At 62.1% G+C, this 57,671-nt stretch carries 47 protein-coding genes, 1 tRNA gene and 4 pseudogenes (1 of these 52 running past the window's edge); 28 read left to right on the top strand and 24 right to left on the bottom strand.

Features of this window, described 5'->3' with window-relative positions; translation table 11 throughout:
* From A9995_RS04075 to A9995_RS04060, 4 genes are all read right to left on the bottom strand, one after another.
* Positions 1 to 911, bottom strand: partial view of a copper resistance system multicopper oxidase gene (locus A9995_RS04075; protein WP_067609630.1) — the 5' portion only. It extends 907 nt beyond the left edge of the window; 911 of the gene's 1,818 nt are visible here — the first part of the coding sequence; it begins with the start codon at positions 909 to 911; the stop codon falls past the left edge of the window.
* A gap of 190 nt (positions 912 to 1,101) precedes the next feature.
* Positions 1,102 to 2,748, bottom strand: coding sequence for a chaperonin GroEL (groL, locus tag A9995_RS04070; protein WP_067609628.1), 1,647 nt, complete (start codon positions 2,746 to 2,748; stop codon positions 1,102 to 1,104).
* Between the two features lie 53 nt (positions 2,749 to 2,801).
* Positions 2,802 to 3,089, bottom strand: coding sequence for a co-chaperone GroES (gene groES / locus A9995_RS04065; RefSeq protein WP_067609626.1), 288 nt, complete (start codon positions 3,087 to 3,089; stop codon positions 2,802 to 2,804).
* 151 nt (positions 3,090 to 3,240) lie between these two features.
* A complete protein-coding gene (locus A9995_RS04060; RefSeq protein ID WP_067609624.1) occupies positions 3,241 to 4,656 on the bottom strand; it encodes an MATE family efflux transporter in 1,416 nt (471 codons plus the stop codon).
* Between the two features lie 147 nt (positions 4,657 to 4,803).
* Between A9995_RS04060 and A9995_RS04055 the strand changes: the two genes are divergently transcribed.
* Positions 4,804 to 5,346 carry an acyloxyacyl hydrolase gene (locus A9995_RS04055; RefSeq protein ID WP_067609622.1) on the top strand — a complete coding sequence of 181 codons (543 nt, stop codon included), beginning with the start codon at positions 4,804 to 4,806 and terminating at the stop codon, positions 5,344 to 5,346.
* Between the two features lie 305 nt (positions 5,347 to 5,651).
* A complete protein-coding gene (locus A9995_RS16510) occupies positions 5,652 to 6,140 on the top strand; it encodes a hypothetical protein (protein ID WP_168157320.1) in 489 nt (162 codons plus the stop codon).
* Between the two features lie 197 nt (positions 6,141 to 6,337).
* Here A9995_RS16510 and rplL read toward each other — a convergent pair whose 3' ends face one another.
* From rplL to A9995_RS16965, 6 genes are all read right to left on the bottom strand, one after another.
* On the bottom strand, positions 6,338 to 6,712 hold the full coding sequence (gene rplL, locus A9995_RS04045; RefSeq protein WP_067609618.1) for a 50S ribosomal protein L7/L12: 375 nt from the start codon (positions 6,710 to 6,712) through the stop codon (positions 6,338 to 6,340).
* An 83-nt stretch (positions 6,713 to 6,795) separates the two neighbouring features.
* Positions 6,796 to 7,311, bottom strand: a complete 516-nt coding sequence (gene rplJ / locus A9995_RS04040) for a 50S ribosomal protein L10 (protein WP_067609616.1) — start codon at positions 7,309 to 7,311, stop codon at positions 6,796 to 6,798.
* Between the two features lie 325 nt (positions 7,312 to 7,636).
* Positions 7,637 to 7,879: a hypothetical protein gene (locus A9995_RS04035; RefSeq protein ID WP_067609614.1), complete on the bottom strand. Its 243-nt coding sequence runs from the start codon at positions 7,877 to 7,879 to the stop codon at positions 7,637 to 7,639.
* A gap of 65 nt (positions 7,880 to 7,944) precedes the next feature.
* On the bottom strand, positions 7,945 to 8,154 hold the full coding sequence (locus A9995_RS04030) for a helix-turn-helix transcriptional regulator (RefSeq protein ID WP_067609612.1): 210 nt from the start codon (positions 8,152 to 8,154) through the stop codon (positions 7,945 to 7,947).
* Positions 8,154 to 8,705, bottom strand: a complete 552-nt coding sequence (locus A9995_RS04025) for a DUF2975 domain-containing protein (RefSeq protein WP_067609610.1) — start codon at positions 8,703 to 8,705, stop codon at positions 8,154 to 8,156. The genes A9995_RS04030 and A9995_RS04025 overlap by 1 nt, the downstream gene beginning before the upstream one ends.
* A 42-nt stretch (positions 8,706 to 8,747) precedes the next feature.
* Entirely contained in the window at positions 8,748 to 8,894 is a 147-nt protein-coding gene (locus A9995_RS16965; RefSeq protein WP_168157325.1) for a hypothetical protein, read from the bottom strand.
* A 436-nt stretch (positions 8,895 to 9,330) separates the two neighbouring features.
* Between A9995_RS16965 and rpoB the strand changes: the two genes are divergently transcribed.
* The 4 genes from rpoB to A9995_RS04005 all read left to right on the top strand — a co-directional run bounded on the left by rpoB (position 9,331) and on the right by A9995_RS04005 (position 21,844).
* Entirely contained in the window at positions 9,331 to 13,524 is a 4,194-nt protein-coding gene (gene rpoB / locus A9995_RS04020; RefSeq protein WP_067610294.1) for a DNA-directed RNA polymerase subunit beta, read from the top strand.
* Between the two features lie 70 nt (positions 13,525 to 13,594).
* Positions 13,595 to 17,920, top strand: coding sequence for a DNA-directed RNA polymerase subunit beta' (rpoC, locus tag A9995_RS04015; RefSeq protein WP_067609608.1), 4,326 nt, complete (start codon positions 13,595 to 13,597; stop codon positions 17,918 to 17,920).
* 285 nt (positions 17,921 to 18,205) lie between these two features.
* Positions 18,206 to 20,398 carry a bifunctional diguanylate cyclase/phosphodiesterase gene (locus A9995_RS04010; RefSeq protein ID WP_067609606.1) on the top strand — a complete coding sequence of 731 codons (2,193 nt, stop codon included), beginning with the start codon at positions 18,206 to 18,208 and terminating at the stop codon, positions 20,396 to 20,398.
* A gap of 78 nt (positions 20,399 to 20,476) precedes the next feature.
* Positions 20,477 to 21,844 carry a glutamate--tRNA ligase gene (locus A9995_RS04005; protein ID WP_067609604.1) on the top strand — a complete coding sequence of 456 codons (1,368 nt, stop codon included), beginning with the start codon at positions 20,477 to 20,479 and terminating at the stop codon, positions 21,842 to 21,844.
* A 22-nt stretch (positions 21,845 to 21,866) separates the two neighbouring features.
* Here A9995_RS04005 and pyk read toward each other — a convergent pair whose 3' ends face one another.
* On the bottom strand, positions 21,867 to 23,321 hold the full coding sequence (pyk, locus tag A9995_RS04000) for a pyruvate kinase (protein ID WP_067609602.1): 1,455 nt from the start codon (positions 23,319 to 23,321) through the stop codon (positions 21,867 to 21,869).
* A 50-nt stretch (positions 23,322 to 23,371) separates the two neighbouring features.
* On the opposite strand from pyk, the gene A9995_RS03995 reads away from it, so the two are divergent.
* The 3 genes from A9995_RS03995 to A9995_RS03985 all read left to right on the top strand — a co-directional run bounded on the left by A9995_RS03995 (position 23,372) and on the right by A9995_RS03985 (position 24,458).
* The gene (locus A9995_RS03995; protein ID WP_067609600.1) at positions 23,372 to 23,683 is read left to right on the top strand and encodes a DUF1244 domain-containing protein; all 312 of its coding nucleotides are present in this window, start codon (positions 23,372 to 23,374) and stop codon (positions 23,681 to 23,683) included.
* An 80-nt stretch (positions 23,684 to 23,763) separates the two neighbouring features.
* Positions 23,764 to 24,000 (top strand): DUF2312 domain-containing protein, encoded by a 237-nt coding sequence (locus tag A9995_RS03990; RefSeq protein ID WP_067609598.1) that lies wholly within the window; start codon positions 23,764 to 23,766, stop codon positions 23,998 to 24,000.
* 140 nt (positions 24,001 to 24,140) lie between these two features.
* The gene (locus A9995_RS03985) at positions 24,141 to 24,458 is read left to right on the top strand and encodes a heavy metal-binding domain-containing protein (protein ID WP_067610292.1); all 318 of its coding nucleotides are present in this window, start codon (positions 24,141 to 24,143) and stop codon (positions 24,456 to 24,458) included.
* On the opposite strand, the gene A9995_RS03980 is transcribed toward A9995_RS03985, so the two are convergent.
* On the bottom strand, positions 24,459 to 25,208 hold the full coding sequence (locus A9995_RS03980) for a type II CAAX prenyl endopeptidase Rce1 family protein (RefSeq protein ID WP_067609596.1): 750 nt from the start codon (positions 25,206 to 25,208) through the stop codon (positions 24,459 to 24,461).
* 49 nt (positions 25,209 to 25,257) lie between these two features.
* Here A9995_RS03980 and A9995_RS03975 point away from each other — a divergent pair, with 49 nt between their 5' ends.
* From A9995_RS03975 to A9995_RS03960, 4 genes are all read left to right on the top strand, one after another.
* Entirely contained in the window at positions 25,258 to 26,004 is a 747-nt protein-coding gene (locus A9995_RS03975; protein WP_067609594.1) for a YebC/PmpR family DNA-binding transcriptional regulator, read from the top strand.
* A gap of 112 nt (positions 26,005 to 26,116) precedes the next feature.
* Entirely contained in the window at positions 26,117 to 26,590 is a 474-nt protein-coding gene (ruvC, locus tag A9995_RS03970; protein ID WP_067610290.1) for a crossover junction endodeoxyribonuclease RuvC, read from the top strand.
* A gap of 10 nt (positions 26,591 to 26,600) precedes the next feature.
* On the top strand, positions 26,601 to 26,945 hold the full coding sequence (locus A9995_RS03965) for an arsenate reductase (protein ID WP_067609592.1): 345 nt from the start codon (positions 26,601 to 26,603) through the stop codon (positions 26,943 to 26,945).
* On the top strand, positions 26,927 to 28,015 hold the full coding sequence (locus tag A9995_RS03960) for a glycerophosphodiester phosphodiesterase family protein (RefSeq protein WP_067609590.1): 1,089 nt from the start codon (positions 26,927 to 26,929) through the stop codon (positions 28,013 to 28,015). The genes A9995_RS03965 and A9995_RS03960 overlap by 19 nt, the downstream gene beginning before the upstream one ends.
* Here the strand turns inward: A9995_RS03960 and ubiG are convergent.
* Positions 27,993 to 28,754: a bifunctional 2-polyprenyl-6-hydroxyphenol methylase/3-demethylubiquinol 3-O-methyltransferase UbiG gene (gene ubiG / locus A9995_RS03955; RefSeq protein WP_067610288.1), complete on the bottom strand. Its 762-nt coding sequence runs from the start codon at positions 28,752 to 28,754 to the stop codon at positions 27,993 to 27,995. The genes A9995_RS03960 and ubiG overlap by 23 nt on opposite strands.
* A gap of 50 nt (positions 28,755 to 28,804) precedes the next feature.
* On the opposite strand from ubiG, the gene A9995_RS03950 reads away from it, so the two are divergent.
* The 4 genes from A9995_RS03950 (at position 28,805) to A9995_RS03935 (ending at position 33,493) form a co-directional block, all read left to right on the top strand.
* Positions 28,805 to 30,085, top strand: a complete 1,281-nt coding sequence (locus tag A9995_RS03950; protein ID WP_067609589.1) for an aspartate kinase — start codon at positions 28,805 to 28,807, stop codon at positions 30,083 to 30,085.
* Between the two features lie 10 nt (positions 30,086 to 30,095).
* Complete coding sequence (gene purT / locus A9995_RS03945) at positions 30,096 to 31,253, top strand: formate-dependent phosphoribosylglycinamide formyltransferase (protein ID WP_067610286.1); 1,158 nt, start codon at positions 30,096 to 30,098, stop codon at positions 31,251 to 31,253.
* 300 nt (positions 31,254 to 31,553) lie between these two features.
* Positions 31,554 to 32,570, top strand: a complete 1,017-nt coding sequence (locus tag A9995_RS03940; protein ID WP_082992469.1) for a nitronate monooxygenase family protein — start codon at positions 31,554 to 31,556, stop codon at positions 32,568 to 32,570.
* A gap of 35 nt (positions 32,571 to 32,605) precedes the next feature.
* Complete coding sequence (locus A9995_RS03935) at positions 32,606 to 33,493, top strand: dienelactone hydrolase family protein (RefSeq protein WP_067609585.1); 888 nt, start codon at positions 32,606 to 32,608, stop codon at positions 33,491 to 33,493.
* Between the two features lie 31 nt (positions 33,494 to 33,524).
* Here A9995_RS03935 and A9995_RS03930 read toward each other — a convergent pair whose 3' ends face one another.
* Positions 33,525 to 35,696, bottom strand: a complete 2,172-nt coding sequence (locus A9995_RS03930) for a PQQ-dependent dehydrogenase, methanol/ethanol family (RefSeq protein WP_067609583.1) — start codon at positions 35,694 to 35,696, stop codon at positions 33,525 to 33,527.
* 152 nt (positions 35,697 to 35,848) lie between these two features.
* Here A9995_RS03930 and A9995_RS03925 point away from each other — a divergent pair, with 152 nt between their 5' ends.
* Positions 35,849 to 36,868, top strand: coding sequence for an SPFH domain-containing protein (locus A9995_RS03925; protein ID WP_067609581.1), 1,020 nt, complete (start codon positions 35,849 to 35,851; stop codon positions 36,866 to 36,868).
* A 7-nt stretch (positions 36,869 to 36,875) separates the two neighbouring features.
* Complete coding sequence (locus A9995_RS03920; RefSeq protein WP_067609579.1) at positions 36,876 to 37,346, top strand: NfeD family protein; 471 nt, start codon at positions 36,876 to 36,878, stop codon at positions 37,344 to 37,346.
* A gap of 28 nt (positions 37,347 to 37,374) precedes the next feature.
* Here the strand turns inward: A9995_RS03920 and A9995_RS03915 are convergent, their stop codons facing one another.
* A complete protein-coding gene (locus A9995_RS03915) occupies positions 37,375 to 38,307 on the bottom strand; it encodes a complex I NDUFA9 subunit family protein (protein ID WP_369815804.1) in 933 nt (310 codons plus the stop codon).
* 258 nt (positions 38,308 to 38,565) lie between these two features.
* Here A9995_RS03915 and A9995_RS03910 point away from each other — a divergent pair.
* The 4 genes and pseudogenes from A9995_RS03910 to A9995_RS16955 all read left to right on the top strand — a co-directional run bounded on the left by A9995_RS03910 (position 38,566) and on the right by A9995_RS16955 (position 42,447).
* A tRNA-Leu gene (locus tag A9995_RS03910) sits at positions 38,566 to 38,652 on the top strand.
* 218 nt (positions 38,653 to 38,870) lie between these two features.
* Positions 38,871 to 38,945: pseudogene (locus tag A9995_RS17605) on the top strand (hypothetical protein); the annotation flags it as partial.
* An 87-nt stretch (positions 38,946 to 39,032) separates the two neighbouring features.
* The gene (locus tag A9995_RS03905; protein ID WP_168157323.1) at positions 39,033 to 40,025 is read left to right on the top strand and encodes a hypothetical protein; all 993 of its coding nucleotides are present in this window, start codon (positions 39,033 to 39,035) and stop codon (positions 40,023 to 40,025) included.
* A gap of 1,183 nt (positions 40,026 to 41,208) precedes the next feature.
* A complete protein-coding gene (locus A9995_RS16955; RefSeq protein ID WP_168157322.1) occupies positions 41,209 to 42,447 on the top strand; it encodes a PEPxxWA-CTERM sorting domain-containing protein in 1,239 nt (412 codons plus the stop codon).
* A gap of 643 nt (positions 42,448 to 43,090) precedes the next feature.
* Here A9995_RS16955 and A9995_RS17195 read toward each other — a convergent pair.
* The 4 genes and pseudogenes from A9995_RS17195 to A9995_RS03880 form a co-directional block, all read right to left on the bottom strand.
* On the bottom strand, positions 43,091 to 43,738 hold the full coding sequence (locus tag A9995_RS17195) for a PEPxxWA-CTERM sorting domain-containing protein (protein ID WP_233998076.1): 648 nt from the start codon (positions 43,736 to 43,738) through the stop codon (positions 43,091 to 43,093).
* 666 nt (positions 43,739 to 44,404) lie between these two features.
* Positions 44,405 to 45,450, bottom strand: a pseudogene (locus A9995_RS03890) (IS110 family transposase).
* A gap of 287 nt (positions 45,451 to 45,737) precedes the next feature.
* Positions 45,738 to 46,373, bottom strand: coding sequence for a PEPxxWA-CTERM sorting domain-containing protein (locus tag A9995_RS03885; protein ID WP_067609568.1), 636 nt, complete (start codon positions 46,371 to 46,373; stop codon positions 45,738 to 45,740).
* Positions 46,374 to 46,782: 409 nt separating this feature from the next.
* A pseudogene (locus tag A9995_RS03880) lies at positions 46,783 to 47,106 on the bottom strand (tyrosine-type recombinase/integrase); the annotation flags it as partial.
* A 433-nt stretch (positions 47,107 to 47,539) separates the two neighbouring features.
* On the opposite strand from A9995_RS03880, the gene A9995_RS16500 reads away from it, so the two are divergent.
* Both A9995_RS16500 and A9995_RS15895 read left to right on the top strand, forming a co-directional pair.
* Positions 47,540 to 47,728, top strand: coding sequence for a hypothetical protein (locus A9995_RS16500; protein WP_145916794.1), 189 nt, complete (start codon positions 47,540 to 47,542; stop codon positions 47,726 to 47,728).
* A 438-nt stretch (positions 47,729 to 48,166) separates the two neighbouring features.
* Positions 48,167 to 49,112 (top strand): annotated as a pseudogene (locus A9995_RS15895) (IS630 family transposase).
* A 592-nt stretch (positions 49,113 to 49,704) separates the two neighbouring features.
* Here the strand turns inward: A9995_RS15895 and A9995_RS16950 are convergent.
* The 4 genes from A9995_RS16950 to A9995_RS03850 all read right to left on the bottom strand — a co-directional run bounded on the left by A9995_RS16950 (position 49,705) and on the right by A9995_RS03850 (position 53,637).
* The gene (locus A9995_RS16950) at positions 49,705 to 49,947 is read right to left on the bottom strand and encodes a hypothetical protein (RefSeq protein ID WP_168157321.1); all 243 of its coding nucleotides are present in this window, start codon (positions 49,945 to 49,947) and stop codon (positions 49,705 to 49,707) included.
* 125 nt (positions 49,948 to 50,072) lie between these two features.
* Positions 50,073 to 51,149 carry a PEP-CTERM sorting domain-containing protein gene (locus tag A9995_RS03860; RefSeq protein ID WP_145916793.1) on the bottom strand — a complete coding sequence of 359 codons (1,077 nt, stop codon included), beginning with the start codon at positions 51,147 to 51,149 and terminating at the stop codon, positions 50,073 to 50,075.
* Positions 51,150 to 51,205: 56 nt separating this feature from the next.
* Positions 51,206 to 53,092 (bottom strand): toll/interleukin-1 receptor domain-containing protein, encoded by a 1,887-nt coding sequence (locus A9995_RS03855; protein WP_067609560.1) that lies wholly within the window; start codon positions 53,090 to 53,092, stop codon positions 51,206 to 51,208.
* Positions 53,093 to 53,115: 23 nt separating this feature from the next.
* Positions 53,116 to 53,637 carry a hypothetical protein gene (locus tag A9995_RS03850; RefSeq protein ID WP_145916792.1) on the bottom strand — a complete coding sequence of 174 codons (522 nt, stop codon included), beginning with the start codon at positions 53,635 to 53,637 and terminating at the stop codon, positions 53,116 to 53,118.
* Between the two features lie 453 nt (positions 53,638 to 54,090).
* Here A9995_RS03850 and A9995_RS15890 point away from each other — a divergent pair, with 453 nt between their 5' ends.
* On the top strand, positions 54,091 to 54,243 hold the full coding sequence (locus tag A9995_RS15890; protein WP_082992466.1) for a transposase: 153 nt from the start codon (positions 54,091 to 54,093) through the stop codon (positions 54,241 to 54,243).
* A 325-nt stretch (positions 54,244 to 54,568) separates the two neighbouring features.
* Here A9995_RS15890 and A9995_RS03845 read toward each other — a convergent pair whose 3' ends face one another.
* A complete protein-coding gene (locus A9995_RS03845; protein ID WP_067609556.1) occupies positions 54,569 to 56,350 on the bottom strand; it encodes a hypothetical protein in 1,782 nt (593 codons plus the stop codon).
* 671 nt (positions 56,351 to 57,021) lie between these two features.
* Here A9995_RS03845 and A9995_RS03840 point away from each other — a divergent pair.
* Together A9995_RS03840 and A9995_RS17300 are read left to right on the top strand one after the other, a co-directional pair.
* Entirely contained in the window at positions 57,022 to 57,462 is a 441-nt protein-coding gene (locus A9995_RS03840) for a potassium channel family protein (protein WP_067609554.1), read from the top strand.
* The coding region (locus tag A9995_RS17300) for a hypothetical protein (RefSeq protein WP_233998075.1) at positions 57,459 to 57,671 on the top strand (213 nt) is incomplete at its 3' end. The genes A9995_RS03840 and A9995_RS17300, both read left to right, overlap by 4 nt.

Raw genomic sequence — 57,671 nt, 5'->3', positions numbered from 1 at the left:
ACCTCGACCTCGGTGACCTCCTGCCCGTCGGCCGCGATCACGGTCATCGGCACGCCGGGGATACGGACGTTGAAGAATGACATCGCCGAACCATTGATGATCCGCAGCCGGATCCGCTCGCCCGGGGTGAACAGATATTCCAGAGCGTCCGCCGGGCCGTGGCCGTTGATCAGATAGGTGTAGGTCGCGCCGGTCACATCGGCGATATCGCGCGGGTTCATCCGCATCTCGGCCCACATCCGCCGTTCTTCGCCCGACATCTCGCCTTCGGTGGCGGTCAGCATCTGGCGGTTGAAATAATGCTCGCCCACCTTGAGCTTGCGCGCGATTTCATGCGGATGCAGCGGCGAGAATTCGCTCAGCAACACCACATAGTCGCGGTCGTAGCGCGGATCGGGCTCGGCGCTCTCGATCACGATCGGGCCGTAGTGACCGGCCTGTTCCTGCAGTCCCGAATGGCTGTGCCACCAATAGGTGCCATTCTGGCGGATCGGGAATTCATAGGTGAAGGTCTCGCCCGGCTTGATGCCGGGAAAGCTCACGCCGGGTACGCCGTCGAACTGGAACGGCAGCAGCAATCCGTGCCAGTGGATCGAACTGTCTTCCGCAAGCGTGTTGGTGACGTTGAGCCGGACGTTCTGGCCCTCGCGCAACCGGATCAGCGGGCCGGGGACGGTGCCGTTGACCGCGATCGCGTGGCCGCTGCGACCGCCGGTGATGAAGTGATGTTCGGCGATCGACAGGTCGATGACCTCGCCCGACAATTCCCCGAAGCCGTTGCGCGCATGGGTGAGCGAGGAGCCGCGCGCCCAGGCGGGCATCATCAGTCCCGCGCCTGCCAGCAGGCCGGCGGATCCGAGCAGCGAGCGGCGGGTGAACTGCGGCGATATCAGTGAGGTGGAAAGGTCCATGGCTGTGCGATCTAGATACCCATAAGGGGTATTGCAAGGAGCCAGCAACACGGCGTGGTTTCGACCGCGCCGGACCAGCCGGGCGCCGACGCAAGGACAAGCGCAAGAAAAAGGCCCGGCAGGATCGCTCCCGCCGGGCCTCTTTTTGACTTTGCATTCCCGCCGGGGCGGGAGCGCAGGCGGGGCTGGCCTAGAAGCCCATGCCGCCGCCCATGCCGCCCATGTCGGGCATGCCGCCGCCGCCGGAAGACTTGTCTTCGGGCTTTTCGGCGATGGCCGCTTCGGTGGTGATCAGCAGGCCGGCCACCGAGGCGGCGTCCTGCAGCGCGATGCGAACGACCTTGGTCGGGTCGATCACGCCGGCCTTGACCAGGTTCTCGTAGGTGTCGGTCTGTGCGTTGAAGCCCATCGACTGGTCGTTGCCGTCGTTGAGCTTGCCCGCGACCACCGCACCGTCGTGACCGGCGTTCTCGGCGATCTGACGGATCGGCGCCTGCAGCGCACGGCGGACGATGTCGATACCGCGGGTCTGGTCTTCGTTCTCGCCTTCGAGACCGTCGAGCGACTTGGCGGCATAGAGCAACGCGGTACCGCCGCCCGGGACGATGCCTTCCTCGACCGCGGCGCGGGTCGCGTGGAGCGCGTCGTCGACACGGTCCTTGCGTTCCTTGACCTCGACCTCGGTGGCACCGCCGACCTTGATCACGGCAACACCGCCAGCAAGCTTGGCAAGACGCTCCTGGAGCTTCTCCTTGTCGTAATCGCTCGAGGTGTTGTCGATCTGGGTGCGGATCTCGTTGACGCGGGCCTTGATGTCGGCCTCGTCACCGGCGCCGTCGACGATGGTGGTGTTGTCCTTGTCGATGGTGACGCGCTTGGCTTCGCCGAGCATGCCCAGCGTGACGTTCTCGAGCTTGATGCCGAGGTCCTCGGAGATCATCTCGCCCTTGGTCAGGATCGCGATGTCCTGCAGCATCGCCTTGCGACGATCGCCGAACCCGGGAGCCTTGACCGCAGCGACCTTGAGACCGCCGCGCAGCTTGTTGACCACCAGCGTGGCCAGAGCCTCGCCTTCGATGTCTTCCGCGATGATCAGCAGCGGACGACCCGACTGGACCGCCGCTTCGAGGATCGGCAGCATCGCCTGGAGATTGGCGAGCTTCTTCTCGAAGATCAGGATGTAGGGGTTGTCGAGCTCGACCGACATCTTCTCGGGGTTGGTGATGAAGTAGGGGCTGAGATAGCCGCGGTCGAACTGCATGCCTTCGACGGTCTCGAGCTCGAATTCGAGGCCCTTGCTCTCGTCGACGGTGATCACGCCTTCCTTGCCGACCTTCTCCATCGCCTCGGCGATCTTCTCGCCGACTTCGCGGTCGCCATTGGCCGAGATGATCCCGACCTGGGCGATTTCGGCGGAACCCGAGACGTCCTTGGAACGGCTCTTGAGATCCGCGACGACCTTGGTCACGGCGAGATCGATGCCGCGCTTGAGATCCATCGGGTTCATGCCGGCCGAAACCGACTTCATGCCCTCGGTCACGATCGACTGCGCGAGCACGGTGGCGGTGGTGGTGCCGTCACCGGCGGCGTCATTCGCCTTCGATGCGACTTCCTTGATCATCTGCGCGCCCATGTTCTCGAACCGGTCGGACAGTTCGATTTCCTTGGCGACGGTGACGCCGTCCTTGGTGATGCGCGGCGAGCCGAAGCTCTTCTCGATCACGACGTTGCGGCCCTTGGGGCCCAGCGTGACCTTGACGGCGTTGGCGAGGATATCGACACCCCGGAGGATGCCTTCGCGTGCGTCACGCGAGAATTTCACGTCCTTGGCAGCCATTGTGTTTTCTCCTGGAATTCTGGTTTGTCTTGGGAAGCGGTGCGATCAGAGGATCAGGAAATGATCCCCATGATGTCGCTTTCCTTCATGATCAGCAGGTCTTCGCCATCGAGCTTGACCTCGGTGCCGGACCATTTGCCGAACAGGATGCGGTCGCCGGTCTTGACGTCGGGCTTGATGCGATCGCCGTCCTCGTTGTAGGCGCCTTCACCGACGGCGATGATCTCGCCTTCGCTGGGCTTTTCCTTGGCGCTGTCGGGGATGATGATACCGCCTGCGGTCTTCTCATCGGCTTCGATGCGACGGACCAGTACGCGGTCGTGCAGCGGACGAAATGCCATATTTGTGACCTTCCTTTAAGAGGGTTGAATTGCAAGTTGGCACTCACGGTGTCGGAGTGCCAGCGAGCCGCATATGTGTATGCGCCCGTGCTTAGTCAACGGGGGTTCAGGTAAAAATCTTCGGCCCGAACGGACTTTTTCCGGGGGCCGTTCAGGCCTCGCGCAAGGGTCGATCCGTCAGCCCCAGAGCATCGCGGCGGTGCCAGCGCCAGGTCAGCAGCAGCGCGGCGCAGGTCAGCCCGATCGCGAGCCCGATCCACACCCCGACACCCTCTAGGGGGGTGGCGAAGCCGAGCACCATCGCGGTCCCGAAACCGGGCACCCAATAAGAGAAGGCGGCAATCCACATCGGCATCCGCGTGTCCTGCAAGCCGCGCAGCGCGCCCGCCGCCACCGCCTGCATCCCGTCGAACAGCTGGAAACCCGCGGCGATGACGATGTATTGCAGGGCCAGCCCGACCAGCGCCGCATTGGCCGGGTCCCAGGGGTCGAGATAGATCGCGATCAGCGGCTTGGGCGCCAGCACCATCGCCAGCGCGGTCAGCGCCATGAAGCCGGTGCCGATCACGATCGCGCACCAGCCCGCGCGCTGCATCCCCACCGTGTCCCGCGCGCCGTAGAAATAGCCCACGCGGATGGTCGCCGCCTGACCGATCCCGAAGGGCACCTGGAAGGCGAGCGCGGCGATCTGGAGCGCTATCGTGTGCGCGGCGAGCTGGCTGGCGCCGATATTGCCCATCAGGAACGCCGCCGCGCCAAAAATTCCGGCCTCGGCGGTGATGGTCAGCGCGATCGGGGTGCCGATCTTGGTGATGGTCCAGGCGCGCGCCCAGTCGGGCGCCCACCAGCGCCCGAAGACGTGATAACGGTGCAAGCGCCGGTCCATCCGGATCGCCAGCGCATAGGCGCCGAAGGTGAACAACGAGGTGAGGATGGTGGCGATCGCCGCGCCGCGCAGGCCCAGCTCGGGCGCGCCCAGATTGCCGAAGATGAAGGCGTAATTGGCCAGCGCGTTGATCCCGATCCCCAGCGCGGTGATTGCGGTGGCGAACACCGGCCGCCCCAGCGCCGAGACGAAATTGCGCAGCACATTGTTGAACAGCATCGGGATCATCGAGAAGATGATCACGACGTTGTACTGGTTCGCGAGGCCGATGATGTTCTCGTCCTGCCCGGTGACGCGCATCAGCGGGCCGAGTAGCAGGCAGATCCCCATCCCCAGCAGCCCGCTGATGACCGAGATCCACAGCCCCATCCGGGTGGCGCGGCGCACCGTGCGCAGCGCGGGCGCGCGTTCGCCCAGCTCGGCGGCGATCACCGGGGCGACCGCGCCGGTCAGCCCCGAGAGCGCCCACAGCACCATGCCGAACAGCGCCACCGCCAGCGCTGAGGCGGCGAGCTGCGCCTCGCCCAGCCGCGCGATGAAGATCACGTCGACCGCATAGGTCAGCATCTGCAACAGGTTCGCCGCCGCCAGCGGCCAGCTCAGCCGCAGCGTGGCGCGAATTTCGCCGTGCCAGCCTTCGCGTGCCGTGGGCAGGGGCGTGGAGTTTGAAGTGTTCTGCATGGTTAGCCGTGTGCTGCCCGGTCAGAACAGCCGCACCGGTTAAGCGCGGCGGCGCAGCGGCGCAATCCGCAGGGCGGGCTCGCTTCAGCTTCGGGCAAGATGCGATGCAGCAGGGGCACACATCAACAGTCCGGAGATACCCTACCGATGCGCCTTTCGCTTGCCGCCATCGCCCTGCTTTGCGGCGCCGGTCTCGCCGCCCCCGCCCAGGCGGGCGAGCTGTTCGGCGGGGTCTATGCTCATGCCGTCGACACACCCTTCACCTTCGACACCGGAGAGGGAGGGGTGGACGTTCAGATCGGTGTGCGGAGCGAGCCGATCGAGGCGCTGCGGGCGATCGGCCGACCCGCCGCGCATCTGTTCGGCTCGCTCAACAGCGAGCAGGGCGGGACCGATTTCGTCGCCGCTGGCCTGTCGTGGAAGGTGGCTGTCGGCCCGCTATATATCCGTCCCGGGGTGGGTCTGGCGCTGCACAACGCCCCCGAGCTACGCGTCGATCCGGCAACGCGCATCCGCACCGACCTCGGCAGCCGGGTGCTGTTCGAACCCGAGATCGCGGTGGGGGTGCAAGTGTCCGAGCGCATCTCGCTCGAGGCAAGCTGGGTCCACATCAGCAACGCCCGCCTGTTCAACCGCGAGCAGAACCCGGGGATCGACATGTTCGGTGTGCGGGCTGGCGTGAAGTTCTGAGAAGTGTTCGCGATCGAGTGGCGGCTGCCTTTCACGCGCATTGATCGCCCCCAAGTCCGAACGAGAGACTGGCATTCCAACACTGGCATTCCAACAGTGTGAGCTGACGCGCGGTTGCAATAGTCGGTTGGTCGCCGCGCTCTTTTGCGGCCGCCTGGAAGATTAACCTTTCGATCCTGAATATGAACCTGAGACTACACGCCCGTTGTAGTGGTGTCTTTATTGGATGACCGGGTTTTCCATAGGAAACCGAACTGCCTTTGATCGGTTGAATGACCAGCGCCACATGGCGTAGGAGAGCAACGATGAAGATTTTTATTCTAGCAGCGAGCGCGGCGACTTTGGCGGTCAGTATGCCTGTCGCAGCGGAGAGCCAAGGAAAGGGTTCTTCGGCCAATGCCCAGCAGTCACAGAGGGCCAACGCTCAAGGCAACTCCCAACGCGACACGAGACCCCCCACTCGAGTGCGCACAGATGTTCGCACGGACCGGCGCGATGGCGTGAGGACAGACCGCCGGGTTCAAAGCGGCCCGAGCGCACGCAATTGTCCCCCGGGCCTGGCCAAGAAATCTCCGGCCTGCATTCCGCCGGGACAGGCCAAGCTCTTGTTCAACCAAGGTCAGCGGCTGCCCGTCGGTTATAACGACTTTAGTCGGTATAATCAGATTCCGGAACGCTATCGCTCGCGGGTGCCGTATACTCAGGATGCCCGCTACATCTATCGCGACGACCGCGTCTATATGGTCGATCCAACTACGCGACTGGTGACACGGATCATCGATTTAATCCGCTAGTCTCACCGTCCAAATAGGCGCTCCTCGGTTCGAACCGGGGGGCGTTTTTTTGGGAATGGCGCAGTTTTATCGTGCCTGCTGATGTCGGTAAATGGGTCGATTGCGGCCATGCGCAGCACACAAGGAAAGGGCGGCACCTTGCGGCACCGCCCTCCCGATCACGGATGCTTCAAGACATCCGCAAAAGCTTGAAAAGCTTACTTGAGCTCGACGGTACCGCCGGCAGCTTCGATCTTGCCCTTGATCTCGTCGGCTTCCGCCTTGTTGACGCCTTCCTTGACCGGCTTGGGAGCGCCTTCGACGAGCGCCTTGGCTTCGCCCAGGCCCAGACCGGTGATGGCGCGGACTTCCTTGATGACCTGGATCTTCTTGCCACCGTCGCCGGTGAGGATCACGTCGAATTCGGTCTGCTCTTCGGCAGCGGCGGCTTCGCCACCGGCGGCGGGACCGGCCACAGCAACGGCTGCGGCAGCGGAAACGCCCCACTCTTCTTCAAGTGCCTTGGCAAGCTCGGCGGCTTCCATGACGGTCAGTTTGCTCAGTTCTTCAACCAGCTTGGCGATATCGGCCATGATGTTTCACTCCAATTATATGGCGGGGCCGCGGACTATTCCGGATCGGCCCCATTTGAATTCGTGCAATCGCGTCGAACCGCTTATGCCGCTTCTTTGGCGCCGTAGACGCCGAAGACGCGGGCAAGCTTGGATGCGGGTTCGTTGACGACCCGGGCGATTTTGGTCGCCGGGGCATTGACGAGACCCACGATCGTGCCACGCAGCTGATCGAGGCTCGGCATCGAGGCGAGTGCCTTGATCCCGGCTTCGTCCAGCACAGTCGCGCCCATGGAACCACCGACGATTTCCAGCCTGTCGTTGGTCTTGGCGAAATCCACCGCAACCTTGGCAGCCGTCACCGGGTCGGTCGAATAGGCGAGGGCGGTTGGGCCCACGAGATATTCGTCGATACCGGTGTAATCGGTGTCTTTCAGGGCGAGCCTGGCGAGGCGGTTCTTCGCAACCTTGTAGGACGCACCGGCTTCACGCATCTTCGTCCGCAATGCGGTGGATTGCTCCACCGAAAGCCCGAGGTTGCGGGTGACTACCACCACGCCCGCCTCGTTGAAGACCTCGTTGAGCTGGGCGACCGAATCGGCTTTCTGCGAACGATCCATGCCTTACTCCTTCACTATGGCCGCGCGCCGCACAGGCGACACCGCGACCGGCTCACGTTTCCCCATGCCGAACATCGACACGGGGGCAGTCCGTTGATGGGGAAGGAGGGCATGTGAAACATACCGGAACGCCGCCGATGGCGGCGCGAAAATCTCGTTTCCCCGCCTAGGCTGGAAATTAAGAAGGCCGAACTGCCTTCACCAACTGTCTCGGACGGACGATCGACGCGCAAAAAGGCCCGCCGATCAGTGGCGGGCCTCTAGGGGATCGCGGGGGTTTGTCAACCGGGATCGCGGTCGACGCGCCCGGCCTCACGCCCTTCGATCACTGCGTTTCGACGGGTTCCATGGTCATGGGATCGATTTCGACGTCATCGGCCATCGGTTCTTCGGCCATCATGGTGTCATCGGTTTCGAGAGTCGGATCGCTGGTTCCGACATCCATCGGCTCGACCACTTCGGCTTCCATCGAAGTGGTGTCGGTCCCGTCGATTTCCTCGCTGCTGTCGCAGGCAGCGAGCGTCAGGGCGAAGGGCAGGGTGGCGGCGGCTAAAATGGTCTTTTTCATGGTGAAACCTCCTTAAGGTCTGACCACAGAATGGCCACAATTTGCGATGGTTCCTGAAAGCGGACCTATAGCTGCTCCTCGTAGCCCAGCAGGTCGCCCGGCTGGCATTGCAGCTCGCGGCAGATCGCCTCGAGCGTGGAGAAGCGGATCGCGCGCGCCTTGCCGGTCTTGAGGATCGACAGATTGGCAAGCGTGAGCCCGACCCGCTCGGCCAGCTCGGTCAGCGTCATCCGGCGCTCGTGAAGCAGGTCGTCGAGTTTCACCCGGATCGCCATCAGACTGTCCCCTCGAGATCGTCGCGCATCGCTGCGCCCTGGCGGAACACCCGCGCGAGAATGAACAGGGTGAGGATCAGGAACAGGCTTTCGACGCCGAAGTCGCCCTGGATGACCACATCCTCGCCCGCAGCGACTGCATAGGGCGTCAGCCAGGCCCCGATCAGGCTCACGGGAATGCCTGCCAGCCAGATCGCCAGCGCGAGCCAGCCCATCCGCGCCAGCCGCTCGGCATTGGCCGGGCGGAAGGGGTCGCCCTCCTCCACCGAGACCACGATGCGCCGCAACTCCATCAGGAAGCGCAACCCGAGGAACAGCATGCCCTCGACCAGCAGCAGCAGCGCGATGACCACCCAATAGGCGTATTGCGGCGCTCCGGCGGCGGCGATCTCGGCAAGCAGGGTCGGGCGGCCCACGCTGAGCACCGCGCCGATCCCGATGCCGACCATCGCCATCGCGAAGATCAAAATACCGATTAGGAGGGCGAGAAGCACCTTGGCGGCAGCGAGCAACAGGTCGCGTTTGAAGGGTGGGGGCGTGGCGGTGGACATGGTGTGGCTCCTAGGGTGACGCCTGCAAGACGAGGCGTTGGTTCAGGCGAGTGCGGGTATGGCAAGCGCCGACTCATCGGTCTGCACAGGCGAGTGGGCGGGCGGGATCACGACCGCTGCGGTCATCATGGTGCCGACCATCAGCAGCGCGGCGAGCCCGGCCAGGGCGTTTTCGAATTGGTGTTGCATTCTCGAAGTCCTTGGGTTGCTGTTATCGCTATTCGATAAGCGCCAGATATGGCGGCGGTGGTTTATTGTCAATCAATAATATCGTAAAACAATATGCGCGGTATCGAAAAGCGGCGAAGGTGCGTGTCAGATGCGTCAGCCGACCCGTGAGGCCGCCACTCAATCCCGCGGTTGACCCCGTCACTCTCCGGTCCTATATCACCCCCCGACCGCCCGCTTCGAGCAGGGCCGATTCATGCGCGGGGATCGGCCACGGGATTGGAAGCGGCGTTTCCATATCGCGACGTTCAGTCATGAGCTGCAGCAGCACCGCAACCGGTGCGCCTTCGCTGCGGCCTTTCGGCGTCGCTATGGTGCTCAACGCCCACGAGACATGAAATCAGTCGGCGCGCATCCTGCGCAGGTCCGGCATCCAGGCAAAGGCGATACCCTCCTTATGGCTACCCAGGCGAAGGCGCCCCAGAAGCGCGCCGGCAAGACCACGACCCGTTCCGCAACCGAGGGCACGGCCAAGCGCCGCATCCGCAAGATCTTCGGCGATGCGCACGAAGTCGTCGAGATGCCGAACCTGATCGAGGTCCAGCGCGAAAGCTACGAGCAGTTCCTGCGCTCCGACAAGGAGACAGATTACGTCTCCGGTCTGGAAAAGACGCTGCGCTCGGTCTTCCCGATTCGCGACTTCGCCGGCACCGCCGAACTCGATTTCGTCCATTACGAACTCGAGCCGCCGAAATACGACACCACCGAATGCCGCCAGCGCGGGATCACATACGCTGCGCCGATGAAGGTGACGCTGCGCCTGATCGTGTTCGAAGTGGATCAGGAAACCGAGACCCGCTCCGTGCTCGATATCAAGGAGCAGGACGTCTACATGGGCGACATGCCGCTCATGACCGGCAATGGCACATTCATCGTCAACGGCACCGAGCGCGTCATCGTCAGCCAGATGCACCGTTCGCCCGGTGTGCTGTTCGACCACGACCGCGGCAAGACCCATTCCTCGGGCAAGCTGCTGTTTGCGGCGCGGATCATCCCCTATCGCGGCAGCTGGCTCGATTTCGAATTCGACGCCAAGGATGTCGTCAACGTCCGCATCGACCGCAAGCGCAAGCTGCCCGTCACCTCGCTGTTGTTCGGGCTCGGTCTCGACAGCGAGGAAATCCTTGATATCTTTTACGATACCGTTGCCTGGAAGCGCGCCAAGGACGGCTGGGAAATGCCCTTCCAGCCCGACCAGTGGCGCGGCCAGAAGCCTGCCTTTGCGCTGATCGATGCCAAGACCGGCGAGGAAGTTTTTGCCGCCGGCCACAAGATCAGCCCGCGTGCTGCCACCAAGGCCGCCAAGGACGGTCTCGAGACGCTGCTGCTGCCGACCGAGGAAATCTTCGCGCGCTATTCCGCGCATGATCTGATCGACGAAAAGACCGGCCGCATCTACATCGAAGCGGGCGAGGAAGTCTCCGCCGAGAACCTCGAGGCGATCGACAAGGCCGGGATCGACAGCATCGAACTGCTCGATATCGACCACGTCAATGTCGGACCGTGGATGCGCAACACGCTCCAAGTCGACAAGGCCGAGAACCGCGAAGAGGGCCTTGAGGCGATCTACAAGGTCATGCGTCCGGGCGAGCCGCCGACGAAGGAAACCGCCGAAGCGCTGTTCGAAGGCCTGTTCTTCGATGCCGACCGCTACGACCTTTCTGCGGTCGGTCGCGTCAAGCTCAACATGCGTCTCGAGCTCGATGCCGAGGACACCGTCACGACATTGCGCAAGGAAGACATCCTCGCGGTGGTCAAGGAGCTGGTGAACCTCAAGGACGGCAAGGGCGATGTCGACGACATCGACAATCTCGGCAACCGCCGCGTGCGTTCGGTCGGCGAACTGCTCGAGAACCAGTACCGCGTCGGCCTGCTCCGCATGGAGCGCGCCGTGAAGGAGCGGATGAGCTCGGTCGACGTCTCGACCGTGATGCCCAACGATCTGATCAACGCCAAGCCCGCCGTGGCTGCGGTGCGCGAGTTCTTCGGCTCGTCGCAGCTCTCGCAGTTCATGGATCAGACCAACCCGCTGTCGGAAGTCACCCACAAGCGCCGCGTTTCGGCCTTGGGCCCGGGCGGTCTCACCCGCGAGCGCGCAGGCTTCGAAGTCCGCGACGTTCACCCGACCCACTACGGCCGGATCTGCCCGATCGAGACGCCGGAAGGCCCGAACATCGGCCTGATCAACTCGCTCTCGACCTTTGCCCGCGTCAACAAATACGGCTTCATCGAGACGCCCTATCGCGTCGTGAAGGACGGCAAGGTCTCCAGTGAGGTGATCTACCTCTCCGCGATGGAGGAGCAGAAGCACACCGTCGCGCAGGCTTCGGCCGACCTCAACGACGACGGCAGCTTTGCCGAAGAGTTGATCTCCGCCCGCCAGAACAGCGACAACCTCATGGCGCCGCGTGAGACCATCACGCTGATGGACGTCAGCCCCAAGCAGCTCGTCTCGGTCGCCGCATCGCTCATTCCGTTCCTGGAAAACGATGACGCCAACCGCGCGCTGATGGGCTCGAACATGCAGCGTCAGGCTGTGCCGCTGGTCAAGGCCGAGGCGCCCTTCGTGGGCACCGGCATGGAAGAGACCGTGGCGCGCGATTCGGGTGCCGCCATTGCCGCCACCCGCGGCGGTGTGGTCGACCAGGTCGATGCCACGCGCATCGTCATCCGGGCGATCGGCGATGTCGAACCCGGCCAGTCGGGTGTCGATATCTACACGCTGCAGAAGTTCCAGCGTTCGAACCAGAACACCTGCATCAACCAGCGTCCGCTGGTGAAGGTGGGCGAGACGGTCGAGCCGGGCGATGTCATCGCCGACGGTCCCTCGACCGATCTGGGCGAGCTGGCGCTGGGCAAGAACAGCCTCGTCGCCTTCATGCCCTGGAACGGCTACAACTACGAGGATTCCATCCTCATCTCCGAGCGCATCGTGAAGGACGACGTCTTCACCTCGATCCACATCGAGGAATTCGAAGTCATGGCGCGCGACACCAAGCTGGGCCCGGAAGACATCACCCGCGACATTCCCAATGTCGGCGAGGAAGCGCTCCGCAACCTCGACGAAGCGGGCATCGTCTACATCGGCGCCGAAGTGCACCCGGGCGACATTCTGGCGGGCAAGATCACCCCCAAGGGCGAAAGCCCGATGACGCCCGAGGAAAAGCTCCTTCGCGCGATCTTCGGCGAAAAGGCCTCCGACGTTCGCGACACCTCGCTGCGTCTGCCGCCCGGCGTTGCCGGTACGGTGGTTGAGGTGCGGGTCTTCAACCGTCACGGTATCGAGATCGACGATCGTACCCGCGCGATCCAGAATGAGGAAATCGAGCATCTGCGCAAGGATGCCGCGGACGAACGCGCCATCCTCAACCGGGCGACCTACAACCGCCTGCGCGACATGCTGATAGGCCAGACCGCTTCCGCCGCGCCCAAGGGCGTCAAGAAGGGTGTCGAGATCGACGAGGAACTGCTCGAAGGCATCGAGCAGCACGAGTGGTTCAAGTTCGCGGTCGCCGACGATCAGCGCCAGACGCAGATCGAAGCGGTCAAGTCGCAGTACGACGAGGCGGTCAAGATCATCGATGCCAAGTTCGAGGACCGCAAGGAGAAGCTCGAACGCGGCGACGAACTCGCCCCGGGCGTGCTCAAGATGGTCAAGGTCTTCGTCGCGGTGAAGCGCAAGCTGCAGCCGGGCGACAAGATGGCCGGCCGCCACGGCAACAAGGGCGTCATCAGCCGCATCCTGCCGCAGGAGGACATGCCGTTCCTCGAGGACGGGACCCCGGTCGATGTCGTGCTCAACCCGCTCGGCGTGCCCTCGCGCATGAATGTCGGTCAGATCTTCGAGACGCACCTCGGCATGGCGGCGCGCGCATTCGGCCAGCAGGTCACCGCGTCGCTGGCGGAATGGCGCGCAGCCAATCCGGATCCGGAGGCGGCGCAGCCGCCCGAGGCCGTCCGCGACAAGCTGAAAGAGGTCTACGGCGAAAACTACCACGAGACGATCGACACGCGGTCGGACGAGGAAGTGGTCGAACTCGCCAGCAATCTCTATCTCGGCGTCCCAATGGGCACCCCGGTGTTCGATGGTGCGCGCGAAGGCGATGTGACCAGCCAGCTGCTGCAGGCCGGGCTCGACAGTTCGGGGCAGTCGGTCCTTTACGACGGCCGCACCGGCGAGGCCTTCGACCGCAAGGTGACCGTGGGCATCATCTATATGCTCAAGCTGCACCATCTCGTGGACGACAAGATCCACGCGCGTTCGATCGGCCCCTACAGCCTCGTCACCCAGCAGCCGCTGGGCGGTAAGGCGCAGTTCGGTGGCCAGCGCTTCGGCGAGATGGAGGTCTGGGCGCTCCAGGCCTACGGCGCCGCCTACACGCTGCAGGAAATCCTCACCGTGAAGTCGGATGACGTGATCGGCCGGACCAAGGTCTACGAGGCGATCGTCAAGGGTGACGACACCTTCGAGGCCGGCATTCCGGAGAGCTTCAACGTGCTCGTCAAGGAAATGCGCAGCCTCGGCCTCAATGTCGAACTCTCCTCGATCAACGAGGACGACGACGACGGCCTGCAGATCGCGGCGCAATAGGAACGGGGCCGGCCTTCGGGTCGGCCCCGCCCTTTCCGTCCGTACGAAATTCACCCGCTAGGGAATTGTCATGAACGAACTGACCAAATTCACCAACCAGCTCGCCAAGCCGGAAACCTTCGACCAGATCCAGATCGGGATCGCTTCCCCCGAGCGGATCCGCTCGTGGAGCTTTGGCGAGATCAAGAAGCCCGAGACCATCAACTACCGCACGTTCAAGCCCGAACGCGACGGGTTGTTCTGCGCGCGCATCTTCGGCCCGGTGAAGGATTACGAGTGCCTGTGCGGCAAGTACAAGCGCATGAAATACAAGGGCGTCGTCTGCGAGAAGTGCGGCGTCGAAGTGACCGTGACCAAGGTCCGCCGCGAGCGCATGGGCCATATCGAACTGGCTGCGCCGGTCGCGCATATCTGGTTCCTGAAGTCGCTGCCCTCGCGCATCGGCCTGCTGCTCGACATGCAGTTGAAGCAGCTCGAGCGGGTGCTCTATTTCGAGAGCTACATCGTCACCGAGCCGGGCCTGACCCCGCTGGAGAAGTTCCAGCTGATGACCGAGGATGAACTCCTCGACGCGCAGGACGAATATGGCGAGGACGCCTTCACCGCCGATATCGGCGCTGCCGCGGTCAAGACCATGCTCATGGATCTCGATCTCGAGCAGGAGCGCGCCGATCTGCTGCAGGAGCTTGAGACCACCAAGTCCACGCTCAAGCCCAAGAAGATCATCAAGCGCTTGAAGGTCGTCGAGAGCTTCATCGATTCGGGCAACCGTCCCGAGTGGATGATCCTCGAAGTGATCCCCGTGATCCCGCCCGAGCTGCGCCCGCTGGTGCCGCTCGACGGCGGTCGCTTCGCGACCTCGGATCTCAACGATCTGTATCGCCGCGTCATCAACCGCAACAACCGCCTGAAGCGGCTGATCGAGCTGCGCGCGCCGGACATCATCGTCCGCAACGAGAAGCGCATGCTGCAGGAAGCCGTCGATGCGCTGTTCGACAACGGCCGCCGTGGCCGCGTCATCACCGGCGCCAACAAGCGCCCGCTCAAGTCGCTGTCCGACATGCTCAAGGGCAAGCAGGGTCGTTTCCGCCAGAACCTGCTCGGCAAGCGCGTCGACTATTCGGGCCGTTCGGTCATCGTCACCGGTCCGGAACTCAAGCTGCATCAATGTGGCTTGCCCAAGAAGATGGCGCTCGAGCTGTTCAAGCCGTTCATCTACGCCCGCCTCGATGCCAAGGGTCTGTCGATGACCTTGAAGCAGGCGAAGAAGTGGGTCGAGAAGGAGCGCAAGGAAGTCTGGGACATCCTCGACGAAGTCATCCGCGAACACCCGGTTCTCCTGAACCGTGCGCCCACGCTTCACCGTCTCGGCATCCAGGCGTTCGAGCCCGTGCTGATCGAGGGCAAGGCGATCCAGCTTCACCCGCTGGTCTGCTCGGCCTTCAACGCCGATTTCGATGGCGATCAGATGGCCGTCCACGTTCCGCTGAGCCTCGAGGCCCAGCTGGAAGCGCGCGTGCTAATGATGTCGACCAACAACATCCTCTCGCCCGCCAACGGCAAGCCGATCATCGTTCCTTCGCAGGACATGGTGCTGGGTCTCTACTACCTCTCGATGGAGCGGCAGGAGAAGACCCCCGAATTCATCGAAAACGCCGACGGCACCAAGGTCGAGAAGCTGCAGATGTTCTCGGACATGGCCGAAGTGCATCACGCGCTCGAGACGAAAACGGTCACGCTACACACCAAGATCATCGCCCGCGTTCCGCAGGCCGATGAAAAGGGCAATGTGTCGATGACCCGGTTCGAGACCACGCCGGGCCGGATGCTGATCGGCGAATGCCTGCCCAAGAACCACAAGGTTCCCTACGACATCGTCAATCGCCTTCTGACCAAGAAGGAAATCGGCGACGTTATCGATCAGGTCTATCGTCACACCGGTCAGAAGGACACGGTGCTGTTCGCCGACGCCATCATGGTGCTGGGCTTCCGCCACGCGTTCAAGGCCGGCATCTCGTTCGGCAAGGACGACATGATCATCCCCGATTCCAAGATCAAGACGGTCGAGGATACCAAGGATCTGGTTGCCGATTACGAGCAGCAGTATCAGGACGGCCTGATCACCCAGCAAGAGAAGTACAACAAGGTGATCGACGCCTGGAGCCGTTGCGGCGACGTGGTGGCCGAAGCCATGATGGAGGAAATCCGCTCGCAGCCGATCGGCGACGATGGCAAGCAGGCGCAGATCAACTCGATCTACATGATGAGCCACTCCGGTGCGCGTGGTTCGCCAGCGCAGATGAAGCAGCTCGCCGGTATGCGCGGGCTGATGGCCAAGCCTTCGGGCGAGATCATCGAGAACCCGATCATCTCGAACTTCAAGGAAGGCCTGAACGTCCTCGAGTACTTCAACTCCACCCACGGCGCCCGCAAGGGTCTCGCGGATACGGCGTTGAAGACGGCGAACTCGGGCTATCTCACCCGCCGCCTCGTCGACGTGTCGCAGGATTGCGTCATCGTCGAAGAGGATTGCAAGACGCAGAACGCGTTGGATATGCGCGCCATCGTCCAGGGCGGTTCGGTCATCGCCTCGCTCGGCGAACGTATTCTGGGCCGGACCATCGCCGAGGACATCGTCAACGCCGCCACCGGTGAAGTGATCGTCAAGGCCGGCACGCTGCTCGACGAGCCGATGGTGAAGGAAATCGAGGCCGCCGAAACGCAGGTCGCCAAGATCCGTTCGCCGCTGGTCTGCGAAGCCGATCAGGGCGTCTGCGGCAAGTGCTACGGGCGCGATCTCGCCCGCGGTACGCCGGTCAACATCGGCGAGGCCGTCGGCGTCATCGCGGCGCAGTCGATCGGCGAGCCGGGCACCCAGCTGACGATGCGGACGTTCCACATCGGCGGTGCCGCCCAGCTTAACGAGACCAGCCATCTGGAATCGATTTCTTCGGGCAACATCGTCTATCGCGACATGCCGACCATCGTCGACAAGAAGGGTCGCATCCTCAGCCTTGCACGCAATGGCGAGCTGGCGGTGATCGATGCCGAAGGTCGCGAGCGCGAAATCCACAAGGTGCCCTATGGTACCGTGCTGATGCACAAGGATGGCGACAAGGTGACCGAAGGCGATCGTCTGGCAGAATGGGATCCGTTCTCGCTGCCGATCATCACCGAGCAGAGCGGCGTGGTCCGCTTCCAGGATCTGGTCGAAGGCACGACCCTGGAAGAGCGCGTCGACGATGCCACTGGCATCGCCCAGCGCGTGGTCACCGAGAACCGCGCCACCGGTCGCAAGCGCAACGAGGACCTTCGTCCGCGGCTGACGCTGCTCAACGAAGCGGGCGACGAAACCGAGGCGGCGCGCTACATGCTCGCCCCGGGCACCACGATGTCGGTCGAGGATGGCCAGCGGGTCGATGCGGGTGACATTCTCGCTCGTGCCAGCCGCGAAGCTGCCAAGACCCGCGACATCACCGGCGGTCTGCCGCGGGTCGCGGAACTGTTCGAGGCGCGTCTGCCCAAGGACATTTCGGTCATCGCCAAGATTTCGGGCAGGATTGAATTCGTTCGCGAGTACAAGGCCAAGCGCAAGATCGCGATCGTCCCGGAAGAGGGCGCACCGGTGGAATATCTGGTCCCCAAGACCAAGGTGATCGACGTCCAGGAAGGCGATTTCGTCAAGAAGGGCGACACGCTCATCTCTGGCTCGCCCAATCCGCACGACATTCTCGAGGTCATGGGCGTCGAGGCGTTGTCCGAATACATGGTCAACGAAATCCAGGAAGTCTACCGATTGCAGGGCGTTAAGATCAACGACAAGCACATCGAGGTGATCGTTCGCCAGATGCTGCAGAAGGTCGAGATCACCGATGGCGGCGACACCACGCTGCTGCCGGGCGAGCAGGTCGATCTGGAGGAAATGAACGAGGCCAATGCGAAGCTGACGCGGAGTAAGAAGAAGGCCGCCGGCGTTCCGATCCTGCTGGGCATCACCAAGGCGTCGCTGCAGACCCGCAGCTTCATCTCGGCGGCGTCCTTCCAGGAAACGACCCGCGTCCTTACCCAGGCTTCGGTCGAGGGCAAGAAGGACACGCTGATCGGTCTCAAGGAGAACGTGATCGTGGGTCGTCTCATTCCCGCGGGTACCGGTGCGGGCATGAACCGCATGCGGGTCACCGCCTCGGGGCGCGATGTCGCGCTGCGGGCGCAGTGGAAGAAGGCGCAGGATGCGATCATCGCTGCCCAGACCGCCGAGGAAGAGCGCAAGGCCGAACTGGCGCAAGGGGCGGAGGCCGCAACCGGCGATTCTCCTCTCGCCGCGATGGAAGGCGAGGCGCATGGTACCGATGCCGATGCCGGCGACTATCTGAAGGACGGTGAAACCGAGAGCTGATAGCTTTCGGCCCAACCGCAAGGATCGACCCCGCCGGAGCCTGGCTCCGGCGGGGTTTTTCTTTGGGCTTGGACCGGCCATGCGGCCGGCAGTCCGGCAGTCTGCCGAACGGGTCCGCACTGGCAGCGGGATATTCGTGTGCCCGATAAGGGGTTGCAGGGCAGGGGTCCCGCCCGTTAACAAAAGGCAGGGCGCCGCATCGACGCTCTGGCCTCCGCTTCACCCTTCGTTCTGGTTGCGGCGATCTTCTCGATCGGTTTCCTCTTCGCGACCTTCAGTGACGATATGCCCCCGACGCTGCTCACCCTCTGGGCGCTCGGCGCGCTGTTGATCCTCGGTATGCGCGTTGCTGTCCTGCGGCGAATAGCCGAGAACGAGACCGATCCGCTGCGCTCCCGTCGCGGCTTCAGGTTGGTCCAGGTGCTCATCTCAGGCAGCAGCCTGACTTGGGCATTCGGTATTCCGATGTTCGCCTATTACGGTTCGGGCCTCGAACTGACCGTCCTGGCATTGGTGGGAACCTCGATGTTCGTCGGGGTCTTGCTGATGAACCGCGCCATCCCGGTCGCGGCGCTGTTCCACACGACAATGCTGGCGGCGGGGCTGCTCGTCGCAGCCTGGCTGATAGCGCGGTGGGACGCCTGGCCAGTGCTACTTCTGATCCTGGTATATGCCGCCGTGCTGATGCGCTCGGTGCTGGCTCACGACCGGGCCTTCGTTCGAACCGCCATTGCCGAACTCGAACGTACCGAGAGCGAGGCGACCGTGCGGATGCTGCTCAGCGAATACGAGGTTCAGGCGAGCGACTGGCTGTGGACCGTCGGACCGAAGGGCAATCTGCGCGAAGTATCCGATCGGCTCGCACAGGCCTTCGGCAGGCCTGCAGCAGAGCTCGAAGGACAGCCGTTCATCGATCAAATCGGCAACGGGGAAAGGCGTGACCTGCTCGCCGATGCGCTCGCGCAGCGGCAGGCGTTTCGCGACAAGCTGGTTAGAATCGAACTCGACGGGGAAATCCGTTTCTGGCGCCTGTCCGCCCGGCCACGGATCGATGGCAGGATGACGGGAGTGGCGCGCGACGTCACCGACACACAGATCATCGAGGAACGCGTCAGCTACATGGCGCATTTCGACAGCCTGACCGGGCTTGCGAACCGCTACATGTTCAACGAGCGGCTGCGCGATGCTCTGGCGCAGCATGGCAGCAATTCGACGCGGGTCGCGCTTTTCTATCTCGATCTCGACGACTTCAAAGGCATCAACGACACCCAGGGCCACATGTTCGGCGACCGGCTTTTACGCGAGGTCGGTGCGCGGCTGGAGCAGGATGTGCGCTGCGAAGACCTAGTCGCCCGGCTGGGCGGGGATGAGTTCGCCGTGATCGTCGTGACCAATTCTGGCGACGGCATGTTGATCGAGCGCGCGCACCGCTTCCTGGCGATCCTGCGCGAGCCGTTCGAGATCGACGGCCAGACGGTGATCTCGACCGCCAGCGTGGGCGTGGCGCGATGCAGCAAAAAGCCATGCGAAGCCGATGAACTCATGCGCCGTGCCGACCTGGCCCTGCATGCCGCCAAGGCCAAGGGGCGCGATCAGGTCGCGCTTTTCGACAGAGGGCTCGACCGCGAAATGCAGGAGCGCCGACGGATCGAGCATGAGCTGCGCGAAGCGATCAAGAACGACGAATTGCGGGTGCACTACCAGCCGGTCATCGATCTCGATAATGGCGCCACGGTTGCTTACGAAGCGCTGGTGCGCTGGGAACATCCGCAACGCGGCATGCTCGCGCCGCTGCAGTTCCTGACGGTCGCCGAGAACACCGGGCTGATCATTCCGCTGGGCGATTGGGTCATCCGACGCGCGCTCAACGAGATGGCGAAATGGGACGGCGATTTCCGGGTCGCAATCAATCTTTCGCCCAGCCAGATACGCTCGGCCCATCTCCTGAACTCGGTCACCGATGCACTGGCGGAATCGGGGATGGACCCCTGCCGGGTCGAGTTCGAGATCACCGAGCATGTGATCCTCGAGCACAATGACGTGGCACTGGCGACGCTGATGAAGCTGCGCGAAATGGGGATGAGCATCGCGCTCGACGATTTCGGCACCGGCTATTCCTCGCTCAGCTATTTGCGCCGTTTCCCGCTCGACCGGATCAAGATCGATCGCGAATTCGTCAAGGGTCTGGGCGACAGCGTGTCTGCGCGGGCGATCGTCTCCGCGATCACAAGGCTCGCCGATGCGATGGGGATCCCGACGACCGCGGAGGGCGTCGAACTGCCCGATCAGCTCGATCTGCTGCGCAAACTGGGCTGCAACGAGGCGCAGGGCTACCTTATTCAGGAACCGGTGGCGGCTATCCGGCTCGGAGACCCGCTTGACGAGGCGAACCGCATGCCCGAGCTATACGGGAGCGTGCTCGATTACCGCAAGGCGCGGCAGACCGCATTGGCACGGCGCCGAAAGCGCTCGGCCTAGCGAACCTCGCGCCAGCTTCCCGATCAGGCATGGAAGCCCTCTCGCTATCGGCTCGCCTGCGCGCTATCCGCGCTAGCCATGACAACCGTAACCCGCTTTGCCCCCTCGCCGACCGGCCGCCTCCATGTCGGCAATATCCGCACCGCGCTGCACAATTGGATGCTGGCGCGAAAGGCCGGGGGGCGCTTCCTGCTGCGGATCGACGACACCGATCCCGAGCGCAGCCGCGAAGAGTATGTCGAGGCGATCCGCGAGGACCTTGCATGGCTCGGCCTGCAACCCGATGGCGAAGAGCGCCAGTCCGCGCGGCTGTCGATCTACGAAGCCGCTTTCGAACGGCTGCGGCAGGCGGGCCGGGTCTACCACGCCTATGAAACCGCGCAGGAACTCGATCTCAAGCGCAAGATCCAGCTCGGGCGCGGGTTGCCGCCGGTCTACGACCGCGCGGCGCTCGAATTGAGCGACCAGCAGCGGGCCGAGAACGAGGCCAAGGGCATCGCGCCGCACTGGCGCTTCCGCCTCGATCATTCCGCCCCCATCGAATGGGACGACGGGGTCCGGGGGAAGCAGAAATTCGATCCCGCACAGCTTTCCGATCCGGTCATCCGGCGCGCCGACGGCTCGTGGCTGTACATGCTGCCGAGCGCGGTGGACGATATCGAGATGGGCGTCACCCAGGTGCTAAGGGGCGAGGATCACGTCTCCAACACGGCGGTGCAGATCCAGATGTTCACCGCACTGCATGCCGCAGGAATGGCGTCCGCCGGCTCAGCCGCAAGCCTTCCGCATCCGGCCTTCGCGCATGAGGCGCTGCTGGTCGGCAAGGAGGGTAAGCTGTCCAAGCGGCTGGGATCGCTCGGCTGCGATGCGTTTAGCGAGCGAGGCGTCGAACCCCACGCGCTCATTGCATTGCTGGCACGGTTGGGCACTTCGCTCCCGGTCGAACCGATCGCCGACCGGGGGGCGCTGCTCGAGAGCTTCGATCTGAGCACATTCGGCCGCGCTCCTGCCCGTTTCGACGATGCCGATCTCGATCGGGTCAACACCGCGATCATCCACCAGATGCCTTATGCCCAGATCGCCGATCGTCTCCCGGAAGGGATCGACGAGGCGGGTTGGCACGCGATTCGTCCAAACCTGGAAACCGTGGCTCAAGCGGGGGATTGGTGGCAGCTGGTCACCGGGCCCATCGAGCCATGCGACTTCTCGAAGGAGGACCAGGCGTTTCTCGCTCAGGCGGCCTCGGCGCTCGAATGGAACGACGATCCCTGGCTCGCGCTGACTGCGCAGCTCAAGGAGAGCACCGGACGCAAGGGCAAGCAGCTGTTCCTGCCGCTGCGGCTGGCGCTCACCGGCAAGAGCCACGGCCCCGACATGGGCGAATTGCTGCCGCTGATCGGCGAGGCCGAAGCGAGAGCGAGACTGGAGCGCGCTGCGCGAGGATAGGCCTGCCGTTCAGGCGTGACCGTCAGCCCTGGTACTTTTGCAGCTCGTTACCGGTGAGCGTGACGACGTGGAGCAGATTGGTCGAGCCGGGGGTGCCGAAGGGAACCCCCGCGAGCACGATCAGCTTGTCCCCGCCGCTGGCGAAACCGTGGCGCAGCGCCATGCGCTTGCCCTTGGCGATCATCTCCTCGAAGCTGCCGATATCGCGGGTGACGACCGCATGGGCGCCCCACAACAGGCCGACCCGCCGCGCGGTTTCGTACGACGGCGTGAGCACCATCATCGGTACCGAGGGCCGTTCGCGGGCGACGCGGCGTGCGGTCGAACCCGAGCCGGTGAAAACAGTGATCGCCTTGATCGCGACCGTATCGGCCACCGTCATGCAGGAATGCGCCAGCGCATCGGCGGTGGTCCGGTCGGGTGGCGTATCGAGGAAGCGCACCCGCTCGATATAGCCTTCGTCGCGTTCGACCTGGACTGCGATGCGGTGCATGATCGTCACGGCTTCCTCGGGCCAATCGCCCGCTGCGGTTTCCGCCGAGAGCATTACCGCATCGGCGCCGTCATAGACCGCATTGGCCACGTCGGAGACCTCGGCGCGGGTCGGGGCGGGGCTTTCGATCATCGATTCGAGCATCTGCGTCGCTACGATCACCGGCTTGCCCACCAGCCGCGCGGTGTTGACGATCCGCTTCTGCAGCGGCGGCACTTCCTGCGGTTCGAGTTCAACCCCGAGATCGCCGCGCGCCACCATGATCCCGTCGGAGAGTTCGACGATCTCGTCGAGCCGCCGGATCGCCATCGGCTTCTCGATCTTGGCGCAGAGGGCCGCTTTGCCGCCGATCAGCTTGCGTGCCTCGGCAATGTCCTCGGGCCGCTGGACGAAGCTCAGCCCGATCCAGTCGACCCCTTGCGCCAGCGCGAAGGCGAGGTCCCGGCGATCCTTTTCGGTCAGCGCGGGGATGGGGATCTCGGCATCGGGGACGTTGACGCCCTTGCGATCCGAGATAACCCCGCCGACCTCGGCCGAACAGAGGATTTCGTCCTCGCCGGCGCGGATCACCCTGAGGCGGATCTTGCCGTCGTTGATCAGCAATCGCTGGCCTTTTTCCAGCAGGCCGAACAATTCGGGATGGGGCAGTTCGACCCGCGTCTCGTCACCCGGTGTCGGATCGCGATCGAGCGTGAAGTGCCCCGAATGGCGGATGACCGCCTTGCCGTCCTTGAATTTGCCGACCCGCAATTTGGGCCCCTGCAAATCCGCGAAGATCGGGATCGGGCGACCGAACTGCTTTTCCAGCGCGCGGATGTTGCGGATGGCTTCGGCGTGGGTCTCGTGCTCGCCATGGCTCATGTTGACGCGGAAGGCGTCGGCACCGGCCTCGAACAGCCGACGCATCACATCGGGGTCGCAGCAGGCGGGGCCGAGAGTGGCGAGGATCTTGACCTTGCGGCCGCGGGGATCGAATTTTTTCATGGCTGCCGCTATGACAGGCCTCTGTTGCAACTCAAGGATGAAGCCGCGCCATGACCACGAATGCCGATCCGCTCGATGAATTGCCCGACGATGTCGCTGCTGCCGCGTTCCGGCGACTGGTGCGGCATCTGCAGCATCGCCACGATGCCCAGAACATCGATCTGATGGGGCTCTCGGGGTTCTGCCGCAACTGTCTGGCCGACTGGATCCGCGATGCGGGCTACGCTGGCGACAAGGCTGATGCGCGCGCGCTCATCCACGGCATGCCGATGGAAGAGAGGAAAGCCACCCGCCAGACTCCTGCGACCGAAGAGCAATTGCAGCGGATGAAAGACAGCGTGGCGAAGAATCGCGTGGAATAGCGCGCCACCACCTTCACCGGCGCGACGCGGTCGGCTAGCAGGCCCGCAACCGATTCTCATTTCCATTGGAGCATTCACACATGGCCGAAGCCACCGACGACCGCCTGCGCCTGCTGATCGAGCGGGTCGAACGCCTCGAGGAAGAAAAGAAGGGCATCGCCGACGACATCCGCGATGTTTATGCCGAATCCAAGGCGGTCGGCTACGACCCCAAGATCATGCGCCAGGTCGTCCGGCTGCGGAAGATGAAGCCCGACGACCGCTCCGAGCAGGAAACCATTCTCGAGACCTACAAGGCCGCTCTCGGCATGGGCTGATGGTGGCGGGTACCGCTTGATCGCGGCCTTTTTCCACCTTAGCAACTGGGCGTAAGCCACAGCGATCGCGATCGTTCGATGGCGCGCGGTGAGGCAAGAGGAGACAAGTCATGGCAGGCCCCTGGAAAGATGCGCGCGGGATTATCGTGACGACCACGCACACGATCGAAGGCCGTCCGATCCGGGAATATCTCGGGATCGTGACCGGCGAGGTGATCGTGGGCGCAAACCTGTTTCGCGACCTGTTCGCCAATATCCGCGACATCGTCGGCGGGCGTTCGGGCAGTTACGAGCGCATCCTGGGCGAGGCGCGCGAGAAGGCGATTCAGGAATTGCAGGCCGAATGCGGCAGCCGCGGCGGCAATGCGGTGGTCGGGATCGATCTCGATTACGAGGTGATCGGGCAAAAGGGATCCATGCTGATGGTCAGCGCCAGCGGCACCGCCGTGCGGATCTGATCAGCGCGTCAGGCCCATTCCGACCAGAACCAGAGCCATGATCGCGCCATTATGGAGCGCATGCAACAGGATGGCTGCCCACAGGCCGTAATGCACGCGCAGATAGCCCAGGATCGACCCCGTCACGAATTGCGGGAACACCATTGGCAGCAGTATATAAAGACTGCCCTGATCGTAGTTGAACAGGTGGATGCAGGCGAAAGCCGCGGTGCTGACCCAGAACAACAGCGGGAAGACCCGGGCGAACCAGCCCATTGCGTCGTGTCTCCACCAGCGCCACAGGATCAGCAGCACAAGGACCGGGATCACCACCGCGCCAGCCAGAGCGAACATTGCCCGTGAAGGAGCGGCCAGCGATACCAGCGCGGCCAAGCCAAAAATTCCCGCTGCCAGGACCAACAGTGCGAACACGTGACCCGGTCGGCCCGAGAGCCAGCTTCGGAAGGCGATCTCTTCGAGCAGCGGCGCACCGATCACGACCAGCGCCACGATAGCGAGCGAAATATCGATGTTCTCTAGCGCGGTCGCCGGCAGGTCGATCCCGGCAGCGACCACGATCGCGGCCACCGCCATCAGGACCGCCATCATCGCCAAATCGAGCCCCAGCATCCGCATCACGGCGCGCAGGCCCACGCGGCTCGGCGGCCGAGCGCGCGCCGGCAACCGGGGGTGCTTGAGGAAGGCGGCAAAGCGCCGCCATTCCTCGCGGGCGGAATTCGCCTCGCCAAGGCTTGTCGTCTCGCTGGTCATGAGGCTATTGCGACCTTCTGATCCCTCCCACAATTATCAAGCGATACCCATGGCAGGCCATTCCAAATTCAAGAACATCATGCACCGCAAGGGTGCGCAGGACAAGAAACGGTCCAACCTCTTTTCCAAGCTCAGCCGCGAAATCACCGTGGCGGCCAAGATGGGGACGCCCGATCCGGATATGAACCCGCGGCTGCGGCTGGCGGTGAACGCCGCCAAGTCGCAGTCCATGCCCAAGGACAATATCCAGCGGGCGATCGACAAGGCCAGCGGCAGCGACGAAGCCAATTACGAGGAAGTGCGCTACGAAGGCTACGGCCCGGGTGGTAGCGCGATCATCGTCGAGGCGCTTACCGACAATCGCAACCGCACCGCGACCTCGGTCCGCACCGCCTTCAGCAAGCATGGTGGCAATCTGGGTACCGAAGGCAGCGTCCAGCACGGGTTCGAACGGCTCGGCTACATCTTTTATCCTGCCGATGCCGGGGGCGAAGAGAAGGTCCTCGAGGCGGCGATGGAAGCGGGAGCCGAAGACATCGCCTCGAACGAGGACGGCCACGAGATCTGGACCGCGGCGGAGGATCTCCACCAGGTCGCCACCGATCTCGAGCAGGCGCTGGGCGAGGCCGAGACGGTCAAGCTCGCCTGGAAACCCAGCCTCACCGTCGACATGGACGAGAAGAGCGCAGGCACGCTGCTCAAGCTGATCGACGCGCTCGACGACGACGACGATGTCCAGACGGTGTGGGGCAATTACGACATTTCCGACGAGGTGATGGAAAAGCTCGAGGGCTAATCCGGGCGCCTTTCGGACCTGCCGGACCTGGCTTCGACCTGCAGGGGTCGTGGCCTTCGATGACAACGATGCTGCAATCGGGCCGGCATCCCCGCGCAAGCAGAGAGGCACCATGATCATACTCGGTCTCGACCCCTCTTTGTCCTGCACTGGCTGGGGGCTGATCCGGACCGAGGGTTCGCAGCTGGTCCATCTCGCCAACGGGCAGGTAAAGACCGATTCCAAAGCGCCCATGGCTGACCGACTGGCGCAGCTTTATCGCGAGATCGAAGTGGTGATCGCCGCGCATCGCCCCGACCGCGCCGCGGCGGAGGAGGTTTTCGTCAACAAGAACCCGCAATCCACCCTCAAGCTGGCGCAGGCGCGCGGCTGTGTGCTGGCGGCATGCGGGGCTGCGGGGCTTTCGGTCGGCGAACATGCCGCGCGGGCGGTGAAGAAATCAGTGGTCGGCACCGGCGCGGCGGAAAAAACGCAGGTTCAGGCGATGCTCAAGATCCTGCTGCCAGGCGCAGCGATCGCGGGCGCCGATGCCGCCGATGCGCTGGCGGTGGCGATCGCCGATGCACATTTGACCAGACCCAGCTGACGGAGTTTCGATGACCATCCACCTCTACGGCATTCCCAATTGCGACACGGTGAAAAAGGCGCGCAGATATCTCGAGGCGCGCGGGCTCGACCATGTCTTCCACGATTTCAAGAAGGAGGGCGCCGACCCCGAACAGCTCGCCCGCTGGATCGAGGCCGAGGGTGTCGATACGGTGCTCAACCGTCGCGGGACCACCTTTCGCAAGCTCGACGATGCCGACAAGGCCGATATCGATGCGGCCAGGGCCGTCACACTGCTGCAATCCCAGCCGAGCATGATCAAGCGCCCGGTGGTGGAGCATGCAGCTGGCCTGCTGGTCGGGTTCAAGGAGGATGAATGGGACGCCGCTTTCTGATCGCCGCTGCCGCGGCGCTCGCCGCGCTGGCAGCGCCGCCGCTGGTTGCGCAACCGGCGGGCGAGGGCATGCTCGTCATCGCCCATCGCGGCGCGAGCGGGGAGCGTCCCGAACATACGCTCGCCGCCTATGAACGCGCCATCGATGCGGGCGCGGATTACATCGAACCCGATCTGGTCGCGACCAGCGATCTGGTGCTGGTCGCGCGGCACGAGAACGAGCTTTCCGACACCACCGATGTCGCCTCGCGCGAGGAATTCGAGGATCGCCGCCGCAGCAAGGAGATCGACGGCCAGCTGGTTTCGGGCTGGTTCGCGGAGGATTTCACGCTGGCCGAGCTGCGCACGCTGCGGGTGGTCGAGCGGCTGCCATCGGTGCGCCCCGGCAATGTCGGTTATGACACGCTCTACCAGATCCCGACCTTCGCCGAGATCGTGCGGCTGGTGCGCGCCAAGGAGGCCGAGACGGGTCGGACCATCGGGATTTATCCCGAGCTCAAGCACCCCAATTTCCTGCTCCAGTACGAAGGTATCGACACCGTCGACCTGCTGGTGCTCGCGCTGCGCGAAGCGGGTTACGCAGGTGCCGATGCGCCGGTGTTCCTGCAGAGCTTCGAGATCGCCCCGCTCAAGCGGCTGGCACAGCGCACCGATTTCCGGCTGATCCAGCTGGTGGCGCCCGAAGGCGGACCGGCGGACGAGCCCGCGATGCGCTATTCCGAGATGCTCACGCCCACGGGCCTCGCCGAGATCGCGACCTATGCCGACGGGATCGGCGCGGCGATCCCGCTGCTGCTGGCGCCCGATGGCAGCGCGACTCCGGTGGTGGCGGATGCCAAGGCGGCAGGGCTGGCGGTCCATGCCTGGACGCTGCGCAAGGAGAACGTATTCCTCCCCGCTCCCCTGCGCCTCGGCACGAACGAAGGCACCATCGGCTGCGATGCGACGCTCTACGCGATGCTCGCGGCGGCTGGGATCGACGGGGTCTTCGCCGACGATCCCGCGCGCGCGCTCGACTGGCGCGGCGGGGCTGCGCAGCCGGGCTGCGCTATGCCGGGCGGCGCGCGGTGAGGATGTAGTTGAGCGCCATGTCCTCGGACAGGTGCAGCCCTTTGTCGGGGCGGAAGCCGATCCCGCTGGTCGTGACCACCTCCAGCCCGGCGGCGCGCAGCAGCGGCTCCAGCTCGTCGGGGGTGATGAAATCGTCCCAGTGATGCGTCCCGCGCGGGACCATTCCCAGCCGCTCCGCCCCCTCGACCAGCAGCACGCGCGACTGCGCGGTGCGGTTCGGGGTGGACAGGACCAGCAGCCCGCCGGGTGCCAGCCTTGCCACCAGATCGGCAATGAAACCGGGTTTGTCGGCGACATGTTCGAGCACTTCGAGACAGGTCACCAGATCGAACTGCCCCAGATCGAGCTGCGCGAGCTCCCCCGCCAGATAGCGGATATCGAGCCCCGAGCCATCGGCGTGGAGCGCCGCCGCCTGCACGTTCTCGGGCGCGGCATCAACGCCCGTCACCGTGGCGCCAAGCCGGGCCAGCGGTTCGCACAGCAGGCCCGCGCCGCAGCCGACATCGAGCGCGCTTTTGCCCGCCAGCGGTTGTCGGCCGCGGACATCGCCGCCCCAGTGCAGGTCGATCCCGTCGCGGATGAAGCGCAACCGCACCGGATTGAGCCGGTGGAGCATCGCCGAACTGCCCTTGGGATTCCACCAGTCGGCGGCTAGCCGACCGAAATGCGCCGCCTCTTCGGGGCGGATGGTTGCCGCGCCGATAGGATTGCTTCGCGTCCGCGCTGTTGCATCGCTCATGCGCGATCCGTAACAGCGCGCATCGAAGCTTACCAGCAAGAGGTGCGCGCTTGGCACGGATCGTGATGAAATTCGGCGGCACATCGATGGCGGGGACCGAGCGGATCCGCCGGGTCGCCAATATCGTGCGCAAGCAGGCCGCGGGCGGCAATCAGGTCGCGGTGGTCGTCTCCGCCATGGCGGGCGAGACCGACCGGCTGATCAATTTCTGCCGCGAGGCCAACGCGCTCTACGACGCAGCGGAATACGATGTCGTGGTCGCCAGCGGCGAACAGGTCACCGCCGGGCTGCTGGCGCTGACGCTGCAGTCGATCGGCTGCCCGGCGCGCAGCTGGCTGGGCTGGCAATTGCCGCTCAAGACGATCGAGAGCCATGCCAGCGCGCGGGTCGAGAGCATCGACGGCGAGGGGCTGATCGCGGCGATGGAGCGCGGCGAGATCGCGGTCATTCCCGGTTTTCAGGGGGTTTCCGACCTCAACCGCATCACCACCATGGGACGCGGCGGGTCGGACACTTCGGCGGTGGCGGTGGCCGCGGCGGTCCATGCCGATCGCTGCGACATCTATACCGATGTCGACGGCGTCTACACCACCGACCCGCGGATCGTCGCCAAGGCGCGCAAGCTGCGCGCGGTGACCTATGAGGAAATGCTCGAGCTGGCGAGCGTCGGGGCCAAGGTGCTCCAGACCCGTTCGGTCGGGCTGGCGATGAAGGAGAATGTCCGCGTCCAGGTGCTCTCCAGCTTCGTCGACGACGATGCTGCCTCGGCCGACGATTACCCCGGGACGATGATCGTCTCCGAGGAGGAAATGAACGCATTGGTGGAGAAGGGCGAAATGGAACGCCAGCACGTGACCGGGATCGCGCACGACAAGAACGAAGCCAAGATCATCCTGACCCGCGTCCCCGACCGGCCCGGCTCGGTGGCGCATATCTTCGACCCGCTGGCCAAGGCGAGCATCAATGTCGACATGATCATCCAGAACGTCGGCCGCGACAAGGGCGAGACCGATGTCACCTTCACCGTGCCGCAGTCCGATCTGGCGCGCGCGCAGGCGCTGCTCGAGGACCGCCGCGAGGAGATCGGCTTCAACCGCATCATCACCGATAGCAAGATCGCCAAGATCTCGGTCGTCGGGGTGGGCATGAAGAGCCACGCGGGCGTTGCCGCGACGATGTTCCGCTCGCTTGCCGACCGCGGGATCAACATCCAGGCGATCACCACCAGCGAGATCAAGGTCAGCGTGATGATCGACGAGGACGAGACCGAACTCGCGGTGCGCGTCCTGCACACCGCCTACGGGCTGGATGCGCCGGACGAGGCGGCTTGAGGGCGACACGGTGAGCTTTACCGCGAAAATCCTCCTGCTGGGCTCGGGCGAGCTGGGGCGTGAATTCGTAATCTCGGCCAAGCGGCTGGGCGCTTATGTGATCGCCTGCGACGCCTACGACCACGCGCCCGCGATGCAGATGGCCGATGCGCGCGAGGTGTTCTCGATGCTCGACGGCGTGAAGCTGCGCGAGGCGGTCGAGCGCCACCGGCCCGACTATATCGTCCCCGAATTGGAGGCGATCCGCACCGAGGTGCTCGCCGAGCTCGAGGCCGAGGGCTTCACCGTGGTGCCATCGGCGCGCGCCGCGCAGCTGACGATGAACCGCGATGCGATCCGCGATCTCGCTGCGCAGGAGCTGGGGCTGGAAACCTCGCGCTATCGCTACGCCGTGAACCTCGACGAAGTCCGCGCGGCGGCGGAGCATGCGGGCTTTCCGTGCGTGATCAAGCCGGTGATGTCCTCCTCGGGCAAGGGCCAGACCACGGTGCAGGACGCGGCCGGGCTCGAAGCGGCGTGGGAGTATGCGGTCGCAAACATGCGCGGCGATCGGGCGCGGGTGATCGTCGAGCAATTCGTCGATCTCGATTACGAGATCACGCTGCTGACGGTCCGTCACAAGGACGGCACGACCTTCTGCCCGCCGATCGGCCACCGCCAGGAACGCGGCGATTATCGCGAGAGCTGGCAGCCCGCGCCGATGGCGGATGCGGCGATCGGCCGCGCGCAGGAGATGGCGCGCACGGTGGTCGAGGATCTGGGCGGCTACGGGCTCTACGGGGTCGAATTCTTCGTCAAGGGCGAGGAGGTGATCTTCTCCGAGCTCTCGCCGCGCCCGCACGACACCGGCATGGTCACGCTGCTCAGCCAGAACCTCTCAGAATTCGATCTCCACGCGCGCGCGGTGATGGGGCTGCCGATCCCCGAACCGATCCGCGCGCGGCCCGCCGCCTCGGCGGTCATCCTCGCCGATCGCGACAGCGCGATGCTGCGCTACAGCGGGCTGGCCGAGGCGATGGCCGAGGGCGCCGATATCCGCATCTTCGGCAAGCCCGAGGCGCGGCCCTATCGCCGGATGGGGGTGGCGCTGGCGACCGGCGCGGACACCGATGCGGCACGTGCGGCTGCGCGCAAGGCGGCGGAGATGGTGCAGATTCACTACGATTGAGGGATTGGGGTTGGGATGTGGGGCCGGCTCCCTATCCGTTCGCCTCGAGCGCAGTCGAGAGGTGGGTGCGGGTGTCTCGACTTCGCTCGACACGAACGGGGTGGGCGGGGCGCTCCCCTGTTCGTCATTGCGAGGAGCCGCAGTCTCCGCGGCAATCCACGGCGCCGTTCCGTGGATTGGTTGGCCTCCGGCCGCCTACGGCACCGCTTCGCTTGCAATGTCGAGATTTGGGGAATGCGTGTTCGCACTCCCGCGCCCCGGCGCTTGCGAGCACAGGCGTGCCGCACTAGGGCCGTGGCCATGAACGATTATCCCAGAACCGCCCGCTTGATGCAGCGCGGCGCAGAATTTCTCGGCACCAAATACGCGATCATGTGCGGCGCGATGAGCTGGGTGTCCGAGCGCAATCTCGTGGCTGCCATCTCGAACGCCGGCGGCTTCGGCGTGATCGCCTGCGGTGCGATGACCCCCGAGCTGCTCGACACCGAGATCGCCGAAACCAAAAAGCGTACCGACAAGCCCTTCGGCGTCAACCTCATCACCATGCACCCCGGGCTGCTCGACCTGATCGAGGTCTGCGAGCGCCACGGGGTGGGCCATATCGTGCTGGCGGGCGGGATCCCGCCCAAGGGCAGCGTCGAGGCGATCAAGGGGGGCAAGAACCCCGCCAAGGTCATCGTCTTCGCGCCGACGCTGGCGCTGGCGAAGAAGCTGCTGCGCTCGGGCGGCGATGCGCTGGTGATCGAGGGGATGGAGGCGGGCGGCCATATCGGCCCGGTCTCGACCAGCGTGCTGGCGCAGGAAATGCTCCCCGAGCTTGCGGAGGACCATGTCGTCTTCGTCGCCGGTGGGATCGGACGCGGGCAGGCGATCGCGGGCTATCTCGAGATGGGCGCCGCCGGGGTCCAGCTCGGCACGCGGTTTTCCTGCGCCACCGAGAGCATTGCGCACCCCGATTTCAAGAAGGCCTACTTTCGCGCCAATGCGCGCGATGCGGTCGCCAGCGTCCAGCTCGATCCGCGGCTGCCGGTGATCCCGGTGCGCGCGCTCAAGAACAAGGGCGGCGAGGCCTTCACCGAGAAGCAGCGCGAGGTCGCCGCCACGCTCGACCGCGAGGAAATCGCAATGGGCGAGGCGCAATTGCAGATCGAGCATTACTGGGCGGGCGCCTTGCGCCGCGCGGTCATCGATGGCGATATCGAGAACGGCAGCCTGATGGCGGGCCAGTCGGTCGGGATGCTCAAGGAAGAGGAACCGGTGGCCGAGATCATGGCCAAGCTGATGGCGCAGAGCGAAAGTGCCCTGAGCCGGAGATAGTCGCCGACGCCGAGAACGGAACGAGGAGAGAGACGATGTGCAAGGACGGTGAATTCGACGGGCACAGGTTGCCGCGCTTCAACCGGCGGCAGTTCGCCGTGTTGAGCGGTTCCGCGGCGCTGGCCGCCTGCACCGGGGTCAATGGCGCGGTCGGCGATGCGGCACTGGGCGGCAGCGGGCTGACCGAGAGTTCGGTGGTTATCCAGACCCCCGATGGCCAGGCCGACGCTTTCTTCGTCCACCCCGCGAGCGGTCGCCATCCGGCGGTGGTGGTCTGGCCGGATATCGCTGGACTGCGCGACGCCTTCCGGATGATGGCGCGGCGGCTGGCCGAGCGCGGCTATGCGGTGCTGGTGATCAACCCCTATTACCGCGATGTCGCGGGCGAACAGTTCGAGGATTTCGCCGCTTTCCGCGCCGGCGGCGGGTTCGGCAAGGTCGGCCCGTGGCGCGGCAAGCTCACCGCCGAGCCGATTATGCGCGATGCCCGCGCGCTCGTTGGCTGGCTCGACCAGCAACCGAGCGTCGATACCGCGCGCGGTATCGGCACGCAGGGCTATTGCATGGGCGGGCCCTTCACCGTCTGGACCGCAGCCGCAGTGCCCTCGCGGGTCGCGGCGGCCGCGAGCTTCCATGGTGGCGGTCTGGTCGTCGAGGACAATCCGATGAGCCCGCACGCGCTGCTCGAGGGCACGCCCGAAACCGGCTATATCTTCGCCATCTCGCAGGATGACGATGCCGAGGGCCCTGAGGTCAAGACCGTGCTGCGCCAGGCCGCGCAGGCGGCGAACGTCAGCGCCGAGGTCGAGGTCTATCCCGCCGACCATGGCTGGACCGTGCCCGACTCCCCTGCCTACGACCGGACGCAGGCCGAGCGCGCCTGGGCCAATTTGCTGGCCTTGTACACCGCCCAGCTCGGCTGACGCTGGCCGTGAGCGGCGCGCGGCCTTTCAGCTAGCGCGCCGCCACCCGGTTGCTTTGGGCCGCTTCCGCCTCCATCTGCTTGTCCTGATTGGCGCGGAAGACGATGTAGGCGCGCACCGCGTCGATCTGTTCCTTGCTCAGCGATTGCGCAAAGCTCGCCATGCCGTTCTGCGAGAGCACGCCATCGTGGACCACCGCCTGGAAAGCGTCGCGGTTCGACAGCGTGCCGCTGCGCCTGAGGTCGGGCAGCACGGTAGAACCCACCGCGGCAGGCGCATGACACACCGCGCAATAGCGCGCGTAGTGCTTGCCACCCTCGGCGATCATAGCGGCGCTGGCGCGGCTGGGGGGCGGATCGAGCGGCAATTGCGCGAGCTCGGGCATATCGGGGAGCGCGCCGGTGCCGCCCAGCTTGAACACCAGCAGCCGGCTGATGTTGCGCACCGGCCCCTGATCATTCACCAGCCCGCCATCGGCGGAGATGGCATAGGCTCCGCCCCAGCCGGCCAGCACCGCGACATATTGCTCGCCTGCGACCGTATAGGTGATCGGTGGAGCGACGATCCCGGTCTGCGCGGCGAAGCTCCATAATTTGCTGCCGTTCGCGGCGTCATAGGCGCTGAATTCGCTCGAGGAATTGCCCTGGAACACGAGACCCCCGCCGGTGGCGAGCAATCCACCGTTCCACGGACCGGGGAATTCGACCTCCCAGCGCGCTTCCTGTTTGACCGGGTCCCACGCGAGCAGCTTGCCCTTGACCGTGCCATAAACCTCGCGGCGGATGCCGAGATCGGGCGGCAGATCGCCCGCGCCCAGATCGAAACCGACATTGAAGCCGCGCGCGCGATCGGGTTTCCAATTCGCTTCGGGGGCATAGATCGAGGCTGCCTCGAAGGCCGGGATATAGACCAGCCCCTCGCCGGGATGCCAGGCCATCGGGTGCCAGTTGTGACCGCCAAGCGGGCCGGGCATCACCATCGCCGGTTTGCCGGTCACATCGATCCGCGCTTCTTCGTTCTGGATCGGGCGACCCTCGGCGTCGATCCCCGACGCCCAGTTCTGCGGGATATACGCCTCGCCGGAGATGAACTCGCCGGTCGCGCGGTCGATGACGTAGAAGAAGCCGTTCTTGGGCGCTTGCATCAGCACCTGCCGCTGTGCGCCATCGATTTCGATATCGGCGAGAATGATGTGCTGGGTGGCGGTATAGTCCCAGGTCTCGCCCGGAGTGGTCTGGTAGTGCCAGACGTATTCGCCGGTATCGGGGCGGATCGCGACGATGCTCGAGAGATAGAGATTGTCGCCTTCGCCGCGGCCATCGGCTCCGGGGCTGCGATAGGCGCGGTTCCACGGGCTGCCGTTGCCGACGCCGATATAGAGCAGGTCGAGTTCGGGATCGTAGGCCATCGAATCCCAGACCGTGCCCCCGCCACCGATGCCGCTCTCCCCGCCGAGGACATCGCCGCTCCAGGTGGCGGCGGCGGCTTTGAGGTACTCGGGCGCCTCGGCATCCTCGTCCTCGTCGCCTTCGGGAACGGTGTAGAAGCGCCACAGCTCCGCGCCATCGGCTGCGTCATAGGCGGCGATATAGCCGCGCACGCCGAATTCGGCGCCGCCATTGCCGATCAGCACCTTGCCGTCGATCACGCGCGGCGAGCCGGTAATGGTGTAGGACTGGTCCTGATCGACCGTGACCTTTTCCCATTCGACCGCCCCGGTGTCGCGGTCGAGCGCCACCAGCCGCCCGTCGAGCGTACCCAGGAACAGGCGATCGCCCCAGGCGGCCAGCCCGCGATTGACCACGTCGCAACAGGCCTTGACCGCAGTCTCGCCGGGAACTTCGGGGTCATACTCCCACAGCGGCTCACCCGTGGCTGCATCGTAGGCCTTCACCTTGCTCCAGGCGGTGGTGACATAGAGCTTGCCGTCCATCACCAGCGGGGTCGCCTCCTGTCCGCGGCCGGTGTCCATATCGGCGAACCAGGCGAGCCCCAGGCCGTCGACAGTGTCGCGGTTTACCTGATCGAGCGGCGAGAAGCGCTGTTCGGAATAGGTGCGCCCGTGGGTGATCCAGTTGGCCCAGTCGTCGCCCGCATTGACCAGCTTGATGGCATCGATCCCGCCGGTGTTTTCCTGCGCGACCATGTCGCCGCAACCGGCCAGCGCGAGCATCGCCAGCGCGGCGTATCCCAGATTTCGCATCACACCCTCTCCCCGGGCGCCGGTATCCGGTCGCCATGCGGCGTATCCTGCAGCGATGCGGGCGCCTTGTCCATTCACCCCGGCCTGCTTTTCAATTTTGCGAGTGGCGACGCATGGGGTAGGCTGATGCCCAGCAAGGGAGAGTGAACGCGATGGGTGGTCTGATTTTCATGGCACTGGCGGTGCTGGTGCTGTTCATCTTCCTGGTGATGGCGGTCACGGTCGTCAAACAGGGGTTCGTCTACACCATCGAACGGCTGGGCAAATACACCATGGCGGCCGAGCCGGGCCTCCATCTCATCATCCCGCTGATCGATCGCGTCGGGCGCAAGGTCAATGTGATGGAGCAGGTGCTCGACATTCCCGGGCAGGAAATCATCACCGCCGACAACGCGATGGTCGGGGTCGATGCGGTGGTCTTCTTCCAGGTGCTCGATGCGGGCAAGGCGGCCTATGAGGTCTCCAATCTCTATCAGGCGATCATGGCGCTCACCACGACCAACCTGCGCACGGTGATGGGCAGCATGGATCTCGACGAGACTCTGTCCAAGCGCGACGAAATCAACGCGCGGCTGCTCTCGGTGGTCGATCACGCGACCTCGCCCTGGGGGGTCAAGATCACCCGCGTCGAGATCAAGGACATCCGTCCGCCGCTCGACATCTCCGAGGCGATGGCGCGGCAGATGAAGGCCGAACGGCTCAAGCGCGCCGAAATCCTCGAGGCCGAGGGCGACCGCGCGTCGAGCATCCTGCGCGCCGAGGGCGACAAGCAGTCCGCCATCCTCAAGGCCGAGGGCAAGCGCGAAGCCGCCTTCCGCGATGCCGAGGCGCGCGAGCGCGCGGCGCAGGCCGAAGCCAAGGCGACCGAGCTGGTCTCCGACGCCATCGCCCAGTCGGGCAACCAGGCGATCAACTATTTCGTCGCGCAGGAATACACCAAGGCGATCGGCAAATTCGCCGACAGCCCCAACGCCAAGACCATCCTGTTCCCGGTCGAGGCGACCCAGCTGATCGGCTCGCTGGGCGGAATCGGCGAGCTGGTGCGCGGCACCTTCGGCGACAATCAGGGCACGGCCGACACCGGTACGCCGATCCCCCCGTCGCGCCCGCAGCGACCGCAGCCGGTGCGCCGCGCCAGCGTGCCTTCCTCCAACGACCCCTCGCAGGGCTGAGGGCTAAGTGGACGGGATCGAGGCCCATTGGATCTGGTTCGCTGCGGGCCTGATCCTGGGCGGGCTCGAGATGGTCGTCCCCGGCGTCTATCTGATGTGGCTCGCGATGGCCGCGCTGGCCACCGGGGTGATCACGCTGGTCGCGGTCCCTTCGCTTGCGATCCAGGTCACCAGCTTCATCTTCCTGACGCTGATCTTCGCCTTCTCCGCGCGGCGGATGCTGCGCGACCGCCCGATCGTCAGCTCGGATCCGCTGCTCAACAATCGCGGTGGGCGGCTGATCGGCCAGACCGCGCTGGTCACGCAGGAGCTGGTCTCGGGCAGCGGGCGGATAAAGGTCGGCGATAGCGAATGGATTGCGCGCGGCCCGGACATGGCGGTGGGCGAGCGGGTGCGGATCACCGGCAGCGACGGGTCGGAGCTTCTGGTCGAGCCTGTCGGGCTGATTATCGACCAAGGCCCCGCCGACAAGGCGTGACGCCGAAGTCCGACGCCAGCCGAAATCCTCAGGATGCGGCCCGGTCGGAAAAGCGCCCCTGGCGGCGGTAGCGAACCATCCACTTATCGAGAAACAGCCCCAGCGGTTTGGGCTCGATCCCCAGCTCCGCAAATCCGGGCTGATCATCCGAGACCACGCTGTTCTGCTTGAGGAGGGCCCACTGGTCCTTGCCCATCGGCGTGCCGGGGAGCGCGGCGAAGGTGCTCGAGACCGCATCGGGCATCGGCAGGAAGGTCCGCTTGCGCCGTTGCGCGGCGGCGATCCGGCGATTGATTTCCATCATGGTCAGCCGCTCCGGGCCGCCCAGCTCGAAGATTTTACCGCCGTGCTGGCCGGGATCCTCCAGCGCCACCGCGACCGCTTCCGCGACATCGTCGACATAGACCAACTGGAGCTCGGCCTCGGGCCCGAACACGGGCAGTACGGGGACGAAGCGGATCATCTGTGCGAACATCGAAAGAAACGCGTCGTCCTTGCCGAACAGGATCGACGGGCGCAGCACCGTCGCCTGCGGGAAGGCCTCGCGGACGAGCTCCTCGCCCAGTTTCTTGGCCGCGGCATATTCGATTTCGGTCTCGTCTTCAGGCTGAGCTGCGATCGCGCTGACATGGACGAAGCTAGTGGCTCCGGCCTTGGCAGCCGCCTCGGCCATCCAGCCCGCGCTTTTGCCCATGATCTGGCGCAGATCGCCCTCGAAGGCGCCGACCAGATTGACCACCGCATCGGCGCCCGCGACGACATTGTCGACGCTGTTCCGGTCGGTTACGTCGCAACGCGCGAACTGGATCTGGCCCAGATTGGCGAGCGGCTTGAGATTGAAGGCGCGCTCCGGATGGCGGCTGGCGATCCGCAGCCGCGCGCCGCGCGCGAGCAGCGCCTGCGCGACGTAATTGCCGATGAAGCCGCTCCCGCCCATCAGCACCACGAGTTTACCGTTCAACGCGCTTTTGCTCGCCATGCTCGTCCTTCGTTCGTTTGTCCGGTCGGCCCTAGCCCCAAGCACGCCGCGCTCGCAAGCGTTCCGCGCGCTCGGGGCAGGGGCGGGGCGGCGGCAGGGCTGCGGCAGGGCGGCCAGGGCAGGCAGGGCACCCAGTGGTTCGGCGGGACGCGAAGTCGATTGACAAGGCCCACCCCCCTTCGCTAGTGGCCCGCGCCTACCGACGGCACCGGACCAAGACGACCGGATTGCCGCAAACGTGCCCAGATGGCGGAATTGGTAGACGCACCAGCTTCAGGTGCTGGCGATCGCAAGGTCGTGGAGGTTCGAGTCCTCTTCTGGGCACCAACACTTTTCAAAGCGCTGAAACCCTTGGGAAATCGTCGCACAGACGGTCTCCTAAGCGTGTTTGCTACGGTTCTCTGCTACGGGAAGATGCCCCATCGTCTCCCGCAATGTCGCAGAAGACTGACGATGATCGACCGCGTGGCTGCTACGGGAACCTGCTACGGGATTTGCCCAAAGGAGTGTTTCGAAGAAGGCAGAAGCTCTAATACCGTCACACCATTCCAGTTGATGTTCAGCCACACCTGAAGCGGCTCGAAGTCTGGCGGTCTCTGCGAACCGATAGCGTCGCGATTGCCATTCGGCGTTTGCCCAGCATTGTCGCGCGGATCGAAATGGAGATTGAGCACGCTCGTGGGATGGCGGGACTGCCAGTAGACTCCATGCTTTTTCGACCGTCTGGCGACGATCCCACTGAGGGTGTCCTTCCGCTCGCGCAGTCTTCTGCTGTGATCGCGACAGAGGACGTGTCGCTGACGCTTGGGGAAGCGTATCGGAGCTACATCGACGATCCCACGCGTGCGTGGTCCGCCAATACGCGCGAGGCGTATGAGACGAGCCGACGGCTTGCCATAGCGGTGCTGGGTGAGGCGGTTCCTATCGCCTCAATCTCACGGGCACACTGCCGTGACGTGCTGAATGTGCTCCGTTTTCTTCCTGCCAACGCAAGGAAGATTTCCCCGAGGCTCTCGCCGCGCGAGGCGGCAGATCGCGCTCGACTTCGAGGGGACATTCGGATCATCAGCGCAGCAAACGCCAACTCGCTGATTTCGAACATGAGCAACTTCCTCAACTGGGCGGTCAATGAGGAATTGCTCGCCCGCAACCCGGCGCGCGGGCTGCGCCTGCCCGATCCGGTCAACAAGCGCGACAAGCGGCTCCCGTTCGAGCGCGAGCAGCTTCATGCGATTTTCAACGCGCCTCTCTATCGCAGGTGCATCGATGGGGGGCGGGGCTACAATAAGGTCGGCAACCAACGTCCGCGCAACGCGCGCTTTTGGGTTCCGCTCATCGCGTTGTTCACTGGGGCGCGTCTCGGTGAAATCTGCCAGCTTGATGTTACGGACATCCGAACCGTCGATGGCATCAGTTGCATCGTTGTGACCCAAAAATCTTTAGTCGGCAGCACAGATAAGCGCTTGAAGACGGGCGCGAGCGACAGACTGATTCCAGTTCATCCGAAGCTGGCAGAATGCGGACTACTGGAGTTCGTCGAGGCGAAGCGGAAGAACGCAGAGACCAAGCTCTTCGACGAGATAGAGACCGGCTCGACCGGCTCGCGCCCAGTCGCGTTTAGCAAGTGGTTCACGCAATTCCTGCGTGCGTGCGTGCGGTGCGAAGAAGCGCCGCACCTCCTTTCACTCATTCCGCCATAACTTCAGAGATGAGCTTCCAGCAGCGCGCGTTGATCACGACATGGCGATGCTACTCGGCGGGTGGACAACAGGCTCCTCGCGGACTGCCGTTTCCGAGAACTATGGGAGCGGTTACCGCGTCGAGGCGCTGAACGATGCGATGCTCAATCTCTCGTACGATCAAATAGATGTTCGCCATCTGGCGGCGATCGCCAGATGGCAGCCACGCGGTCGATCATCGTCAGTCTTCTGCGACATTGCGGGAGACGATGGGGCATCTTCCCGTAGCAGAGAACCGTAGCAAACACGCTTAGGAGACCGTCTGAGCGACGATTTCCCAAGGGTTTCAGCGCTTTGAAAAGTGTTGGTGCCCAGAAGAGGAGCGAACGGGTCGTTATGGTTCGAGTCCTTGGTCGGGACTGGGATTTGTTGTGATTTTTCAATGGAGGCGGGTCCTCTTCTGGCACCAGGTACCCCTCCGTGGGTGTACGTACAGGTCAGATAAGCAGCGGGAAATAAACAAAATTCCCGCCTGGGGTGTCCCGCGGCGTTCGGTGCCGTTCAGCCACGTTTAGGCCTCTAGTGGGGCCTTTTGGGGGCCTCGCTGGGCATTCCCAAAGTGAGCTATGGCACAGATGTGAGGCTGTCGAGATAGTCGCTCCACCACTGCATCATTTCGACCCGATCGCTCCAATAGGCTGAGCGATTGTAGACTGCACACACGTATATATACCCCATAATCATAATATGCCGTAACTTTTGATTACTAAGAAATGCTCTAATACTTTTCTGCAATGTGGCTTTCTTAATTAGATCCATATTGGGTAAATTGACATTTAATGACGGCGTATACAGCTGGTGCGGAAATAACAAATTGTATGGAGGTGAGGGTCTTTACAAACTGCGGCTTCATACTTCGTCTGTGCGATCAATCGTCATTGCTGCGGGATAAGGCTGGCAGAGCAGCTTCGCTACTTCGGGCGACCCCTTCACCCACTGTCCCAGTCGTCGCGCTGCAGCACCCCAGGCATGCGGTCGTGAACGCAACAACCTGCACACATGCTGGAAACCTGCGGCGGCGCTCGTATTAAGGGCGCGCCCGAGCTCGAATATTACACTTGCGCCGCTACAGAGAATAGTAAATACTTTGTAAGGGAAAGAAGGTTGGCCTGAACCTTTTTGAATGGCTCACAGGGGGGCTGCAATGCGCAAGTTTTTTTATGTGTTACTCGCTACTGGAGCGTTTATCCCAAGCTCAACGATGGCCGCGACGGTGCTGAATTTTACATCTGGCAACGGTACCAATGTAGCCTCCGGTTCCGGTCAGGGCATGAGCTGGCAGGCCCGCTCGCTTATCGTTGGCCAGACCTCGACGTCGATGATCCCCAGCGGTGGAGATCCGCGTTACCTCGCCTTCAACAAGGCGGGTTACAGCGGCGTCGTCGGCTTGCTCATGCGTTACGATTCCGGCGCCGGGTTCGTCTGCTCGGGATCGCTGCTGAGTTCGGGCCGTATTGTCACCGCCGCGCATTGCGTAAGCGGCGGCATCGCCAATGACATTGATGGGCGCGCGGCCGGCCTAGTCAACACCACGGCCTTCTTCTACGATGCTGAGGACGCGTTGCAGGGTGACGACCCGTTTGTCTATCCGACCGGCGGGGCAACCCTGTCCGGCATCACGGCGATCGACATCTCTAACTACTCCGTCAATCCCGGGTATACGGGCGAGGTAATCGACCAGAACGACATCGCCGTCCTTTCGCTGTCGGAGGCCGCGCCGAGCTGGGCGCAGCGATACGATCTCTACACCCCCGGTGCAGGTGGCCTTACGGGTGAACAGTTCAACGTCACTGGGTACGGCACGCGGTCGGTGATCGGCGGTGCCGAGGGCACTACCGGCCCCGGCGCCGGGGCTGGCGTGGGTCGCCTGCGCCAGGGCGAGAACGTTTACGACTATCGTTTCGGCGACCAGGTGTTCGGCGGGGTGTGGAACGCCGTGCTAGGCGGAACCGCCAAATACGACTATTCCTACATTTCCGACTTCGACAACGGCCTTGCCGCACAGAGCATGTCCTGCCGGGTGTCGCAGGCCGTTATTGGCGCTGCCACACCGGGCGATTTCTGCACCAACGGCGTGGGTGACCTCGAGGTCAGCATAGCGGGCGGCGACTCGGGCAGCCCGGCGTTCATCGATGGGAAGATCGCCTCGGTCAGTTCTTATGGACTCTCCTTCGGTTCAAACTTCGGCGACTTTAAGCCCGGCCTCCAGTCGAGCTGGGGTGAGCTAAACGGGTTCGTTCCGACCTACATCCATGCCAGCTTCATCGCCGGGGTGCCCGAACCGTCGACTTGGGCGATGATGCTGCTTGGCTTCGGCTTTATCGGCGGATCGATGCGCCGCCGCACAGGAACCGCTTCGCGGGTGCGTCTGACTTACGCCTGAGAAACCCACACCTCTAATCCAAGGGAAGGGCGTCGCGTTTGCGGCGCCCTCTTTATTAATTCTCAGGTGCTAGAAAGTCTGCAGCCTGCGAAGCGTCTGCAATTGACGATGTGGACGGCTCTCCACCTCTGTAGGATATTGTTCTGCGGACGAGTCGGAAAGAGGAGCGAGTATGGAAACGATTGGAGTTGTCGGAGTAGATTTGGCTAAATCGGTCTTGCAGGTTCATGGCGTTGATATTGATGGAGCGGCAGTATTGCGCCGTCGTGTTCGGCGGTCGCAATTCCTGAAATGGGTCGATAGCCTGAATTCTTCTCTTGTCGGCATGGAGGTATGTTCCTCATCGCACCATCGGGCCAAGCAGCTGGAAGTGCTCGGTTGCAGGGACCACGGATCCATCCGGCGAGGGCCGCGCCGGGATTGATTAGCGGATGTGCTTGATGGTGCGTTCCGCTGCAGCATTGCTACGTGCAGCGATGCGTCTTTCGGGCGAATTTGGATGAAGCTGGATGACCTATCTGGGGGCCGTTGATGAGCACTGGAAACGGGCTGAGCTGGGATGTCAAGCTGCCACTCCTCGGACACAAGCAAAAACACCGCCAGTCTTACAACCAGCGGCGCTCTAGCTACTTCCGAATGCCAGTCAGGCGTAAGAAACGCCGAGCTTCTGTTGGCGCTTGGCGGAACGCATGGCGCCGCCAACAAAACCAAAACCGAGCAGCATCATTGCCCAAGTTGATGGCTCTGGCACGGCAGCTGTGGTCACGGCGCCTGTGCCCAGTTTGGCGTAAGTCGTCAGGGAATTGCTGCCCGACGTGAGATTCACGCTATAGGTGTTATTGACGTCAGGATCGTATCCGATGCCGGCCCAATTCAGACGAAAGCTGTTCTGTGCCGCCCCGCTGCCATTCGTTGCGTTATCGTTGCCGAAAAAGAACGGGTCATAGCTTGTCGATGTGCCGGTAAGCAGATTCGTCATACTGATCAAAGCACTGCTGGTATCTCCGAGGATACTCCAGTCGAAGCTAAGCGGATCTGTGCCAAGTGCAAAGCTATAGACACCACTGGAATCGCTTGCTGGGGCAGCCGTGAAGGTTTGGTGGAAGCGAAGCGCCAACTCAACATTGTCCGATGTCAGCACGGCTGCGTTCGCCGGACTATAGTCGTTCCCACTCCCATACGTGAACTCGCTGGTCGGAGCCGAATTGTATTCTAGCGTCGTTGCAGCCGTCGCGGGGTTCGCGACAGCAAATCCAAATAACGCAAATGCCATTGTAAATTTCTTCGTCATCCTGTGCCCCACCTTTTTTTGATTAACGTACGAACAGCGTGCGGCACCCCGCATCGAGGTGCTATTAGTGCTGAGTAAGCTGAATCGTTGTTTCAGTGGGAGTCAATCATGCAACGTGTCCTATTTCGATACACATGCCAAGTGCATGGGTGAGTTGAACCAGCGGCAAGTGCCAGTGAGCTGGAAATTTCTCGCTTTGACCGACACCCGGGTCGCGACCCGGGTGTCGGGTTTTTGCTTATAGCCTTCGGAAACCAAACGCGGTCGCACACCGTGGGAGTTGCCGGTTGAACCATCAACATCGCCGGAAGCCACATTCCTGGCGTCTGTGCCGTTGCGTGTAATTGGGCACAGTTCATCGGACCTCGAAAGCTGATTGGCGGCTAGCGCCGGGTGTCGCGCCAAGAGCTGCCTGTCGTCATACGACCCATGTGTGGACGGCCCTCCGTTGGCAAGGGATAGTTCGAACTGCGCTTTGGCTGGTTGAGGCGCCCATGTGTCCGGCCTTTGAGCGCGGTCCGCATGACCGCTGGCCTTGATGCCATTCGCGCGGCTCAGATCCCTACCAATTGCACGCACTCGAAGTGCTTGGGTCGGTCGGGTTTTCCTGATCCGGCGGTTTCAACCGGCTTTGTGCATCAGTTCAATTTGCCCTTTCCAACTTCTTCAGCACCACACGGGCGCAATTACCCAGGCTGTAAGCTTGTGTTTGTAAGCTTCGTCCGTCGACATCATGGCCCAGACGATCCGGGCGTTCTTGTTCGCAAGAGGCACAGCAGCAACCTTTGGCTTCTTTCGCGATAGCAGCTGCGCAAGTCAGGGATACTTCGCAGCGCTGTGCTGCGCACAGCGCACAACTGCCATGGCCCCCACGACAAGCAACTCGCGAAGATAGCTGTTCCCCGCCTTGGTTATACTCCCGATCCGCTCCTTGCCGCCGCTCGAGTTCTGCTTTGGTGTCAGTCCGATCCAGGCAGACAGACTTCGCCCGCTGCCAAAGATGACCGGGTCAGGAACACAGGCCACGATTGCACTGGCAAGCAGCGGGCCCACTCCCGGTATCGCCATCAATTTGCGACCTGCCTCGGTCTTTCGAGCGTCCGCCAAAATGCGCCGGTCGTTATCGAGGATCTGTCCCTTCACCAGGTCCAGTTGGGTTGCGAGCACCCAAGGCTTATACGCGCAGTCTCGGGCAGCCGATTGTCGCTTCTATCGGCAATGATCGCAAGCAGGCGATCCAGCCCCGTTCTGCTGATGGGCGCAATTATCCCGAACTCCGCCAGATGAGCGCGCAAGGCGTTCGTCAACTGGGTGCGCTGCCGCGTCAGTATCGTCCTGACGCGGTGAAGCATCATTGTTGCCTGCTGTTCGGGCGACTTCACGCCAACAAAACGCATGGTTGGGCGTGTCACCGCTTCGCAGATGGCTTCGGCATCGGCTGCGTCATTCATGCCCCGCTTGAGACAGGGCTTCACATATTGTGCCGGCATGAGCTTCACCTCATGCCCGAGCTTCTCCAGCTGCCTCGCCCAGTAATGCGACGACGAACACGCCTCCATACCGACGAGGCAAGGCTGCACTCGTTCGAACAGTTTCAAGAATTGCGAACGCCGGACCCGGCGGCGCAGTACAACGGTGCCATCACTATCAACGCCATGAATCTGAAAGACCGATTTTGCCAAATCCACTCCGACAACTGTAATCGATTCCATACTCGCTCTCCTTTCCGACTCGTCCGCAGAACAATATCCTGCAGAGGCGGAAAGTCGTCCACATCATCAATGGCGGACGTTCGGCGAACGCGAGGTTTTCGCCTAATTCGCGCATAGTTCGATATCAATCGGGAAATTCTTGGAACGCTGCTGAGTGAGCTTGCCGCTAAAAGAGGCGCTCGCTCCCGCCAACGCCTGATCCTAAATGGTCAGCCTAAATGGTCGCTGGGCAGCAAAACGCCGCCAGTGTTTCCACCGGCGGCGCTCAATTCTAAGATTGAACAGAGCTAAGCGTAGGAGACGGTCATTCTCTGCCGACGTTTAGCAGAGCGCATAGTCCCCCCAACAAAGCCGAAGCCGAGCAACATCATTGCCCACGTGCCGGGCTCTGGCACGGCCGATTGGGTTGGCGTGAACGCATTGATAACGAATTGCGATCCTTGCGCGCCGAAAGCAACGAAGTTGCCGTTGCCGCGCAGGCCGTTGCTGAAATCGGCATAGCCGGTGGAGCCGATCAGATCGCTGCCGAACACCGTGACTTGGTTCGGCCCGTCGACGTCGATATCCCAAATAAAGCTCTCGCCGAAATCGAAGTCGGAGAAAGTGAAATCAATCGAAGTCGAGCCATCGGCAAACGCCCCAGGGCCGGTGTAACCGGTCGTCAATGCAGCGGCGGCATTTGGGGTAAAGGGTAGCGAGTTATCGATCCCGAAGCCGCCATTGACCGTATCGAAGCCAAACGGCGGGATAAGGCTGATGCCGAAGCCAAGAACCGTCTCACCGGCAGTGGATGTGTTCGTTATCACGAACGGGCTGCTAAATGTGTCCCCATCGATGACAAAAGTCAGGCCGCCGTCGGCATGGGCCGGCACGGCGGCGAGCAAGAACCCGGCTGTGATGGCTGCTTGTGCAAAATGACGCATTGTTCGCGTTCCTCAAATAAAAATAATGGAGTTGTGGAACGACCCTGTTAACCACACTAACCAATATAATTCTGAATCGCAAATCAAACAGTTGAATTCACCTGTGCCAAAATGGCACGGCAGCTTGCAGGGCTACTCCACGGCCCGCTGTTCCGCAAGGAAAGCTCTTGGAACAGGCGGTTCCACCCCAGCTACTGGGTGACCGATATCCCGTAGGACGTGTGGCTGAAGATCGTGGATTAAGTCGCAGTGAAGGCCTTAAGCGTAATGCGAGCGCCGTTGGCCGCGACTGGCGGCGTTTTGCTATCTAGCGGGAATGGCACCTAGCCACCCCAGTTGCCGCCGATTATCGGAGGTTTTTTGCCCCCAATAGCGGCGATCGGGCAATGCCCGATAGCCGCGTTGATAATCAAATTTCGGTGCGCTCAGCAAGGACGAGCGCGTCCTCCACATCTATGCCCAGATAGCGGACGGTGTTCTCGATTTTCGTATGGCCGAGCAGAAACTGAACCGCGCGCATGTTGCCCGTCGCCCGATAGATCATCGCAGCCTTCGTCCGCCGTATCGAATGCGTGCCATAGTCCTCACGACGCAGTCCGATGGCTATGACCCATTCGTCCACGAGCCGGACATACTGCCGCGTGCTCATGGGGCGGCTGTGATCTAAGCGATTGGCAAAGACACAATGATCGGCTGTCCCGCCAAGGCGCTGAAGCCATGCGGCAAGGTTACTGGCCGGGGAAAACGAAGGGGCACGTGCAGAAGCGCGTCGACAAAAACCGATACGGCTTCGGTGCTGCCTCAATGACCGCTTTCAGGTGATACAGCTCCAGCCTCGAATGGCCGATGTTACGGCGCATAGCTGACGACCCCGGCATTTTTAAGGTGGTAGTTCTTAGCTGTCCTATATGAGGGTGCTGTCAGTTGACGGTTCCGCCAATCCTAAAGAGTGGTGCCCCAAAGGCGACAAAGATGGGCACTTGTTCGCGATCACTCGGCAATCGACGCCTATGTTAGCGATACCCCAACGAGGCCATCTTGCGCCCAATCGAACTTCGGTTGCCGGGTGCCCGACACTATCGCAATCGCGTGGTCTTCGCTGGGCTGCGCAAGGCAACTCCTCGACATGGCGGAACACACCGACGAGATGGTCTTCTGAGGCGAGTATGAAGAAAGCAATGAACCAAACACTAGCCCATATGACGATAATCTGGCAAGATATTGCTTCTCAGCAGGATCTGCTGACCGTCTCTTCGGTAGCCAATCGCACCCATGCTAAATCGTTCCAAATTCGCCCCGCAACTTACAAAATGGATGGGAGTTTGGCGCAAGCGCTACTAAAAGCCTCAATCTGAGGGGCAATGTTCCCTCAATGGGAACCCGAGGAGGCTTCAAGACTTTAGGTTTCCGCATGGTTGATTTTCAAGATCCAAGAGCGGCTGCGAGACGCCTTCGAGCCGCGACAGACTCGCTTAATAATGCACGCGATCAAGCCATCATTGATCAATACATCCGCGAACTTGAACATTTTGCGCGCGAGCGAGAACATAAGCTTGCGCGTGTCGGAGGTTCTGCTTCTTCATTTCCGGAAATTCGACAACTGAGCCGTAGGGGGTAAAGCAGCTATTGGCTTGGATGTCTGCTGGGGTCAATGCGCACCGCAGCCCGGTGACATCTATGTGTGAGGTTTGTTCGGAATTAGAGCGGTTTCCACACGATCTGACTCGTCGGGGTTTCCCTTTGCCGCGCTGATGTGATTCACGCTGCCTGCTGGTGGCAGGAGGCCAGCATGGATGGCACGAACACTTTCACAGGACCTTCGGGACAGGGTAATTTCGGCGATTGACGGTGGCATGAGTTGTCGCGCGGCTGCGGTGCATTTCGGGGTCAGTGCTTCGAGCGCGATCCGCTGGCGGCAACGTGCGCTTGAGCATGGTCAGGCCGTTGCCAAGGCGCGTGGCGGTGACCGGCATTCGGGCAAGATCGAGGCTCATGACGGCTTCATCCGGGAGTTGATCGCTGAGCAGGGTGACATGACCTTAGTCGAGGTCCAGGCGCGGCTGATGGAGCGCGGCACCTCGGTCGGGATCGGCACGGTGCATCGCTTCTTCAAACGTCACGGGATCACGCGTAAAAAAAGACCGGGCACGCGATCGAGCAGGACCGCCCCGACGTCCTGAAGCAGCCTCGTCAGTGGTTCAACGGCCAGCTCGATCTGGAACCGGAGCGCCTCGTCTTCATCGACGAGACGCGGACGGCCACCAACATGACCTGCAGCCACGGCCGCTGCGCCAAGGGCGAGCGCCTGCGGATGGGCTTCCCGCATGGTCACCGCAAGACGACCACGCTGGTTGCCGGTTTGCGCATGAGCGGCATGGTCGCGCCGATGGTACTCGATGGTCCGATCAACGGCGACTGGTTCGAGGCCTATGTGGCCCAGGTGCTGGTACCCGAACTGCAGCCGGGCGACGTCGTCATTTTGGACAACCTCTCGAGCCACAAGCGCGCCGCAGCCCGAGAACGCATCGAAGCCGCGGGCGCCACCTTGCGCTTCCTTCCGCCCTATAGCCCCGACTTCAACCAATCGAGAAGGCCTTCTCCCGGCTCAAAGCCATGCTGCGCAAGGCGGGTGAGCGCACGGTCAGCGGCCTGTGGAACCTGATCGGCAAGCTCATGGACATCTTCCAGCCAGACGAATGCGCCAACTACTTCAGCTCGTGCGGATATGAACCGGAATGAGCGGAAACCGCTCTAGACAATCGCGCGTTTCCGATCTGGACCCAACTCAGTTCAAGAGAGGCAAGCGAGGACACGGTGGTTCCTACCGAGATTTCCGAGGCAAACGGTACTCTGCTGGTAAAATCGGCGTGAAAGCGAGGAACTGGATCGACGCGGCGATCTGGCGCGTCGTGCAGTCAGTCTCACACCCGGTCGCAAGAGCTGCGAAGGCTATGAGGTCAAGCGCAGGACGTTGCCTTGTGCCGCAGCGCCTCGCTGCGTGAACGAAGTAGCCACGCTGGCCCCCCCATCCTCGCTTCCAGTCGGGGACATCACCCTGACGGAATATTGAGTGAACCGTTGAGACGGCTCTTCAGTAGCCGCCAGCGACTGATCCTGGCGATGCGCAGCAGCGGCCTGTGCACCAAGTGCCGCGATTCCCTTGAGCCCGACGTTCAGTCGGGGAGGCAAGACCATCCTTATCAACGGCCAGGCGCTCTGCCTTGGCTGTAATCTTTCCAAAAGCAATACCATGACGTCTCCCAAGCTCCGCGAATGGCAATAGTCTGCACGCGCCAAAGCGCACAAACGTTACGAGACAAACGCGGATCGGCTATTCGTGATCAACGCAGCGCCCGGGGCTGGCAAGAGGAAGGTCTCCTGCGTGATTGCCGGCGATCTGCTTCGGGCAGATCAGATTCACGCGTTCGCTGGAAAGCAAGCGTATCAACTTCGGAGTATAGCTATGCTTGGCCTCGGATAAGACCCCAGGTACGCCGCACTGCAGACTGTCTTTTGCGTCTCTTAGCAGCATGGCGACCTTGGCATCGTGGATATTGCCGGGTGTCAGGAGCAAAACGTGCAGATGGCCATTTCATCGGAGGTTCGAATATTCTCCGGCAGTCAAGCGATGGACTGGCATTGACCGCTGCAAACCCCGCCAGCCCATTTAGCAAGAGAGCGAAATTTGTCCACATGGTTTCATAGTGGGCCACTGAGTTGACGACGGACCAGCTTTCCGCAACGCCTCAATTGTCCTCCAAGGGCGAAGAACCCGACGATCAGCATCAGCCACGTGCTCGGTTCAGGCACAGCTCCGGTTGGCCCTCGGTAATTGGTGTTATACTGGATCTGCGGAATCGCCTCAGCTGGGAAGGGGAACGGGGCCGTGATGTCGACGAATTGGTAGGACACTCGGAAAGGATCATAAATCGCTCCGACCGCAGGCGACTGTGTATCACTTCCGCTTAGTGGCAATATCGCATTGGCGTCAGAGGACAGCGACATCAGGCTGCTCCTTGATGAGGAAAGGACACCACCCGCGTTTCTCGGATCGCCGAAAGCGACCTGAAGGCTCTCGCATAAGGTCGGGTCTAGGCAGTCAGAGCGGTTGGTCCTGATTGTGAGGGTCGAGGTGTAGTAGAGGTTCGTCGTTGCGCCGGGTGCAAGCGTGGCCAGCTGCACCGCAAGATCGGTCGCGCTCCAATCTAGGACGTTCCACTCGGGAGTCGCGTTGCTGTTCAGCAGGAAATTGTTAAATTCCTCACCATCGCTGGTATTTACCAATGGTGGCATCGACGTTGCCGTACCGTCTGCTGTATAGAGTATGCCTTGGCGAAGGCCGGGATCCTGTGACACCGCGAAAGCGAAGTTGGCGATCGAATTGCTGCCGACGTCCAGAAAGGAGTTGGCGAGATGGCCAGGTGTAATTTGGGAATCGAATCGCAGGTCGACCGGTGCGGGGCCGTCATTAAACAGTGAAAATATGATTTTAGTGGTCAGGCTCATGGAGCATAGTCCAACACAAGAGCCGTTGTGCAGAAAAAAGAAACTGCCCTGATCGAGCGTCCCGGTGAGCGACAGCCCCATCTCTGAGACGCCTGATCTAGTGGTAACGCTGCGAGAAATCGTGGTGGATCCGCCCGAGTTCGATCCCGAACTGCTGACGTCCCCGACGTTGTAGTCGTAAAAGTTCTCTATCGTTGACGCTTCGATGATCTCCGCCGATGCAGCGCTTGAAACAAAAAGCCCTGTCAGTCCTGCAAAGAGAAATTTCATAGTCGCTCTCCGGTTGGTAAAAAAGAGCTGCCTCCGGTTGGATGGCTGCCGCCATATCACTGATTGATCACGACCCGCGTTGTCCTTTGCTTTACGCTGAGTTCCGCGCACGCGCGATTGGTCTGGGCCACGATCTCACGCTCAGAACCGATTCGTTGATATAGAGCTAAAGCCGCCCTGCATTGGGCCGAAGCTTGGAGGCTGTTGCCTGCGGACGCATGAATACGGCTGCGAAGCATCAGTAATTCGGCCTGGTCGGGATCTTCGGCGCCGTAGGCTGTATCGTAGATTTGTTTTACCGATCCAGTGAGCGCCAGCGCCTCGTCGAACCGCCCACTCCTGCCGAGCGCTTCAGCGGTATAGAAATCGGTATCGCCCACAGCGGCGTTACCTTCGCCGTAGACAGCGGAAAAAATCGCCCGGGCCATGCGGAAGTTATCGACCGCCTTTGCGGTATCACCCTGTGCCGCAAAAATACGACCCATCAGCAGCCTAGCGGCAGCAAGATCGGGATGCGCGGGTTCCAGCACGCGCGAATAGATCTTAAGCGCGGAATCCATTCGCGGTATGGCATCTTCGGGTTTCCCCGCGGACAGGCTCGCAAATGCTTGATTGTGGAGTGCACGGGCGGTCCTCACGTCTCTTGGGCCGTAGCGCTGCAAGAACATGCGGTGGGCCTTTGCATAGAGCGCATCAACACGATCGAAATCAGCCGCCTGAACCAACGCATAGGCTTGATCCATCAGGTTTTCGGCCACTTGCGCGCGATGTTCACCATCGAGATTTTGGTACCCAGCGGCGGCCTTAGCATATCGCCGTGCTGCCTCCCGATAGTTCGCTTTGAGAAAGGCCAGATCCCCATGCCGTTCGTCGATTGAGATGGCCAAAACCATGCTATGCTCGTCGTTTGCTTTAAAGGAATTTCCGGCCTGTTTTACCAGTCTCTCCAGCTGCTTCGCATCCCCGCGCTTCGAGGCCAGCACCGCTAGCTCCAACAGTATGCCGGCGCGGCCCGAGCCGTTCGCGGGTTCCAGTTTTAGGGCGTGGGTCAGGTCCCGTTCGGATTCGTCCAACAGGCCTAAATTGCGGTAGATCTCACCCGTCGTTCGCAGCAGTCTGGCAGCCACTTCCGGCCGCTGGCCAAATTCGCCTGATGCGCGCTTACTGGCACGGTCGAGAACCGTAATGGCGGTTATGGTTCGTGGATTTTCGGTGGCGGGATTGGCTATTTCGAATGTCCCGGCAAGAAACTCCAAACTGCTTTCCGCAAGGTTTCGCTCGGCAACGGCCACACGGCGCTGATCCTCTGCGTATATGGCGAGTCCGATCGTTATGAACGCGATGACCGTCGATGTTGCGGAATAGAGCATCATTTGCCGCTGCCGCCGGGAAGTATCTCGTTGGGTCAGGTCATCAAGTCCCAAACCTGAAAGGCCTGCCAGAAGCTTCAGCCTAGCAAGTCTTTTGCCATCCTTTCCCGGCCGAAGATCGGCCGCAACTGGCTCCGCCGGCAAATCCGATAGATCGCCGGCACTGTCGAGTCTGAACTGTAAGGCCGGCGGGAAACACTCTGTTTCATCGCTGGTATATGGTTCTCCGGCAACGATCACCGCCAAGGTGCGAGCTTCTCCATGCTGCCGCTTGAAGATCAAGATTTCTTCATTGACCCATTTCGAACGGGCCGCCGATGGAGAGCAAATGACAATCTGGAAACGCGAATCCGCTAAAGCGGTTTTCAAATCCTCACCAAGATCGCCACTGGCGGCCAGTTCGTCGCGATCCCGGAAGACGTGTTTGAGCTTGCGCTGTGCCGGGCCGAATGCGGTTTGAGTACCGATAACATTTTTCGGAAAGCGGTAAGATTCGATCGCCCGGTGCAACTGTCGGGCTGTTGCACTGTCGTGATGGCTGTAGCTGATGAACGCTGAGAACCTCTCCGCCATTTCTACCTCCGGGCGCGCTCCGACTATAGGGCGCGGCTTGGCTTGAGGCGCCGACTGCGTGACGCCCGCAATCCTGCCCCGAGAAAGAAAAATCCGCAAAGCAGCATGAGCCAAGTTTGGGGCTCAGGCACGGCGTTTACAGCATCCAAATCGCGAACATTCAGGGCAAACTGCAGATCAGGATCAAGAAAGCCGCCAAGCGCGAAGCGGCCCGTCAACAGCGTCGGGTTGGCTTCCGTGCCGGTATAGAGCTGTGGCCCTGCGAGATCGAAAATCGTCCCATCGATGATCAGGCCGCCAGCGGCGAACTCGTATACGAAACCTAAATCGTAGATGCCTGTAATACCATCAATAGTAACCGAGGTATCCGGCACCACGAACCCGTCTGGTTGAACGATGATTCCGAGGGGTTGGGAATCGACGACGAAGCGGATGCTATTGTTTCCCTCGAGCTCGTTCAAAATACGAGCGGCTTGTGCAGGGATTGCGCTGACAACCGACAGGGCCAGCGTGCTAAGCCAAAGAAACAAATAGCGTTTTAACATGATCGGCATCCCTCGAGGACGTTATTGGATTTTTAGAGGGACCCTGCTCGATTCTATCACGCGACTCGTCGAACTGCCGACTATCATAACCACAATATTGTAATTGGCAAGAACGATGCACTTGCGCGCGGCTCACTGCTGCATCCAAGTTCCTTAGTTGCTTTCGGGGTCTGCGGTGATCTGACTAGGATTATTTGTACTGACCAGTCTTGCAGTCTTCGCCGTTACGCTCCTCAAGTTCATGAATTCCTAGGTCTTCGTGGTGCCCTTTAAGTGTTTCGGAAAACCCGGTTGAGGCATCAAAGAACCCATGCTGTAAGTGACGGCAGTCGTTTTCTCCGTCCATCTTGTAGACGCTTTCGCTGATGATTTGGATCTAGGCTCAGGACCGAATAAAGGGATTCCCTGCAACTCGGTAATCGGATACACCGGCAACCCTGAGGAGGCGATGTCATGAGTGACTCGTTCGGGTCGTTGGAAGCGCAGAGCCGCCGGATCGAGCCGCATGTACCGTTGTCGCATCGAGCCGTGGGCAATGATCGGCAGATCATCAGCGGGATCATCTTCGTGACCAGGAACGAGTTGCGCTGGCGCGATGTACCGTGAAGGTATGGTCCTGACAAAACGGCCTACAACCGGTTCATCCGCTCTCGACGGCTGGGCGTACTCAACGAGATCTTTCCTGCTCTGGCTACGGGGGAAGGCAAGCGAGTCAGCCAATCGTGGATCCGCTACCCAAGGATGATGATACCCACTGATTTCGCGCCGTTCGATTAATTTGCCTTGAGCCCAATTGCGGCTGGGTTTGAGCACTATGAGTGACGCGGAGGAGGGGCCGCGCTTGAGGCTGATCGGGTGGAGCGCGTAGTTCAGCTGGTACATGGCGGATCGGCGCTGTCGCTTATGCCCAGGTTAAGGTCAGGAAATACTTTCAAGCAGGAATTTCCAGCGATCGCTCCGAATAGGACGTCGTCCATTCATCGAGATCGGCCAACATGATCGCCGCGGCCCGGCAAAGTTCGGTAGAGAGTGTTTCCAGGTCGGTAACCTTTGAAAGCCGCTGTGCACTCGCGTCGAGCGCGATTGCCGTCTCCGCCGACCGGCTCGCCTGAAGCAGATGCTCCCCATGGCCGCGCATACCGAACACCGCGGCGCCCGCTGCCGGCAAGCCCGCCGTGAGCACGACGAGGCCGATTGACATGTCCGCAATTAGCGACGGGACCAGGAAATAGCCGATCACAAACAGCACACATGCCCCAATCACCAAACCCATAAGGGTCGAACCAATGACATGGAGCCGATGATCCAAATGTCGCATGCGATGGGCGTTGACGCGATGATAGTTCGCCTGCGGTTTGAAGCATTCGGTAATAACGGCTTCGGTAAGCGCCGAGATGCCCGCTTCGCTGACCCCGCCTATGGGACTGGACATTTCTCGCCAGATTGCCGCCGCGTACCATCTTGTCCAGTTGCGATTCGTCTTTGTTCGGTTTGCGCTGGGAGAGATTTCATCGCTGCGAAAAGGGGGGGCACCAAGGCCGATACGCTTGAGATAGACGAGCGGGCGTAGGCTTTCGGCCAGATACCGGTATTGCAGCCAGCGCCGGTGCCACTCGCCCTTATTCCCCGCCCGCGTGTTGAGGAACAGGAGGCCAATTACAGCAAGTTCAGCAAGAACTAGATAAAGTTTGAAGCCTGGGAGCAGCAGGCCCGTGAGAGCGATAAGGACGGCAAGAGCGGACAAGACATAATTCGCGACATGCCCCGATCGAAATCTTTGTGCGTAACGAATGGCCAGAAAATTGGACCAGCCATAACTGCGTTCGAGTGGCATTCTCAGGCTCGGCGGATAGGCGTCGCGCGTCATAGACCAATCTCGCTCGATGTCATCCTCAATCGAATTCTGTAGCCACGGCTTATCAAGGGCTTTGACCCCCAACACCGAAAGCAAGAGTGGGTACTCTAAGCGCCCATTAATTCGCCTTTCTGTCTCTTTAAAATATTGCCCGATATACTTACGGTCTACACTATCATGCGGTGCGAGTACGCTATTAACGAGCGCAAAGTAATCATCCTTGTCAAGCGCGCCGGTATTCTGCATTCCGGGCACAAAGTTGCCCCGCAGCCGTGGCGATCCTACCGTGTCGTTCGCACGATCAATCGGAATATGAATTACCGGAAGGTTCTCGTCCATCGCCATTTCCACGATTTGCGCGGTGCCGCCCGGACCATTGGCAGGCAGCCCATCCCAGATGGCCACGAGGATATCCGACGCCGCAATGACCGCCTTGCCCACCATTGTGTATGCCTTGGGAGATCCGTAATCGCCCGGCATGGTGAAAATTGCGTCGGCGCACTGGAGCTGCTTTTGAAACTCTACGAGCTCTGAGCCTTGGAAATCCAGTTGATATGTCTCGACAGGAAAGGGGAGCAGCGCACGGACGCAAAAACCCGCAGCGTGTGCGGTAGTGGCAGCGAGCTGATCTGCACCGGCTGCTAACGGGGTATGCAAACGCAGGATCGGGTCGCAAGGATCAAAGATACTCGCTTCTACCGAATGAAGCTTCTGAACCGCCGCGAACAGATCGGCAAACAGGGTATCCAGAACCGGACCGATGTGCCGCAGTATCTCAGGAGTGAAAATCGCCGCTCGGTGACCGGTAATGCCGATATTTAAGCTGAGCGTCGGACGCGGTGGACGATCGATTTCCATTTATCTTCCGCACCTCACAATTTACGCCTCTCGAACGTTACTAATCAGCGGAGCTGCTTGGCACAATAGCTTGGAACATTCCGGTTGCTGGCATTTGGATTATTCGATCGCCGAAGAGAGGGATCCTTTTGTCGCATAAAAGACCTTTTGCCAGGCAACTTCGGTCCGGACTTGTCGAAAGCCGCATTTGTCGTGCCAACCCGATAACGGTCATGGAAAGAACATTCCTCTTTGCCGAAAACTGCCGATAATCAGTTTACGTCTTTCGACCCCGGATCCGCTGAGATTGGACCCGTCGAGGTTGAATTAACATGACGCATATTTGTGTGTGCATTTTCGCGCTCCCTAATCACGAAAACCCAGAGATTGGATCGTTGGCGGCCCGGTGGCTGCAATGCCCCGCAACGCTCGGCGGGAAGGTCGTGAACTGGGGCGGTTTCCTAATCCGCTCCGCCAAGGCTAAACTCCTTTTTTTGCCACCCTACTCGCCAGATCTGACCCTGATCGAGTAGATCTTCACCAAGCTCAAGCTGTTGCTCCGGAAGGCGGGTGAAGGAGAGTTATCAACTTCGAATAATCCAGCATTATTTGGGTCTCCTGAAGCTCGACGATCGGAATGGTCAACAACGACACACTGCTGTATTCGATATTGCAAAGGGAGATTAGGGGGTATGACGCTGGTCACGATCGCTATTGCCGTTTTCCTGCTGGCATCGACGATTGCGGTCCATTACGAAGTTTTGCGGATTACGTCCGCCCGCATGTCGCACCTGAGTTTAGCCCCGCGCGTGCGTATCATCTTTATGCTAATCGCGGCTCTGTTTTCACACCTCGTCCACGTCTTCATCTACGCCATTGCCTTTCATTTACTCGAGAAATGGGCCGCGCTCGGCACAATCGAAGGACCGGCCGGGCATGATTTCGCCGATGCATTTTACTTCTCGATTACCAGCTACACCACGCTTGGCATCGGAGATCTCTATCCGACCGGTGAGCTGCGCTTGCTGAGCGGAATTGAAGCGCTAAACGGCTTGGTCATGGTCGGTTGGACTGCGTCGATCACCTATCTCTATATGGAAAAGTTCTGGCACCTGCAAAGCAAGCACCCATGAGCGAAGCTGCGCCGGATGTATTCGTCAGTTATTCGCGCGCTGATGAAGAGAGCGGGAGGCTAGTAGTCCCGTTGTGCTGGGCGGGCGCCCTCCGCCGGTGGGTCTTCGGCAGTTCCAGTGGGTTGGCTCCTCTGCGTGGCGTGGCTCTACTGACGCGCCGGAAATCCCAAATTCGCGATGCTTGTGGATCGGCGTGCAAGAAGGCCCCC

This window comes from Erythrobacter sp. QSSC1-22B (genome assembly GCF_001678665.1).
Classification (GTDB): domain Bacteria; phylum Pseudomonadota; class Alphaproteobacteria; order Sphingomonadales; family Sphingomonadaceae; genus Qipengyuania.
Note: the sequence above shows the minus strand (reverse complement) of the source record. Positions and strands in the feature narration are given on the sequence as shown.

Coding starts and splice junctions, on each gene's coding strand:
- groL (WP_067609628.1), bottom strand. CDS start 2,748: ATGGCTGCCAAGGACGTGAAATTCTCGCGTGACGCACGCGAAGGCATC.
- groES (WP_067609626.1), bottom strand. CDS start 3,089: ATGGCATTTCGTCCGCTGCACGACCGCGTACTGGTCCGTCGCATCGAA.
- A9995_RS04060 (WP_067609624.1), bottom strand. CDS start 4,656: ATGCAGAACACTTCAAACTCCACGCCCCTGCCCACGGCACGCGAAGGC.
- A9995_RS04055 (WP_067609622.1), top strand. CDS start 4,804: ATGCGCCTTTCGCTTGCCGCCATCGCCCTGCTTTGCGGCGCCGGTCTC.
- A9995_RS16510 (WP_168157320.1), top strand. CDS start 5,652: ATGAAGATTTTTATTCTAGCAGCGAGCGCGGCGACTTTGGCGGTCAGT.
- rplL (WP_067609618.1), bottom strand. CDS start 6,712: ATGGCCGATATCGCCAAGCTGGTTGAAGAACTGAGCAAACTGACCGTC.
- rplJ (WP_067609616.1), bottom strand. CDS start 7,311: ATGGATCGTTCGCAGAAAGCCGATTCGGTCGCCCAGCTCAACGAGGTC.
- A9995_RS04035 (WP_067609614.1), bottom strand. CDS start 7,879: ATGAAAAAGACCATTTTAGCCGCCGCCACCCTGCCCTTCGCCCTGACG.
- A9995_RS04030 (WP_067609612.1), bottom strand. CDS start 8,154: ATGGCGATCCGGGTGAAACTCGACGACCTGCTTCACGAGCGCCGGATG.
- A9995_RS04025 (WP_067609610.1), bottom strand. CDS start 8,705: ATGTCCACCGCCACGCCCCCACCCTTCAAACGCGACCTGTTGCTCGCT.
- A9995_RS16965 (WP_168157325.1), bottom strand. CDS start 8,894: ATGCAACACCAATTCGAAAACGCCCTGGCCGGGCTCGCCGCGCTGCTG.
- rpoB (WP_067610294.1), top strand. CDS start 9,331: ATGGCTACCCAGGCGAAGGCGCCCCAGAAGCGCGCCGGCAAGACCACG.
- rpoC (WP_067609608.1), top strand. CDS start 13,595: ATGAACGAACTGACCAAATTCACCAACCAGCTCGCCAAGCCGGAAACC.
- A9995_RS04010 (WP_067609606.1), top strand. CDS start 18,206: ATGCCCCCGACGCTGCTCACCCTCTGGGCGCTCGGCGCGCTGTTGATC.
- A9995_RS04005 (WP_067609604.1), top strand. CDS start 20,477: ATGACAACCGTAACCCGCTTTGCCCCCTCGCCGACCGGCCGCCTCCAT.
- pyk (WP_067609602.1), bottom strand. CDS start 23,321: ATGAAAAAATTCGATCCCCGCGGCCGCAAGGTCAAGATCCTCGCCACT.
- A9995_RS03995 (WP_067609600.1), top strand. CDS start 23,372: ATGACCACGAATGCCGATCCGCTCGATGAATTGCCCGACGATGTCGCT.
- A9995_RS03990 (WP_067609598.1), top strand. CDS start 23,764: ATGGCCGAAGCCACCGACGACCGCCTGCGCCTGCTGATCGAGCGGGTC.
- A9995_RS03980 (WP_067609596.1), bottom strand. CDS start 25,208: ATGACCAGCGAGACGACAAGCCTTGGCGAGGCGAATTCCGCCCGCGAG.
- A9995_RS03975 (WP_067609594.1), top strand. CDS start 25,258: ATGGCAGGCCATTCCAAATTCAAGAACATCATGCACCGCAAGGGTGCG.
- ruvC (WP_067610290.1), top strand. CDS start 26,117: ATGATCATACTCGGTCTCGACCCCTCTTTGTCCTGCACTGGCTGGGGG.
- A9995_RS03965 (WP_067609592.1), top strand. CDS start 26,601: ATGACCATCCACCTCTACGGCATTCCCAATTGCGACACGGTGAAAAAG.
- A9995_RS03960 (WP_067609590.1), top strand. CDS start 26,927: ATGGGACGCCGCTTTCTGATCGCCGCTGCCGCGGCGCTCGCCGCGCTG.
- ubiG (WP_067610288.1), bottom strand. CDS start 28,754: ATGAGCGATGCAACAGCGCGGACGCGAAGCAATCCTATCGGCGCGGCA.
- A9995_RS03940 (WP_082992469.1), top strand. CDS start 31,554: ATGAACGATTATCCCAGAACCGCCCGCTTGATGCAGCGCGGCGCAGAA.
- A9995_RS03935 (WP_067609585.1), top strand. CDS start 32,606: ATGTGCAAGGACGGTGAATTCGACGGGCACAGGTTGCCGCGCTTCAAC.
- A9995_RS03930 (WP_067609583.1), bottom strand. CDS start 35,696: ATGCGAAATCTGGGATACGCCGCGCTGGCGATGCTCGCGCTGGCCGGT.
- A9995_RS03925 (WP_067609581.1), top strand. CDS start 35,849: ATGGGTGGTCTGATTTTCATGGCACTGGCGGTGCTGGTGCTGTTCATC.
- A9995_RS03905 (WP_168157323.1), top strand. CDS start 39,033: ATGCTTTTTCGACCGTCTGGCGACGATCCCACTGAGGGTGTCCTTCCG.
- A9995_RS16955 (WP_168157322.1), top strand. CDS start 41,209: ATGCGCAAGTTTTTTTATGTGTTACTCGCTACTGGAGCGTTTATCCCA.
- A9995_RS17195 (WP_233998076.1), bottom strand. CDS start 43,738: ATGACGAAGAAATTTACAATGGCATTTGCGTTATTTGGATTTGCTGTC.
- A9995_RS03885 (WP_067609568.1), bottom strand. CDS start 46,373: ATGCGTCATTTTGCACAAGCAGCCATCACAGCCGGGTTCTTGCTCGCC.
- A9995_RS16500 (WP_145916794.1), top strand. CDS start 47,540: ATGAAGAAAGCAATGAACCAAACACTAGCCCATATGACGATAATCTGG.
- A9995_RS03860 (WP_145916793.1), bottom strand. CDS start 51,149: ATGAAATTTCTCTTTGCAGGACTGACAGGGCTTTTTGTTTCAAGCGCT.
- A9995_RS03855 (WP_067609560.1), bottom strand. CDS start 53,092: ATGGCGGAGAGGTTCTCAGCGTTCATCAGCTACAGCCATCACGACAGT.
- A9995_RS03850 (WP_145916792.1), bottom strand. CDS start 53,637: ATGTTAAAACGCTATTTGTTTCTTTGGCTTAGCACGCTGGCCCTGTCG.
- A9995_RS15890 (WP_082992466.1), top strand. CDS start 54,091: ATGAGTGACTCGTTCGGGTCGTTGGAAGCGCAGAGCCGCCGGATCGAG.
- A9995_RS03845 (WP_067609556.1), bottom strand. CDS start 56,350: ATGGAAATCGATCGTCCACCGCGTCCGACGCTCAGCTTAAATATCGGC.
- A9995_RS03840 (WP_067609554.1), top strand. CDS start 57,022: ATGACGCTGGTCACGATCGCTATTGCCGTTTTCCTGCTGGCATCGACG.